Source organism: Andreprevotia sp. IGB-42, assembly GCF_009848685.1.
GTDB lineage: Bacteria > Pseudomonadota > Gammaproteobacteria > Burkholderiales > Chitinibacteraceae > Andreprevotia.
Genome location: NZ_WXTX01000004.1, coordinates 230,351 through 288,021 on the forward strand (window position 1 = coordinate 230,351; position 57,671 = coordinate 288,021).

Below are 57,671 nucleotides of genomic sequence, written 5' to 3' on the forward strand. Positions count from 1 at the left end.
CACCCATTGTACTCTGCGCAGCTGGAAATCCTCCGTGCGTTCAATCACCGCTGTCAACTTGGCTATGGTCAATGGCAGTTGGTGTCTATGATTTATCAACCAACCCCGATATCCAAGAGCGCGTTCCAAAGCACTTGCGGTGAGTTGACGTAGCGGAACCATATCGCGCATAGCCAACGCCAACTCTTCCAACTTCCTCGCCAAACGATGATCCAGCCCCTGCCAGTCTATGCGCAAAGGTGATGCTCGAATCACAGTTTTTTTCTTGCTTCGTAATTCCCCATCTGCCTTTCTGATGTCTCCACCACTCAAGGCATATACGTCTGTTATGGATGCACGTGACGGCGGAATAACAGATGAGATATCCAATTCGCGCCCCAGCCGCGAAACGGTTTTAGGATCAAGATGCAAGAGACGCGCTTGGGCTCTTAGTGACCAGCCTTCTTCTCGCAAACGACGCAAAACAGGTTCGAGCATTGGTCCGTATCGCAAAAATCGAGGAGGGCTTATTTTCCCGGTCGTGGGATTAATGTTCCGGGTGTAAGCATAGCCGCATTCACACTCGAAAACTCCAACGTGGTGGCGTTGGTTTCGATGCATTTGAACTTTTGTGATGGACTGAGAATTTACATGTTTGGCCAACGGGTTAAGGCAGCACCAAGGACCTTGGCCGAATGGCTGCCTGCTCAAACCTTCCAATTCGAGAAAATGTTGCAGCATAGCGTGGCAATAGGGGTGAATGGCGGTTCGCTGCTTGCGGACTAGCTTGATTAGCCAATCATCACATCCAGATATCTGCGGAAAATACGCCAAAATCGCATCACACTTGCTATGAAACGCGGCCAAGAATCGCTGTTGATGGATGGTAGCCTGCAACTTGAAAAACCCGGCTCGGGCCATTTGCTGGCGATAAAATTCTGTCCATTCAATTGGATCTTGTGGAGCAGGGGGATTTTGCAACAGTTCGGCACATCGCATTGCTAGCTGTTTTAGTTGTGGCAGGACAGCGGCATCGCTAACGACAACAACCGGTTGGGCTTTGGCAGAACAGTTCGCAACCGTTGCCGCAACAAGCTCGTGCCGACTTCCCGATGCAAATTCAACTTGGCTGTTACAAAGTACACATCCATGTTCGGCACAAACCAAGATGCCTTCCAACTGATGAATCCGCCGCCAATACAGTTCGCCATGCTCCGTTAACATCTGCTGTCGGCATGCGGGGCAAAATCGCAAGTGGGTCAACCGGCGAATACGGAATGCGGTCATCCCCAATCGGACATACGCACTCGCGGCACCCTCCATCATCGCCTTGCGAGCTTGTTGTCGTACACCTGCGGAGACAAAAGCTGTGTAGTAGTGAAAAAGAGTGAATCGATCGATTAGCTCATTGACATCAAATTTTACTCCTGAGGGCAATCGCGATGCCAAAGCTGCCAGATGCCCAGGCAAATCATATGCCGCAACGACATGTCGATTGCCAAACAACCCATCCAGCGTATGCATCACTCCAGGCATGCCTACATTGCAACGATAGCGCGCCAACAAACTATAAAGTAGCTCATCTGGATGGGGTGCGGGGAAATAGGCCAATGTGCTCATCGGGCATACGCCTGAAATAGCGATTTGATGATGCTTACCTCGCGAAGACCGTCATACCCCGATCTTCCCTTCGATTTGGCTGCCTGTACGAGTGTCCGCAAATCTAAACTTGGCCTTGGAATAGCTTCCTTCAGTTGAACCTTTTTTCGCTTGAGCTTTGCGGGTTCGCTCGCAAGTCTCTGGGCAATCTGCAAGATGAGCGACAGCGGATCTTCGGATGGGTTATCGCGCAAAGCATCCGCCAGCAAAATGGCTCCCATATCATCAGCAACCCCCAAGCTTCGAAGGGCAGCACGGACTTGTACCTCAGTGCCTCCCTCCATATACTGGTTAGTACTGTTAAGCGTAGCAGCAGAATAAGGTTCTTGAGTGGAAGTAGGTGAGTCCAATGCTGTATTCAGCAGCTGTATCACGTATTCTTGGAACGGAAGCAGATCATCGAATTTCTGCAGCGCTTTCAAATCATTCTGTCGCAGGGCGCTAATCATCGGCTGGATGAGTTTGAAATCTTCACGCGCAATCTTGCGTAGAAGTTCAGCCGTAATGATTTCCGGAGTACCACGTATTTCGCCAATCGTGACCAAGCGCATTTGGGCAAGCATAAAAAACTTCACAACGATATCGATAATTCCTTGGCTTTCATCGTACAGCACCGCGCGGATCTCAGCGGTAAGTGGTGATACGTCACGAGTCCACTGATAGGCCCACATTCGATCAACGAAATAATCCCAGGATTTGCCCGGCATGTGCCTATCCCAAGTTAATGCTCCTAAACCACTTGCACGACGTGCTTGGCGAAAGTTTTCTTGCAATAGCGGTATGGCGCTCAATGTGCCTATTAGAATAACAGGCACACCAATGGTGTTTACAAGTGTCACCAGAAAATTCAGAAGTGACTCCGACTCCGTTTTAACACCTCGCAGGTGCTGAATTTCATCAATAACAATAACACCCACTGCATGCAAATTGGCGATGTGTGCCATATGCACCATCATTTCATCGACATTTTTACGTTTATTACCGTACCAACTGAGATATTCCGTACCAATCAGACGATCTACCGCAGAGAAAAAGTTGATACACAGCTGTTTTGGCGTTCCTTTGCTTGGACAGTCGAGCTTCAACCAAGTTAGCTGTATCAGACTGAATGGTTCAGAATGAGCAATGCATTGGGGGATTTGGTGCAACACTTTCTCAATCGACTTTGACTTCCCAATTCCAGAACAACCTGTCAATGCAAAGCTTGTCGCTGTATTTTCTACCGCATGCAATGACGGGGTATTCAGGTCTTTCTTTGCAATTCTTTCTACGCCATTTTGAAGATGGCGTAAGTAGTTGTGCGTAAGCGGATTTCGACCAATGTAACCTTGTCGCAACAGCATATCAAATCGCTCGGCAAGCTGAATCTGTCGCTCCATCGGCTCAAAATAGCGCGCAAGACGCATGATGCAATGCTTGCGCAGCTCCGCTGGATAATTTCGTTCAGTTGCATCTATAAGTGGATGACAGGCCAGCGACTTGATAAGCTCTGCTTGCGATGAGATATTAGGCAAACATGAAATAAACGGGTTTCCCGAATACTCCGGGAGACTCGGCTTCTTGTTTTCCATAACCATGCCACACCTCCGGGAAGCCTTTGTGATCACCTAACTTGAAAGTGTGATGTGATAAACTCACAACTAGCTAAGAATCGCTTTTTGAACTAGGCTCATCTTGAGAATTTCTGGTTAGCATTTCAGTAATATCAGGCTCCGAATACATATCGGATGCTGTTTGCCGCAGGGGAATCACGTTATCCTGAACTTTGCGATCCTGGCTTATTCCCGCCCCGAATGCCTCTTTATCTGCAATACGCTGGCGCTCTTCCGCACGGTTTTTTCGAATTTTGCTGGTACGGGCCAAGTTACTCTCGGCGCTGAGCGGCACCTGCGATTGCGCACGAAGTACCACCTCTTCGATGTGAGCGGAAAGGTCGGCTTTTGCCAGAGTTTGCTTTGCTTGATGTTTGGCTGAACGGGCGGCGATATCAGCACGACCTTGGCCAATTTCCCATTCGGAGATTTGACGATCTGCACGACTACGGTCGGTCAAGCTGCATGGTACAAATCCTTGAAAATCCGTGGCATAGTGCAAGAAGATCATTTCGCGATCACGGGGGTCAAAGCTAATAGGTACTCGCCAATGACCACGCTGTCGCGCACGATCCAGCCAACGTTCCTTGAGTGCCATTTCACAAATGTAGTAGCTACCATCATAGCGAATGCCCTTTTCGGTCACAGTCGCTTGTGCGGTGGGAAGTAGATGAAAACGAATACCCTCAATCGGATATGTTCGTAGGCACCCGCTACGGTTGCGAATGCCCCAATCCCACAAATCAGAGGGAACTGCAAGCACTTCATCGGCTATCAGATCGCGATCCTTGTCATAGGTCCGCAGCTCATGGTGGTTGTTGTAGTAAAGAATGTCTGCGATCAAGATTTCTGTAAATTGCTCTAAATCAAGAACCGCGTCCAGCCGATAGTCCCGCACGCCGCGCTGCCGGAAATCCGGCTCTACATAACCGGGCACATAGGGTTTAAATTTTGCGGGTAATAGTCGAAAGCGCTGTTCAACCACCCCTTTCCAATCCGCACGATAGGAAGCTGTATTTTCGATTGTTACACGGTAATTGTTGGCCAGTGTGTCGATGTAGCGACTCTCAATTTCGCCACGGTCCCCCAGAAGAATGGCGGGAAGGTGGTGACATGGCCAATCTTCCGGTTCAATCTGGATGCCAAAACGCTTGCAATAATTAACCTTGTCCTCAGCAGCATTGGCTAGAGCCAGCATGCCGCCAACCCACGAAGGGCCTTCTAATCCTACAGATAAACCAACTATCATGCGGCTGAAGACATCGATCACAATATACAACACAGGTCGTCCGATAATGCGATCACGCTTAAGGCGCGAAACAAGGTAAACATCCGCAATGGTTGCATCGATCTGAAAACGAGCGCCAGGTCCCCAAACTTCCGCATTGGAGGTTCCTATATAGCCACGCATGTCTTTATCGTAGTTTTTCTCCCCAATACGACGACGCTTTATATCAAATAATTGGTTATCTCTCTCGTACCAATAGCGAAATTGCACTAGGGTGGGTTTGGTATATTTCCCACTCTCGGAGGTCAAATCACCAGCGGGTTCCAACCCAAGGCGATAACGATGCACAACCCTCCCAGTGTCGGGATCAACATCTTTATCACAAAAGAAATCCTTAATCATTGTGTGATATGCATCGGCCAACGAATAACGCTTACCCTTTAAATAGTAACGATGAATCGCGATACGAAATACTTTCCGGATATCATCGTTAACATTGACGCCGTCGCCAATATCAAATTTACGAGGGCGCCCGCGCTTTACTGCAGGGTTCGAACCCCGGGAAGCACCCTTGGCGCCACACCTATCCCAATCAAATAAAAGCGCATTGATGCTGAGAGCGCGCTGCCAATACCGCCTAAGATAGCTATAGACGGTTTGGTGAGGCACGCGGTGAAGCTGGCATGCGTCAGAGACAAGTGGACCTCGACTACGGCTTAAGAAAATGGCGGGCTCATTGCGCACCAACGGAGCAATGATTTTCCAAGCTCGGTCACGAGCTGCCTTGCGTGCATTAGATAGTTGGTGATCACCTGCAACCACGGCCAGAGGATCATCCTTGAGCAAGCGAGCATGACCGAACATCACATCATCAACTAGCTGAATTGTGGTGGTAAATACCGGCCAAGCTCGGGGGTCATGAATGTCGATAACAGCCGCACCGCTGTTATCTGGATTCAGCCAGATCAGGCGAAGCGTACGCTCGCTACCGTCTGCATAGTGCAGCAGATCGTTCAGCAGAAGTACTACGCGGCTTTCCACTTGGTTCGCCCTGCAGGAGATTGAATTTGTAGCTGCCCAACACTACCAGACACCTCAAATGGTTTGTCCATATCGATAGCAAGAATCCGGATTGCAACAAGATGCCTCAGAGCAGTCAGACCTTCGCCTAGTCGGAAACCATGATTCACTTCCAAAAAGTCAAAGAATTGTTTGACGGAAGTGGCAACCGGTATCGCATCCAATTCATGAATCACGCGAGTACATCGATCAGACCAATATCCATCGTAAAGTGACGTTATCCCCTCCAGCGAATACATTTCGTTTGCCCACGCAATATTGGCAATGCGTTGAGATGGCAACTCCCGCTCGGTATAAAGCGTCCAATCAACCTCTTTTGCTTGAATATCCCAGTATCGGCGCTCAATTTCCAGTTTTTCAATCGTACGCGGATCATCCAAGTCTGAGCTGCACTTCCCTGCGTAGGCAATCAAACGAGTACCGGTGGAGCAGATTACGCTCGCGAGCACGTCGGTGGTCATAACGATGTCCACGCCAGAATGAGGGTCGCGAGGATGTTCTACCGCCATGTCTTTTGCAATCTGCCGAGTCATATCTCGGTCGAGCGGAAACTGCTCGCGAATATCGACAACATCGGCAGACCAATCTAGCAAATGGATAAGCCCAGTTTCGATGTCGGAAAGAGCGTGATGCTGACGCTGACAGGTGACCCCAGGGATGCGGGAAACACGGCCGGTTGACGGTACATCATGGATCGTCAGCCAAGGCTTGTACTCGCCTAAAGTACCCTGGCCCCGCCCCTCTTTCAAAAACCGTGCATGTTTGGCTTCATCAAACTCATATCTGCGCTTCGCCATGGACTCTCTCCGCACGCCGCTACTTCAACCTAGCACCGGAATATTCCATGTCAACACTTTATTATTAATATCAAAACTTTATTATCAATGTCAGAACTTTATTATGAGAAAACAGCTCATCCCCATGCACCTGAATCCTCACTCCACAGTCACCGATTTGGCCAGGTTCCTTGGCTTGTCTACATCCGTGCCTTTGCGGCAGGCAGTGTGGTAAGCCAGCAGTTGCAGCGGCAAGGTCATGATCAGTGCGGAGAGCGGGCCGGCGGGCTGGGTGAGTTGCAGCACGCGGTGGGCGCCATCCGCCAGCGCTTCGCAACCTGGCTCCGCGATCAGGTAGACGCGGCCGCCGCGGGCCATCACTTCGCGCAGGTTGGATGCCAGCTTGTCCGGCACTGCATCAGCGCCAGCGCAAACGATCACCGGCATGTTTTCATCCACCAGCGCCAGCGGGCCGTGCTTGAGTTCGCCGCCGGCGTAGCCTTCGGCGTGGATATACGCAATTTCCTTGAGCTTGAGCGCGCCCTCCAGCGCAATCGGGTAGAGCGTGTGGCGGCCAAGGAACAGCGCATTTGCATCGTGGCTGAGTTCGTGTGCCCATGCTTCCAGCTCCGGCTCGACCTCGAGGATGCCCTGCGCCAGTGTGGGCAATCTGGGTAGCCATTCAGCCAGTCCGGCCAATTGCGTTTCCGGCAGGCTGGCGCGGGCGCGGGCCAGTGCAATGCCCAGCACGTACAGCGCGGCCAGTTGCGTGGTGAAGGCCTTGGTCGACGCCACGCCGATTTCCATGCCGGCCTGCGTGAGGAACAGCAGATCGGCTTCACGCGTCAGCGTGGCGTGCGCTACGTTGCACAATGCCAGCAGTTGAACCTTGCCGCGTTCGCGGGCGGCGCGTGCGGCGGCCAGCAGGTCGGCGGTTTCGCCCGATTGCGAAATGGCCACCACCAGCGTGCCATCGGCCTCCGTGCTACTGCGGTAGCGGTATTCGCTGGCGATTTCCACGCTCACCGGCAGCCCGGTCCATTCCTCGATCCAGTACCTGGCCACCAAGCCGGCGTGATAGCTCGATCCGCAGGCAACGATGCGCACGGCGGGCGCGGTCTTGAACACTTCATCCGCGGTCGGTCCGAACACTGCCGGCACGCAACCCAGTTCCAGTGCGCGCGACAGCGTATTGGCCAGTGCAGCAGGCTGCTCGAAGATTTCCTTCTGCATGTAGTGGCGATAAGGGCCCAGCTCCGCGGCTTCCGGTTGTACATCTATGGTGCGCGCAGTACGCGCCAGCGCCTTGCCATCCGCCCCGTATACCTGGATGCCGCTACAGCGCACATCGGCCAGCTCGCCCTCTTCCAGGTAGATCACCCGTTGCGTCAGCGGCAGCAGCGCGGCGATATCCGATGCAAAGTACTGCTCGCCAAAGCCCAGACCCAGCGCCAGCGGGCTGCCCTTGCGTGCGCAGATCACCCGGCTGGCGTCATCGCGCGCCAGCACGCCGATGGCATAGGCGCCTTGCAGCTGCGGCAGAGCCGCCTGCACGGCAGCCAGCAAATTGCCGCGGCGCTGCAACTCCGCATGCACCAGGTGGGCAATGACTTCGGTATCCGTTTCCGAGCTGAACGCGTAGCCGCGTGCGGTCAGCGCCGCGCGCAATGCCTGATGGTTTTCGATGATGCCGTTGTGCACCACCATCACGCTGTCGCCCCCCAGGTGCGGGTGCGCGTTCACTTCGGACGGCACGCCATGGGTAGCCCAGCGGGTATGGGCAATGCCGCGCCTGCCCTGCGCGCCGCCAGCGCGCTCAGTCAGTGCCGCCACGCGGCCAGCCACGCGGATGCGTTGCACGTCACTGCCGCTGGCCAATGCCACGCCACTGGAGTCATAGCCGCGGAATTCCAGCCGGGCGAGACCCGCCAGCAACATGGGTAGAACGTTGCGATCAGAAATTGCACCAACAATGCCGCACATGGTCAGGCTCCCGCCAATGATGTTGCGGTGCAATGTAAACAGCTGCCATCAGCCTGTCGTTACGGATTTACCCCTAAGGTGCTACGGATAGTCAGGTCACCCCTGACACGCCAGCGGGCTGAACATCCGGATGGCAACGGTGCGCGCGATCAAGCAAGTACGCGCTTTGCAGCGCTGCTTGCACAAGCAGGCGGCGGCTGGCACTGCCACAGCATTGCAAGCTGCTTGCGGTATTTATACCTGTGCGCGTTCATCAGCTTACTTCGGGCACCCGATGGGCGGCGCAGCACTGTGGGCTACAGTGGAATAACTCCCACGCAGACATGGCCAGCCATGGCCGACGCGGGGCTGGCAGATCTTTGTGATGGCATAGACAGAGCAGGAGGCAAGGTATGGCTGTGCAGCTGTTGTCGCTAGGCGTCATCGGCGTGCGTTTGATGGACAGGATACTGACCGCCAAAGCCACGTTTCCGGATGAGCTGGCCGACCATATCGTGGATGAAATCAACTGCTACCTGCCACGCGCCGGAGAGGCCGAGCAGGCATTGCTGTTTCATCTGGCCTGCGATGTTTATGAAGCACTGGATGACAATTTTGCCCGGGTGGATAGCCGTGAAACCCGCAAGACGGTACTGGGCATCATGAACGTGCTGATCCAGCGGGCACGCGGGCTGGAGCGGCAAGACTTCCATTGATTCGACACGGGCACCGGCCGGGGTGGCCATTAAGCCGCGCCCACACGACAAAAAACCCGGCATGGCCGGGTTTTTGCATTCACTACCGGTGCAGTCAATCAACCGGTATCAATCGAAGGTCAGCTGACCATCACGCAGGCGTACGCGGTCGCCGGCGGAGAACTGCGGCTTTTCCTGGTAGCTGAAGCTGCGTTCGCTACCGTCATCGAACACCACGCGCACATCGTAGCTGGTGGTCTTGCGCACCTGCTTTTCAACCTGGTGGCCGGCCACTGCACCACCGATGGCGCCCAGCACGGTTGCCACGTCATTGCCGCGGCCCTTGCCCACTTGGTGGCCAACCACGCCACCCAGCACACCCCCTACCACCGCACCGCCACCGCTGGCTTGCCCGGCAGTCTGGATGGCTTGCACGTCAACCACGCGACCGCAGCTGTTGCACACCACCTTGGTGGGCGCCGGCACATACACTGGCTGTTCGGCTCGCGGCGGCGGCACCGCGGTAGGGCGCGGGCGCGGCTTGGGTTTGGCTGTCGGTGCGGGTGCCAGCGTCGGCACCGGTGTCGGACTGGGGGTGGGTTCCAGAGTCGGGATAGCGGTAACGGGTGCGGAAGCCACCAGCGCAACAGGGGCACTGGCAATCTGCTCGGTGCTTTTCGGGCTACCGATCCAGCCTAGCCAGCTTGCGATACCAACGCCGGATGCCAGGATGACTGCGCCGGCAGCTGTCAGGATAAGAGGATGCGTTTGTGGGGCAGACATGGTGTCTTCCTCCTTGTGGTCAGATGAATTCATCATGCCCTCTTTAACGCCGCAAGCGCAGTGATGACACACACATGAACCCCGGCAATTTTCACGGGGTAAAAAAGCGCCATCGCGCCGCAAAGCCGCGCCCACAAAGGAAAGGCCGCCTTACGGCGGCCTTTGGAAGATGTAGTTTCCGTGAAAAGTTACAGGCGGAAGCGCGCCACCGCTGACCGCAGATCAGATGCCAGTTGCTCCAGCGAGCGCACGTTTTCGTTTGCTGCACGTACCGAATCTGCAGATTCTTCCACCATGCGCGCGATGTGCTCGACGTTGGTGGCAACACTGCTGCTCGCCAGGCTCTGCTCGGATGTGGCATTGGCCACATCGCGGATCTTGGCCAGCGTTTCGGATGCGCCGCTACTGATCTCGCGTAGCGTCGCTGCTGCGCGGTCGGCCATTTCCACCCCGCGCGCGACCTGCGGTGTGGCCTCGTCCATGCTGGCCACCACCGACAGCGTATCGGTCTGCACGGCCTGGATCATGCTGGTGATCTGACCGGTGGCCTGCGTGGTGCGCTCAGCCAGCTTGCGCACTTCGTCTGCCACCACCGCGAAGCCGCGGCCTTGCTCACCGGCACGCGCCGCTTCGATTGCCGCGTTCAGGGCCAGCAGATTGGTCTGGTCCGCAATGTCCTTGATCACGCTGGCAATGCTGTCGATCTCGCGCGAGCGCTCCACCAAACCGCCAATCAGGCCGGATGCATCGGCGATCTGCGTGGAAACCCGCTGGATTTCAGCTGCTGCACGGCTGACCAATCCTTCACCCTCGGCAGCCAGTTGGCTGGAACGCGACGAGTTCTGCTCGGTTTCACGCGCACTTTGCGAGATATGGTCAACGCTGACCGACATTTCCTCGATGGCCGCTGCCGTGGCCGACGTGGCATCGGACGATTGCCGCGATGCCTGGCTGATGGCCTCCATCTGGTGCGACAGGCCACCGGCCGCATGCTTGAGCTCATCCGCGCCGCGCTGGATGCCCTGGATCATGTCGCGCAGGCTGGACTGCATGCTCGATACCGCCCCCAGCAAGCTATCCGGCCGTACATTGCCGGCGATCTTGCGCCCCAGATCGCCTTGCGAAATGGCCAGCGCCACCTCTGCCGCATAATCGGGCTCGCCACCCAATTGCGACAGCAGCTTGCGTACCGCAGTCATCAGGATCAACGCCACCCCGGCTGCTACCACCAGACAGATGATCACCTGCCAGCGGGCATTGGCCCAGAAGCGCGCATTGGCTTCGGCTTCACTGACGCCATTGCCGACGATCCAGTGCCACTTCGGCGATTGCACCACCACGGTCAGCAGGTCGACCACCTTGCCATCGCGCTCGGAATTCCATTTGTACTCGGTCAGTGCGCCGCCGGATTTTTCCACCGCGGCCTGCGCCAGTGCGCCCACACTCTTGCCCTGCGCATCCTTGAATTCATTGAAGCTGGTGCCATGCAGTTGCGGATCGAGCGGCGCGGCAATGAAGTTGAGCTTTTCGTCCACCACGTACACGTATTCGGACTTGTGATACTTGTTCTCACGCAGGATCTGCGTGGCGATGGCCTTGGCCTGTTCTTCGGTCAGCTTGCCGCTGGCCGCCAGATTTTCCATCTGCACGATGGTCAGGCTGGCACTTTTGAGCAATTGCTCGATACGCGCCTTGTTGTCGTCGTTCGCTGCAGTCTTCATGGTCTGCAGGCCGACCAGCATCACGCCGATCAGCGCGACCAGCACAAGGGCCGACAACAGCCACGCTTTTACTTTCAATGACATTGGGAACACCCCTGGAGAGCGTTGCGGGATTGTTTCAGCATAGTCGGGCTTTCCGCTTACGCCAGCAAGCCCGGATGAAGAAAATGTTTAATGCATATGACTATTGCGTGCCGAGCGCCTGCAGCGCGTCTGTCCGCCCGATAGCAACAGCGCGGCATGCCGCATTGCAGCTGGCAACCGGCGGCATGGTGCACGCCGGATCAGCCTGCGGCCACCACGCCATCCAGCCTGGCCTGCTCCCACAACCAGTCGATGAACAACTGCAAGGCCGGCCGGTGCGGCGGCGGTGTGGTGGTGACCAACCAGTAAGGCAATTCCAGCGGCACCGTCAGATCGAACAGCGGTACCAGCCGGCCGCTGGCCACTTCATCCTGGATCAGCAGGCGCCGGGCCAGCGCGATGCCCTGCCCTTCTGCCGCCGCCTGCACCAGCAATGCAGAATCGTTGAAAACGATGCCTTGCGATGGCTCGGGCCAGTCGTTCAGGCCCGCTTCGTCAAACCAGCGCCGCCAAGGTTCGTTGTTGGAGCGCAGCAGCATACGCCCGGCCAGGCCGGCCGGTTGCCGCGGCAGGCCGCCTGCCAGTGCCGGGCTGGCTACCACGATGAAATCGTCTTCCATGAAATGCTGTGCGTACAGGCCCGGGTATACCCCGCGCCCCACGCGGATCGCCAGATCGATGCCCTGCGCGGCGATGTCTTCACGCGTCAGCGATGAGTGCACCCATAGCTCGATCTCCGGATGCGCGCCGATGAAGTGCTTGAGCCGCGGCGTCAGCCACTTGGCGGCAAACGAGGGCACGCAGGTGATCACCACGCGCGGCCGCTCGCGCTCGCGCCGCATGGTTTCCACCTCTGCTGCGATGGTCCCGAATGCGCCGTTCAGCACACCAGCCAGCCGTCGGCCTTCCGCAGTCAGCCGTACGCCACGCCCTTCACGGATGAAAAGCGCGTAGCCCAGCTGTTCTTCCAGCGCCTTGACCTGATGGCTGACGGCGCCCGGGGTGACGAACAGCTCCTCTGCAGCCTGCGCCATATTGCCCAGCCGGGCAGCGGCCTCGAAGGCGCGCAACGCCGGCAGTGAGGGCAAACGGCCCGGCGCCTTCAATGGTGAATTCAATTCACTATTCCAGTGAAAACGTATCGTTTGTCCATCATGCCCATGCTGTCCAGAATGAGCAACATCAGCAGCATTCAACAGCCAGGCAGACTCAGCACGAATAAAGCCTTGCGCGGCATCCGGCTGATACAGCACCGCGTTGAAGCGGCGAATGCGCCAACCGGCAATGCCGGGTGCAACATCACAAGGAGTGAATCATGTTACATGATCAAGCGATTGCAGCATTGCCGTACGGCCGGGTGATCAGCAGCCACGCCAGCAGCGTGCAGGTAGTGGAAGGCATCCTGTGGATTACCGACGATGGCGCCAGCGATGTGCTGGTGCACGCAGGCGAAACGCATCATGCCAGCGGGCATATGGTGATCGAAGCACTGGAAAGCGCACGCGTGATCTTCGCCGCCCACGCAGAAGCCAGCCCGGGCCGGGCAAGCGAAACAACATTGCAAGCGGCCTGAGCAATCACCTCGATGTGAGGTCTCGACGGGAGCGGTAGCGCGCCAGCCCCGCGTCGGCAGCAACGATCAGCAGGCCGGTACAGGCAAAAGCCACGCCGAATGCGGCAGCGTTCCACAACACCGGCACGTAGCCGTGTTCCAGCGCGTTGAAGAAGGGATACGGGTAGCGGCCCAGCATGGCACCGCGGATCAGCACATACACGAAGTACGCACAGGGGTAGCACAGCCAGCGGAATGCATCGCGCCAGCGCAGCTTGCCAGCCGGGGCGAAGCCCAGCCAGTACGCAAGGTAACCGGCAGGGATCACATCATGCAGCAGCAGGTTGATCAGCCATTCCAGCCCTTGCGGCGTCCACAGGCTGCGCAGCAGTACCTCGTAGCCCAGCGATACGATCAGGATGTACACCAGGCTGGCGGCGCGCACGCCCGGCTGCCATAGCCAGCGCGCCAGCCGAGAGCGTGGGCCCAGCAACGGCACCGTCAGCACCAGCGCCAGCAGCAGCGTGCTCAGGTTGGTGAAGAAACCCAGGAAACGCACCAGCGCAAACCACAGCGTCTGCCCGTGCGAGAGCTCCTCGGCGATGGTCAGCCCCAGGCGGGTCAGCACGGCAAACCACACCAGCAAACCCAGAAACAGCTCGCAGCGCCGCGCCCAGCGCAGCCGGTTGCTCACCACCGGCAAAACCGGCGTTGCTTCAAGCGATACCTGCATCGCACACCTCCAGAACGACTCTGGGCCGGCATAACGGCTGCCAGCCCAGCTATCGTTCTAGTGCGGGATGCATGCAGGCGTATACGGTATGCATGCAGCAGCCGACCATCGGCAGGATTGCTGCGGCATTGATCGACATGGCATGAAAAAACAGGCACCGGAGCGCCTGTTTTCTATGCAGCTGGCTGGCTTATTTCAGCTTGGCCAGTTGCGCCTGCAGTTTGCCCAGCTTGTCTTCCAGATCGGCCACCAGCGCGCGATCCTTTTCGACCAGATGCGCGGGTGCCTTGTCGATGTAGCCCGGTTTTTCCAGCTTGGCCACCATCTTGGCCAGGCCGTCCTCCGTCTTGGCGATTTCCTTGGTCAGCCGTGCGCTTTCCGCAGCCTTGTCCACTTCCACCTTCAGCATCAGCCGCGTGGTCCCGGCTACCGCCACCGGTGCATCGTCTTCCGGCAGCGCACTGACCACATGCACCTCGGAGAGCTTGGCCAGTGATTTGATGTAATCGGCAAAGCGGCCGAGGCTGGCATCGCCCTCGATGAACATCGGCACCTTCTGCGACGGCGGCAGGCCCATTTCACCGCGCAGGTTGCGCGCGGCAAAGGCAATGGCCTTCAGCTCCTCGACATCCGCATAGGCGGCCGGGTCGATCTTGCTGTCATCGGCCACCGGCCATTGCGCCAGCATCAGCGATGCGGTGTCCTTCTTGCCGGCCAGCGGCGCAACCACCTGCCACAGCTCTTCGGTGATGAAGGGCATGATGGGGTGATTGAGGCGCAGGATGGTTTCCAGCACGCGGATCAGCGTACGGCGGGTGGCGCGCTGCTGCGCCTCACTGCCGGTCTGCGCGCTGACCTTGGCCAGCTCGATATACCAGTCGCAGTACTCGTTCCACACGAACTCGTACAGCGCCTGCGCGGCCAGGTCGAAGCGGAAGGTATCGAGCGCCAGCGTGACGGCTTTTTCCGCCTCCTGCAGCTTGCCGATGATCCAGCGGTCGGCAAACGCGTAATCCAGATCGGCGCCATCTTCCAGGCCGCAGTCCTTGCCTTCCACATTCATCAGCACGAAGCGCGTGGCATTCCACAGCTTGTTGCAGAAGTTGCGGTAGCCCTCGCAACGCTTCTGGTCGAAATTGACCGAACGGCCCAGCGATGCCAGCGAGGCAAACGTGAAGCGCAACGCATCCACGCCATAGGCGGGAATGCCATCCGGGAACTCCTTCTGCGTCTTGGCGGCCACCTGCGGAGCTTTTTCCGGGCGGCGCAGCCCGGTGGTGCGTTTTTCCAGCAGCGGTTCCAGCGCAATGCCGTCGATCAGGTCTACCGGGTCCAGCACGTTGCCTTCGGACTTGGACATCTTCTGCCCTTCGCCATCACGCACCAGGCCGTGGATGTACACGTGCTTGAACGGCACCTTGCCGGTGAAGTGCTTGGTCATCATCACCATCCGGGCCACCCAGAAGAAGATGATGTCGTAGCCGGTCACCAGCACGCTGGACGGCAGGAATGCCTTCAGCTCCGGTGTTTCCTGCGGCCAGCCCAGGCTGGAGAACGGCACCAGCGCGGACGAGAACCAGGTATCGAGCACATCGTTGTCGCGCGTCAGCGGCTTGCCGCCCGATTTGGCCAGCGCTTCGGCCTCGGTACGCGCCACATACACCTGGCCGTCGGCGTCGTACCATGCCGGAATCTGGTGGCCCCACCACAGCTGGCGCGAAATGCACCAGTCCTGGATATTCTTCAGCCAGGCGTTGTAGGTATTGATCCAGTCTCCCGGCACAAACTGCACTTCGCCGTTTTCCACCACTTCCAGCGCTTTCTGCGTGATGCTCTTGCCGGTTTCATCGGCCTTGCTCATCGCCACGAACCACTGGTCCGTCAGCATCGGCTCGATCACCGAGCCGGTACGGTCGCCGCGCGGCACCATCAGCTTGTGTTTCTTGATCTCGCCCAGGAAGCCGCCGGCTTCCAGATCGGCCACCACCTGCTTGCGCGCGGCAAAGCGCTCCAGCCCCTGATAGGAGGCGGGTGCGTTGTCGTTGATTTTGGCGTCGAGCGTCAGGATGGAGATTTGCGGCAGGCCATGGCGCTGGCCAACTGCATAGTCGTTGAAATCGTGCGCCGGGGTGACTTTCACCACGCCGGTACCGAATGCCTTGTCGACATAATCATCGGCAATAATGGGGATTTCGCGCTCGCACAGCGGCAGCTTCACCATCTGGCCGATCAGGTGCGCATAGCGCTCGTCTTCCGGGTGCACCATCACCGCCACGTCGCCCAGCATGGTTTCCGGGCGGGTAGTAGCAACCGTCAGTTGGCCCTCACCATTCGCCAGCGGGTAGTGGATATGCCACAGATGGCCGTCTTCTTCCTCGCTGACCACTTCCAGATCGGATACCGCCGTGCCCAGCACCGGGTCCCAGTTCACCAGCCGCTTGCCGCGGTAGATCAGCCCCTGCTCGAACAGGCGCACGAATACTTCGGTTACCGTGCCCGACATCTTGTCGTCCATGGTGAAGTACTCGCGGCGCCAGTCCACCGAAGCGCCCATGCGGCGCATCTGGCCGGTGATGGTATCGCCGGAATGCTTTTTCCAGTCCCACACCTTTTCGATGAACGCCGGGCGGCCCAGGTCATGGCGGCTGACGCCCTGCGCATCCAGCTGGCGCTCCACCACGATCTGCGTGGCGATGCCGGCATGGTCGGTACCCGGTACCCACACGGTGTTGTCACCGCGCATGCGGTGATAGCGGATCAGGCCATCACAGATGGTCTGGTTGAACGCGTGCCCCATATGCAGCGTGCCGGTCACATTGGGTGGCGGCAGCTGGATGGCGAACGACGGTGCGTTCATGTCCATGCTGGGGCTGAAGTAATTGGCCGATTCCCAGCGCGGATACCAGTTGGCCTCGATCGGGGCGGGTTCAAAGCTCTTGGCAAGTTGCTCGAGTGCGGTGCTCATGACGGGCTCGGAAATGCAAAACCGCAGATTATACAGCCCCGCACACGCAGGCAGCTGCCCGGCGCAATCCAGCCGGCAATTCCATTGCGATCACTTACCGGGCCAGCAAAGCAAATCAGGTATGCAATTGCCTATTTGTATCGTAAAAACAATCAATTCGTCAGAAACAGTAGCCAACCCGCTTGGCATAATTGATCTGATAAGCATATGCTTACTTAGCACCCAAACAGTGCCGCAAATAATCAATTGCACCAATTGAGTGCAACAAATAAAAACCGGGGGTTGTCCACCATGCTTGCAAGCCAAGCTGCCCACAGACCGCATTTCATGCGGAACTGCCTTTCATCCTTGCGTGCAAGCGATTCCTTGTTTATTCAAAAGTAAGTACCACTTCGCCCGTCACCAGGGGTATTTCGTGAATCAACAACGCCTCATCCTTCTCGGGCTCTGTATCTGCAACCTCGTCATTGCCAGCCTGATCGCCACCACATGGTGGCATGGCTTGATCCTGGGGGCAGTACTTGCAATTGCCGTCTGGTTTTTCAGCGCCACCGCAGCGCCGGTGGTTGAAATCGCCGCGCCGGTTTCACGCGAAGAAGCGCTGCGCGTTGCGCCGCATGCGCAACTGCCCGAGCTGATGAGTGGCGTGCTGCCGCTGTGGAAGCGCAATGTGGAACTGGCACGCACGCAAACCGCCGAAGCCATCGACAATCTGGCCATGCGCTTTGCCGGCATCAACCAGCGGCTGGGCGGCACGGTAGCGCTGGCCGCCGGCGGGGGTGGCGGCAACATGCTGCAGGTAATCCAGACTGCGGAAGACCACCTCGGCGGCATCGTCCGCTCGCTGGAACAGGTGCTGGCGGCGCGCGAAACACTGCTGCACGAGATTGCCGGGCTGGGCCAGTTCAACGAAGAACTCAAGCGCATGGCCACCGATGTCGCGCAGATCGCCGGCCAGACCAATCTGCTGGCACTGAATGCCGCCATCGAAGCCGCCCGTGCCGGTGAAGCGGGCCGTGGCTTTGCCGTGGTGGCGGATGAAGTGCGCAAGCTCTCCAACATGTCCGGCGAAACCGGCAAGCGCATTGCCGGCAAGGTCGAATCGATCAACCAGACCATCCAGGGCGCGCTTGATTCAGCCAACCGGCTATCCGGTGACGAAGCCAAGATGATCGGTGATTCCAAGACCGTGATCGGCAGCGTGATCAGTGATTTCCAGCAGGCGGCAGTGCGGCTTTCCGAAACCGTGGGCCAGCTGGAAACCGAAAGCCGCGAAGTCGAGCACGAAGTGCAGGACGTGCTCGTCAACCTGCAGTTCCAGGACCGCGTCAGCCAGATTCTCGATCACGTGCAGCGCGACATCGTGAAGCTGGGTGATCTGCTGGACCGCAATCAGGCATTGCCTGATCGCGCCATCTGGCTTGCTGATCTGGAACGCACTTACACCACGCTCGAACAGCGACAGGTGCATGGTGGCCAGCAAAAAGCCAGCGTGCAGTCTTCGCAAGTCGATTTCTTCTGACCCTCGCCTCACCCGGAGTACCCAATGGGCAAGACCATACTCATCGTCGATGATTCGTTCAGCATGCGCCAGACCGTCGGTATCGCGCTCAAGGGCGCGGGCTACGATGTCGTCGAAGCCGCAGACGGCAAGGACGCCCTCACCAAGCTCGATGGCCGCAAGTACAACCTGATCATTTCCGACGTGAACATGCCGAACATGGATGGCATCAGTTTTGTGAAGGCCGCCAAGCTGCTGCCCAACTACAAGTTCACCCCCATCATCATGCTCACTACCGAGGGTGACGAAACCAAGAAACAGGAAGGCAAGGCTGCCGGCGTACGCGCTTGGGTGCTCAAGCCCTTCCAGCCCCCCGTGCTGCTGGATGCTGTTTCCAAACTCGTGATGCCGTAATCCGCCGGAGCGCCGCCATGCCGATCACCGAACAGGACCGCAACGGCCAGTTGTTGTTGCAGTTGGAAGGCGGACTGACCATTTTCCAGGCCAGCGAACTCAAGGATCAGTTGCTGCAGGCACTGAGCCGCACCGGCAACCAGATCGAGCTGGATCTTTCAGGCGTGGACGAACTGGATACCGCCGGCGTGCAGTTGCTGCTGGCACTCAAGCAGGAAGCCGCCAACCAGCAGAAATCCGTCAGCTACAGCCACCATAGCCCGACCGTGCTGGCGGCCATCGATCTGCTCAATCTTGCCGCAACACTGGGCGATCCACTGCTCATTCCCAACGCGAGGTAACGCAATGGACATGGATATGGCGCGTGATGCGCTGGTGCAGGAATCCCGCGAGCTGCTTGCCGCGATGGAAAACGCGCTGCTCGAAATCGAAACCGACGGGGTCAGCAGCGAAGCCATCAATGCCATTTTCCGCGCCGCGCACACCATCAAGGGATCGGCCGGGCTGTTTGCCTTCGACCGCATCGTCAGCTTCACCCACATCGTGGAAAGCGTGCTGGACCGCGTGCGTACCGGCAAGGTACAGATCGACGACGCCATGCTCTCCTTGCTGCTGAACTGTGGCGACTACATCGGCGCGCTGGTGGACGCGATCCAGAACCGGACTGAGGATACCGAGCCCGATGCCGACCGCCGCGCGGTACTGGAAAAACTGCTGGGCGCGCATCTGGAACCTGCGCCGGCAGTGGCCGAGCCCACCGCCTCCTCACTGGCCACCACCGCCCCCGATCATGGCCCGGGCACCGAACACATCGAAGGCAGCGGCGGTGTCGACAGCGACAACTGGCATCTGTCATTGCGCTTTTCCCCGGATGTGCTGCGCAACGGCCTTGATCCGCTGTCTTTCCTGCACTACCTGACCTCGCTGGGCCGCATCGTTTACCTGCACACGGTGGTGGATACGCTGCCGGCGCTGAGCCAGATGGATGCGGAAACCGGCTACCTGGGCTTCGAAATCGATTTCGAATCCGATGCCGACCGCGCCAAGATAGAAAGCGTGTTCGACTTCGTGCGCGAAGACAGCCAGATCCGCATCCTGCCACCACACTCCAAGATCGATGAATACATTGCGTTGATCGCGCTGATGCCCGAACCGGGCCGGCTGGGGGATATCCTGGTGCGTGGCGGTGCACTCACCGAAGTGGAGCTGGCACAGGCGCTCGATCAGCAGCACGACCAGCAGATCGGCCAGAAGCCGCTCGGCGCCATGCTGGTGGAACAGCAAGTGGTGCCGGAAGCGGTTGTATCGGCTGCGCTCAACCGCCAGAAGCAGAGCGAAGACAAGAAAGCCCATGAGCAGAAGTTCATCAAAGTGGAGGTTTCCAAGCTCGACCAGCTGATCGATCTGGTGGGCGAGCTGGTGATTGCCGGCGCAGGCGCCAACCTGATTGCCAACCGCAAGAAAGACGCGCAGTTCGAGGAAGCGGCGCAATCGATCTCGGTGCTGGTCGAACACATCCGTGACGCCGCGCTCACCTTGCGCATGGTGCCGATTGGCGAGGTGTTCCAGCGCTTTCCGCGCGTGGTGCGCGATATCTCGCGCGAGCTGGGCAAGGAAATCGAGCTGATCGTCACCGGTGCGGAAACCGAGCTCGACAAGAGCATGGTCGAGAAACTGGCCGACCCGCTGATGCATATCGTGCGCAACTCGATGGATCACGGCATCGAAGGCACCGAAGCACGCGTACTGGCCGGCAAATCGCCCACCGGCATGCTCAGGCTCAATGCGTATCACGAATCGGGCAGCATCGTGATCGAGGTCTCCGATGACGGCCGCGGCTTGAACCGCGAGCGCATCCTGGCCAAGGCCATCGAGCGCGGTCTGGTCACTCCGGAGCAGATCCTCAGCGACAACGATATTTTCCGGCTGATCTTCGAGGCGGGTTTCTCTACCGCCGAGCAGGTCACCAACCTGTCCGGGCGTGGCGTGGGCATGGATGTGGTGAAGAAGAACATCGAAAGCCTGCGCGGCGAAGTGGAAATCCTCAGCAAGGAAGGCCAGGGCACCACCACGCGCATCCGCCTGCCGCTCACGCTGGCCATCATCGATGGTTTCCAGGTGATGGTGAACGACGAAGTGTTCGTGATTCCGCTCGATCTCGTCATCGAATGCGTGGATCTCGCCGGCCACGATGCGCGTCACAACATCGTCAAGCTGCGCGGCGAGCCGTTGCCCTTCGTGCGGCTGCGTGAATTGTTCGAGTTACCCAGCCTGGAGCAAAGCCGCGAAAGCCTGGTGGTGGTGCAGTTTGGCCAGCAGCGCGCCGGGCTGGTGGTGGACCGCCTGCTGGGCGAGTTCCAGGCCGTGATCAAACCGCTGGGCAGCCTGTTCAGCGGCATACGCAGCATCAGTGGCTCGACCATCCTCGGGGATGGCCGCGTGGCGCTGATCCTGGATGTACCGCACCTGGTACAGCAAACCACGCAACAACAGTCCCTGGCTCAATCCGGCAAATCAGCCGGTTTTCTTGCACATAACAAAACAGTCGACCTCTAGGAGACTTTCATGGGCTGGTTCTTGCAAATGCGGCTGGGCACCAAGCTGCTGACTGCGTTTTTCATCTCGTCGTTACTTACCCTGCTGATCGGCGTGTGGGCGCTGACCAATATCCAGAAAGTGGGCGACGGCGGCACCGATATCTACAAGAGCAACCTGCTGGCGATCAGCTCGCTGGCCCGCGCCAACGTCAACCTGGTCGCCCACGCCCGTACCATCGTACGGATGATGAGCCTTGCCGATAAACCGGATGAAGTACAGGCAGCAGCAACACGCAACGAAACCTATCTGGCCAACTTCAACAAATCCTGGGATATCTATTCGAAAACAACGCCCTCTGATACCGAGGCCAAGCTGCGCCAGGATTTCAAACCACTGCTGCAGGAATACCTCGGTTTGTCGGACAAGGCCGTCAGCTTGCTCAAGGCGGGGCAGGCCGACGACGCAAAGACATTGATCAATGGCAGCCTGCGCCAGCAAATCGGCAAGATCGACAAACTGCTCGACGATATCAGCGCCGATAATGAAAAGCAGGCGGAGGAAGCCAACAACGCCAACCAGGCCACCATCAGCGGCGTACGAACGACCACCATCATTGCGGTGATCGTGGCATTTGCACTGTCCATCTTCATGGGCGTGCTGCTGGCGCGCATCGTGACCCGCCAGGTGGGTGGCGAGCCTGATGAGGCAGTGCGCATCCTGCAGCGTGTGGCCGATGGCGACCTCACTGTCGATGTCAACGTCAAGCCCGGCGACACCGGCTCCATGCTGTTCAGCATCCAGCAGATGATCGGCAAGCTCACCAGCGTGATCGGCGATGTGAGCAGCTCGGCCAGCTCGCTGGCATCCGCGTCCGAGGAGATTTCTGCCTCCGCACAGGCACTGAGCCAGAACGCGTCCGAGCAGGCGGCCAACGTCGAGGAAACCAGCGCAGCGGTGGAAGAAATCACCTCCACCGTATCGCAGAACTCGGAAAACGCCCGCATTACCGATGGCATGGCCAGCAAATCGTCCAGCGATGCCGTCGAGGGCGGCGAAGCGGTGAAGCAAACCGTGGCCGCCATGCGGCAGATTGCCGGCAAGATCGGCATCATCGACGACATTGCCTACCAGACCAATCTGCTGGCGCTCAATGCCGCCATCGAAGCGGCGCGTGCCGGCGAGCACGGCAAGGGCTTTGCCGTGGTGGCTGCCGAAGTGCGCAAGCTGGCCGAGCGCAGCCAGGTGGCCGCACAGGAAATCGGCTCGGTGGCCAGCAACAGCGTGATGATGGCGGAAAGCGCCGGCACGCTGCTCGACCAGATGGTGCCCGCCATCCGCAAGACCGCCGACCTGGTGCAGGAAATCTCCGCCGCATCGCGCGAGCAGACTACCGGCCTCGACCAGATCAACTCGGCAGTGAGCCAACTGGCACAAACCACACAGATGAATGCATCGGCATCGGAAGAATTGTCGTCGACCTCCGAAGAAATGAGCGCGCAGGCGATCCAGTTGCAGGAAATGATCCGCTTCTTCCGCGTCGCCAATGGTCACCATGGCGGCGGCGGTACGCGGCGCGTTGCTGCTGCCGCGCCACGCAAGGCCCCCCCGGGCAATGCCCGCAAACGCGCGTCCATGCTCGATTCGGGTGATGACGCGGTCGATGAATCATCGTTCACCCGTTTCTGAGGAGGGAGACATGTCCAATCTGCCCACTACCGCCGCGTCGTCCAGGCTGCAGGGCGTTGAATCGCCCGGCACCCAGCAATTCCTGACCTTCACGCTGGGGGGCGAGCTGTTTGCCATCCCCATCGAGCATATCCGCGAAATCATCGAGTTTGGCGGCCTGACCGAGATCCCCATGCTACCGCCGTTCCTGCGCGGGGTGATCAACCTGCGCGGCGCGGTGGTGCCGGTGGTGGATCTGGCGGCGCGCTTTGGCCGCAACAGCACCGAAATCGGCCGACGCACCTGCATCGTGATCCTGGAAGTGGAGCAGGATAGCCAGATGGTGGCACTGGGCATCATCGTGGATGCGGTGAACGAAGTGCTGTCGGTGGAGCCCGGCCAGATCGAGCCGCGCCCCAGCTTCGGCGCCAAGATCCGTGCCGATTTCATCGACGGCATGATCAGCCTGGGCGAACGCTTCGTGATCGCGCTCGATATCCAGCAGGTGTTGTCCGTGGATGAAATGGCAGCACTGATCGGCATGAACCCGCACGACGAGCTGGCCACCGCGCAAGCCTGAGCTGTACCTGCAATACCCGATACCAATTACAACAAGATGCACCATGGAGGCTAATCTTATGCAGTGGTTCACACAGTTGCGCCTGGGCACCAAGCTCATCATCACCTTCCTGCTGGTTGCCGGCGTATCGCTGGTCATCGGTAGCGTTGCGGTCAGCAAGATCGCGCAGGTGAACGGCATGATGAGCAGCATGTACGCCGACCGGCTGGTTCCCATCCGGGACCTGAGCCGGGTGGAAGCAGAAACCATCCAGCATTACCGGCGCCTGTACGTATCGCTGCTGACCAATGAAGCAGAAGAAACCCGTAGCCAGGCCGAGAAGAATCAGACGTCGGAAAAGGTGATGGATGACACCTTTTCCGCCTACAGCAAGACTTATCTGGTGGATGAAGAAAAGCGCTTGGTAGAGAAATACGTGCCGCAAATGGCCGCGTACCGCACCTCTGCCCGTAAGGTGATGGACCTGTTGCAAGCTGGCCAGCACCCGGAAGCAGTACACTTGGTGCGCACCGAAACCAAGCCACTGTTCGATCAGCTGACCGAAACAACCGCAGCCCTCGTCAAGGTGAACGAAGACACCGCCAAACAGGTGGATGCCGAATCCGATGCGATTGCCCGGCAAATCAGCAACCTGATGATCGGACTGATGGTTGGTGGCTTCGTGCTGGCGGTCATCATCGGCATCCTGGTGACCCGCATGATCGTGCGCCAGGTAGGCGGCGAGCCGGATGAGGCAGTGCGCATCCTGCAGCGCGTGGCCAATGGCGATCTGACCGTGGCCGTGCATGTAAAACCGGGCGACAACAACTCGATGCTGTTCAGCATCCAGCAGATGATAGGCAAGCTCACTGAAGTGATCAGCGACGTGAGCAGCTCGGCCAGCTCGCTGGCCTCCGCCTCCGAGGAGATTTCGGCCTCTGCACAGGCGCTATCGCAAAATGCGTCCGAGCAGGCTGCCAATGTCGAGGAAACCAGTGCAGCGGTCGAGGAAATCACCTCCACCGTATCGCAGAACTCGGAAAACGCCCGTGTGACCGACGGCATGGCCAGCAAATCGTCCACCGATGCGGTCGAGGGCGGCGATGCGGTAAAGCGGACGGTATCCGCGATGCGGCAGATTGCCGGCAAGATCGGCATCATCGATGACATTGCTTACCAGACCAACCTGCTGGCGCTCAATGCCGCCATCGAAGCGGCGCGCGCCGGCGAGCACGGCAAGGGCTTTGCGGTGGTAGCGGCCGAAGTGCGCAAGCTGGCCGAGCGCAGCCAGGTGGCCGCGCAGGAGATCAGCACGGTGGCCAGCGACAGCGTGACGCTGGCGGAGCGCGCCGGCACCCTGCTCGACCAGATGGTGCCGTCCATCCGCAAGACCGCCGACCTGGTACAGGAAATCTCTGCCGCATCACGTGAACAGACCAGCGGTCTGGATCAGATCAACACCGCGGTGAGCCAATTGGCGCAAACTACGCAGATGAATGCATCGGCATCGGAAGAGCTTTCATCGACCTCCGAAGAGATGAGCGCACAGGCGATTCAGCTGCAGGAAATGATCCGCTTCTTCAAAGTAAGTGGTGCGAGCCGCTAAAGCGGCTCAGGGAACGAGCATGGTGGAATTGAGCACCCGGGCGCTGGAAGCCAACGACGATGAAATGCGCCTGTTCCAGCAGCTCTTCAAGCAGCATATCGGCATGCATTTGCCGCAGTCGAAAAAGGCGCTGCTATGCAGCCGGCTTTCCAAGCGGCTGAACGAGCTGGGCCTGAACAGCTTCCGTGCGTACTACGAAGTGATCGCCGCGCCAACCGCTGCCGAGGAACGGCAGCGGGCGATCGACCTGATCACCACCAACGAGACCTACTTCTTCCGCGAGCCGCGCCACTTCGACTTCCTGCGCGCGCAGGTATTGCCCAAGGCATCGCGCACCGAACCATTGCGGATCTGGAGTGCGGCCAGTTCGACCGGCGAGGAAGGCTATTCCATCGCCATGCTGCTCGATGCCGAACGCCATGATGCACCGTGGGAAGTATACGGCTCGGACATCAGCCAGCGCGTGCTGCGCTTTGCCCGGCGCGGCGTGTACCCGATGGGGCGCGGCGAGCATATCCCGCCCGATTACCTGAAGCGCTATTGCCTGCGTGGCAATGGTGCCTATGCCGGCCAGTTCCTGGTGGAGCAGCGCCTGCGTGAATGCGTGCAGTTCGGCCAGCTCAACCTGACCGATCTGCCGAGGCACCTGGGGCCGTTCGACGTGATCTTCCTGCGTAACGTGATCATCTATTTCGACATGCCGACCAAGACACAGGTAGTGCAATCGGTGGTGCAGCACCTGAAACCCGGTGGCTGGCTGCTGGTGGGGCATTCCGAATCGCTGCACGGCATGGCCTTGCCGCTGCAGATGCATGCACCATCGATTTACCGGAAACCGGCGTGATGAGCCGGCGCATTTTCGTCAACCCCGGTGAAATCTACTTCGGCCATGGCGATATCCGCGTGGAAACACTGCTGGGTTCGTGTGTGGCCATCACTTTCTGGCATCCGGTGCGCCACCTGGGTGGCCTGTGCCATTTCCTGCTGCCCAGCCGGCTCAACGCCCGCACGGTGCCAGTCGTCAACGACGGGCGCTACGGCGAGGAAGCGCTGCAGCAGTTGCTCAGCGAAGTCAGCCGCCATGGCACCCGCATCGAGGATTACGCGGTCAAGGTGTTCGGTGGCGGACGGGTATTCGACAGCGAACCCTACAAGACCAGCATCGGCGAGACCAATGCGCATTTCGCCATCGGCATGCTGCAGAAGCGGCGCATCCCCGTGGCAGTGCAGGACATCACCGGTTATGGCTACCGCTACCTGCGTTTCGATCTGTCCAATGGCGATGTGTGGGTGCGGCGCGGCCGCGGCATCGCCATGGAAAAGAACATTACCAAGCCTGCCTTGAGCGAGGGTTTACCCAAATGACCATCAAGGTAATGATCGTCGACGATTCATCGGTGGTGCGCCAGGTGATGCAGGACGTGCTGGCACGCCACCGCGACATCGAGGTGATCGCCACCGCGCCGGACCCCATTTTCGCGATGACGAAAATGAAAACCAACTGGCCGGATGTGCTGTTGCTGGATATCGAGATGCCACGCATGGACGGCATCACCTTCCTCAAGCAGATCATGGCCGAGCGCCCCACCCCGGTGGTGATCTGCTCCACGCTGACCGAACGCGGCGCGGACATCACCATGGAAGCATTCGCCGCCGGTGCGGTGGGCGTGATCACCAAGCCTACGCTGGGGCTGAAGGATTTCCTGCAGGACAGCTCGGCCGACCTGGTTTCCGCCATCCGGGCAGCCGGCCAGGCCAGGGTGGGCAGGCTGCGCAGCATGGCACCACCGCCCCGTGTTGCGGCCTCCCCGCAGACGCAGGAACGCATGCACTCCCCCAAGCTGACCGCCGATGCGGTGCTGGATGCGCCTGGCAGCCATACCCATTTGCCGACCACCGAAAAAATCGTTGCGCTGGGTACCTCCACCGGCGGCACGCAGGCGCTGGAAGTGGTGCTGACCGCGCTGCCACGGACGTGTGCCGGCATCGTCATCGTCCAGCACATGCCGGAGAAATTCACCAAAAGCTTTGCCGACCGCCTTAATACGCTGTGCCAGATCGAGGTGAAGGAAGCCACGCACAATGATCGCATCGTGCCCGGCCGCGCGCTGATCGCCCCCGGTGGCAAGCACATGGTGGTGAAGCGCAGCGGCGCGCAGTACTACGTTGAAGTAATCGACGGCCCGCTGGTCAGCCGCCACCGGCCATCGGTGGATGTGCTGTTCCGCTCGGTGGCCAAGGCGGCCGGCAAGAATGCAGTGGGCATCATCATGACCGGCATGGGCGACGATGGCGCACGCGGCCTGAAGGAACTGCATGACACCGGCGCCACCACCTATGCGCAGGATGAAGCCAGCTGCGTGGTGTTCGGCATGCCCAAGGAAGCCATCGATCTGGGTGGCGTCAACGATATCGTTTCACTCGAACGTATTCCCTCGGTAATCGAACGCTATGGTCGTTGAAGCGCAACTCCCCATCATTGAATCACTGCTGATCGTTGACGATAGCGCAGTGCAACGCACGCATACCGCCGCGCTGGCACGCGAATGCGGCATCTCGCTGATTTACGAAGCAGGCAACGGCAACGAGGCGCTGGAACTGCTGGCCATGCTGACACTGCCGCCCAACCTGCTGATCATCGACCTGGAAATGCCCGGCATGGATGGCGTGGAACTGATCCAGCAACTGGAGCAACGCCGCATCGATATCCCCATCATCGTGGCATCCAGCCGTGAGGGTGCACTGATCAACTCGGTGGAGACGATGACGCATGCGCTGGGCCTGTCGGTGCTGGCTGCATTGCAGAAACCGTTGGGGCTGGTTCAGCTGCGTAACGCGTTCTGCCGCTACGATCGCGAGCCCGGCAAGGTACTTGAGCAAAAACTGGACATGCTCACCCCGGTCAGCCCGCTGGATCTGCAAAATGCCATCAAGGCGGGCGACATCATTGCCTACTACCAGCCCAAGGTGGACATGCGCACCGGCATGATCAAGGGAGTGGAGGCGCTGGCGCGCTGGAAGCACGCCGAGATCGGCATGATTCCGCCCGATCGTTTCATTCCGCTGGCCGAGCAGGAAGGATTGATCCACGATCTGACGCTGGCCATCACCGAAAAAGCGCTGGCGCAAACGGCAGCCTGGAACAAGCGCGGATTGCGGCTTTCAGTCGCGATCAACCTGTCGCCACGGCTGCTCGATTCCGCCAGCTTCGTGCATGAGGTGGCCGAACGGCTGGATCAATACGCGCTGCCCGCGGATCAGGTAGTGTGGGAAATCACCGAAAGCTCTGTGGTCGCCAACTTGGGCATGGCGCTGGGCACGCTGGCACGGCTGCGGCTCAAGGGCTTCGGCCTGTCCATCGACGATTACGGCACCGGCTTTTCATCGATGCAGCAACTAGCACGCATCCCGTTTACCGAACTCAAGATAGACCGCTCCTTCGTCCATGGCGCACACGAGCGGCACCACCTGCGCGTGATCCTGCAATCCGCGCTGGACATGGCCAGCCGGCTGGATCTGGTCTCTGTCGCCGAGGGTATAGAAACCATCGACGACTGGCGGCTGCTGCAAGATTCCGGCTGCGCACTCGGCCAGGGCTATCTGGTTGCCAAACCCATGCCGGCCGAGGAGCTGCCGCAGTGGCTGAAAGGCCATCACCGCAATCTGCGTGAACTGCGCGGACCGCACGCATTGCCCCGCTTTACCAGCAAGTAGCGCCGCGCCACAAAAAGAAAACGCCCGCTACTGCGGGCATTTTTCTTTCCAAACACAGCGCAATCAGGCTACACGCTTGGCAGCAACCATATTGCCCGGCTTCAGGCGGCGCAGCGCCTTGCCATCGTGGTTGAACACGTGGAACGAAGCAGACGGCGCCGACAGCGACACATTGTCGCCGATCGCCACTTCACGCTCGCCATCACCGCGCACCACCACATCATGGCCATTGCTGAGCGTGATGTAGAGGAAATTGGCTTCACCCAGGTGCTCGACCAGATTGACCGTGCCGGTGAACTGCTCGCTGCCGCTGTGGTTTTCCCACAGGTGCTCGGCACGGATGCCGACGGTAACGCGTCCGCCCGCGGTCAGGCCGGTACCGTCCACTTCGGTACGCAGTGTCTGGCCACCGGCCAGCGTGACCGTCACGCCGGTGGCGCTGGCATCGGCAATCACGCCTTCCACCAGGTTCATCTTGGGCGAGCCGATGAAACCAGCCACGAACAGGTTGGCGGGCTGCTGGTACAGCTCCAGCGGCGTGCCTGCTTGCTGGATATGGCCGTCGTGCATCACGACGATCTTGTCACCCAGCGTCATCGCCTCGACCTGATCGTGCGTCACGTAAACGATGGTGGCCTTCAGGTCACGGTGCAGCTTGGCGATTTCCAGCCGGGTCTGCACGCGCAGTGCGGCATCCAGGTTGGACAGCGGTTCGTCGAACAGGAACAGCTTGGGTTCGCGCACGATGGCACGGCCGATGGCCACGCGCTGGCGCTGGCCGCCGGAGAGCTCGCGCGGCAGGCGGTGCAACAGGTGGTCGATCTTGAGGATGCCGGCAGCGTGCTTGATGCGGCGCTCGATTTCTTCCTTGCCGGCGCCGTGGATCTTCAGCCCGAACGCCATGTTCTTGTACACATTCATGTGCGGGTACAGCGCATAGCTCTGGAACACCATGGCGATACCGCGCTTGGCCGGCGGCAGGTCGTTGCAGCGTACGTTGTCGATCACCAAGTCGCCGGCGGTGATTTCCTCCAGGCCGGACAGCATGCGCAGCAAGGTGGACTTGCCGCAGCCCGACGGACCGACCAGCACGGTGAATTCGCCGTCATCGATTTCAAGGTTGATGCTGGCAAGCACGTCCTGCTTGCCGTCATAGGATTTTTTCAGGTTCTTGAGCGAAACTTGAGCCATTTTTCATGTACTCCAATACTTATTTGACGGCACCGGCGGTAATACCGCGGATCAGTTGGCGCGAAGCGAAGACGTACATCACCAATACAGGCAGTACCGCGAGCGACAGCGAGGCCAGCACGGCATTCCAGTCGGTCACGTACTGGCCGATGAACTGCTGCACGCCCAGCGTGACGGTCTGCGTTTCTTCACCCGGGGCGAGAATCAGCGGGAACCACAGGTCGTTCCAGATCGGCACCATGGTGAACACGGCCACGGTGGCAACGGCGGGACGGATCAGCGGCAGGATGATCTGGAAGAAGATCTTGAATTCACCCACACCATCACAGCGCGCCGCTTCTTTCAGCTCCTTGGGGATCTGCTGCATGAACTCGCTGAGAATCATGATCGCCAGCGGCAAGCCCTGCGCCACGTACACCAGGATCAGGATGGTCAGCGTGTTGACGAGCTCCAGCTTCACCGCCAGCTCCAGGATGGACACCGTGCCCAGGCGGATCGGCACCATGATGCCGAACGCCAGGTAGATGGCCAGCCAGCGGCTGCCCTTGAACTTGTATTCCGACAGCGCCCACGCGGCCATGGCTGCGAACAGCAGGATCAGCACCAGCGATACCAGCGTGACCGTCAGGCTGTTGCCGAAGAAGTGCAGGAACGGGGATTTGTCGAGCACCTTGGTGAAGCCCACCAGCGAGAAGGTCTCGGGGGTAGGAAATGCCAGCGGGTTATCGAAAATGCCGTCGCGGCTCTTGAACGCGTTGATGATGATCAACACGATCGGGAATACCGATACGAGCGTGAACAGCGCCAGGATCAACTGCGTAAACGCAGTCGCACTCAGTTTGCCGATATTTTTTGTCATGACCGGCTCCTTAGAACGAATGACGTTGCAGCTTGCGCTGGATGAAGAAGCTATACACACCCACACCGGCCAGGATCACCAGGAACATGGTGGTGGCCACGGCGGCGCCCATCGTCGCGCTGCCCACCTGGCTCTGGTAGCCGAAGAAGGTGCGGTAGAAGAAGGTACCCAGGATATCGGTACTGAAGTTGGGGCCGGCAATGGCGCCCTTCACCGAGTAAATCAGGTCGAATGCGTTGAAGTTGCCCACGAAGGTCAGGATGGTGACAAGGCCCAGTGTCGGCAGGATCAGCGGCAGGCGGATGGTCCAGAAAATGCGCCACGGCGATGCACCTTCCACCACGGCGGCTTCGATGATTTCTTCCGGAATCGCAATCAGCGATGCGTAGATCAGCATCATCGGGATACCGACGAACTGCCATACCGAAATCAGTGCCAGCGTGATCAGCGCGGTTTCTTCCTGGCCCAGCCAGGGGGCAAAGTGCTCACCCAGGCCGACATGCGTCATCAACGATTCCGATACGCCCCACAGCGGCGACAGGATCAGCTGCCAGATGAAGCCGATGATCACCACCGACAGCAAGGTCGGCAGGAACAGCACGGTCTGGTAGGCCTTGGCACCTTTCACGCCCTTGAGCGACAGCAAGGCGGCCAGCAACAGGCCGATCGGGTTCTGGATACACATGTGGATGAGGAAGAACTTCACGTTGTTCCACATCGCATTCCAGAAGCTTTCCGACCATTGCGGGTCTGTCAGCAGCTTGGTGTAGTTGGCAATGCCCGCCCACGACTGCTGCCCGGTGTCGGAGGTGGTGTAAAAGCCCTGGCGCAGCGTATCGAGCAACGGATAGGCGCTGAACACCGTGTAAATCAGGAATGCTGGCGCGAGAAAGATCACTACGTGCCAGAAAGAGAAGCGTTTCATGCTCTTCTCCAAAAAAAGCGGACAAAAAAATGGCCGGGGCGTACCAGACACCGCAACAGCATCGCTGCATGGTCAGACTGTATTCACGCCACCCTTGTCAGCTAACAATAGGCGAAACGCACCGACAGTTCCGAACAACTCAGCCACGCCGTCAGGCAGCGCCGGGGGTACACCGCCGGCCTACTCACAGTCGAGGATGAAGACTTTTACTGCACTGCACACCCGCCGGTGGCGCTTTGCGTTGCAATCGGCTGGAACGAGGTTCAAGCACACGCTGGGCGCCGCGGCAGGCAATTACTGCGACAAGGCGCTTACTTGCCCGGCTTGTACCACTTGCTCAGGCCGGTCTGGATACGTGCTGCAGCGTCCTTGCCGGTCATCTTGCCGTTCAGGACCTGTGCGTTCACGTTCCACAGTTCGTTTTCCATGTTCGGCTCGCCGCGGTTCAGGATCTGCGCATTCAGACGGATGGTCGAAGCGCAGCTCTTGCGCCAATCCAGCATCTGCTTGGCAACCGGATCCTTCACGGCGATCAGGTGGCTGGACAGCGAGAAGAAGCCCGTGACCTTGTTGGTGTACAGGTCAGCAAACTCTTGCGAGCCCATCCACTGGATGAACTTGTAAGCGTCTTCCTTGTTCTTGGACTTGCTGTTCACACCCATGCCCAGGTCGGTATGGTCAGAGATGTAGCACTTGTCGCCAGCCTTCGGCACTGGCGGCGGGAATGCGCCCAGTTCGAACTTGGCATTGGTGTTGTAGTACGAGATATCCCACGAGCCAGCCGGCACCATGGCAGCCTTGCCCGAAGCGAACAGGGTCTGCGTATCACCGTAGGTCTGGGCCTGGTAGCCCTTGGCCAGGTAAGGACCGAACTTGGATTCGAGATCGAATGCGGCAACATACGGTGCATCGGTGAACTTGGCGGTGCCGGCGATCAGCGCCTTGCGACCTTCTTCACCCTTCCAGAACGGTGCGCCGAAGCTGGTGAACACGATCTGGCTCGATTCCCACTGGTCAGCGGTGCCCAGTGCGATCGGGGTCTTGCCTGCCTTCTTCACGGCTTCTGCAACCTTGAAGAATTCATCGGTGGTCTTCGGCACTTGCAGGCCGAGTTCCTGGAACATTTTCTTGTTGTACAGCACGCCGTGGATCACGGATGCGATAGGCAGGCCGAATACGGTCTTGCCATCGTCTGTCTGCCACGCCACCTTGGCCGAAGCCGGGAAGTTTTCCAGGCCTTGCTTGCCGTTCAGCGCATCCAGATTGCCTTTCTTGAACAGATCCAGCGACTTGTCGAACGGGCGCAGGGTGATCAGGTCACCCGCAGTGCCGCCGGTCAGACGGGCTGTCAGCGAGGAGTCGTATTCTGTCGGTGCGGTCGGGGAGAACTTGACCTTGATGTCCGGGTACTTCTTGTTGAAAGCCGGGATCAGTACATCTTCCCACAGGGTCTTGTCGTCAACGCGCCAGGATTCAATCGTCAACGAACCAGCTTGGGCGAGGCCTGCGGTCATCAGCGCAGCAACCAGGGCAGCGCGAGTAAAGCGTTTGGCTTGCATGGGGTCGAACTCCTCAGTTCTTGAACAGCTTGGATATCAGTTTTTACCACCGAGGCCATTTGGCCAGCGATGCTTGTAGTGCCCATGTCCCGCTTACGGACTTGGGATGCTCGCAAGTTAGCACCCGCTTATTCGTGACGCCATTTTTTATCTGCATCCCGCAAGAAAACCATCAACCCTTTGATTGAAAAGCCATTTACCTTAATTCAACAGAATATTGCGTTACACTAATTTACAAACTGGCCTGTTCGGTTCTAGGCGATATCTCAAGCTGGGCGGGCGCTGTCGCCAGCAATGGCAAGATGTCAGTGCCATAATCCTGCTGCAGTGCTGGCAATTGTTTGCAATGCAATGCAAGCTTTCTTTACAAATAAGCGGTCATGCTTACGCTAAGCTCGCGGCCAAACTACACACCCAGCCGATGAAACTGTCCTGTCTCCACTACCTCACCGCACTCGTTGTTGCCGGCGCACTGGCCGCCAGCGCGCCGGCGCGCGCGCAGCAGACGCTGGATGTGCTGCACTGGTGGACATCGCAAAGCGAGCGTAAAGCGGCGGATCTGCTGGCTGATGCGCTGGACAAGGAAGATATCCAGTGGCGTGATGCTGCCATTGCAGGCGGCGCAGGCATCGGTGCGATGAAGGTGCTGAAAAGCCGGTTGCTGTCCGGCCGGGCACCGGACAGCGCGCAGTTGATCGGTCCGGCAATACAGGAATGGGCGGAACTGGGGCTGCTGCTGGAGCTCGATACCGTATCCAGCCAGAACAACTGGAACCGTGCGTTCTTTCCCACCATCTGGTCGCTGGTGCGCCAACGCGGCCATGTGGTGGCGGTGCCCATCGGCATACACCGCATCAATACGCTGTTTTACCAGCGGCGCATCTTCAACGAGCTGGGCCTGACACCGCCACGCACCTGGGCTGAGTTCGAGCGCGCGGCAGAACGTATCAAGCGCGCCGGCATCACGCCATTGGCGCAAAGCAGCGAGCCCTGGCAGGTTTCCACGCTGTTCGAAACCCTGATGCTGTCCGAAAGTACGCCGGCGTTTTACCGGCAATTGTTCGAACGCGGCAATGACAAGGTATGGTTCGATCCGCGTGTGACGCGCGCACTGGAGCGCCTGCGCCGACTCAAGCAGTGGATGCCCGAGCCGGTGGCGGAAACGCGCTGGGAAAGCGTGGCACGCCAGTTGGCTAACGGCGACGTGGCCATGTGGGTAATGGGGGACTGGGCCAAGGGCGAGCTGCAGACCATGGGCCAGACCGTGGATGAGCAGTTTGGCTGCGTGGCGGTGCCCGGCACCGCGGACTACCATCTGTACAGCGTGGATACCTTCGTGATGCTGGCCGAGGATTACGCCAGCCAGGGCCAGCAGGAAAAGCTGGCCCAGCTTGCGGCATCCCCCGCGATACAGGCACGCTACAACCAGATCAAGGGCTCGGTGTCGGTGCGCCGTGATGCGGACCCCAACCAGATGGACAGCTGCGCGCGTGCATCATGGCGTACCTTCAACCGGGGTGCACTGGTGCAGGCGCCCAGCCTCACGCACCGCATGGCCAGCGAGGAAGGATTGAAAGACGCCATCACTGCCCAGTTGCACCGCTATTTTGTCGATGAGCATGTTCCCGCCAGTGAAACCCAGCGCCGCATTGCATCGCTGGCACGCGCACTGGGCAACCGCAAGAGTGAAGATTGATGCGCAAGATATTAATCGTTGATGACGACCAGAAAACCCGCACGCTGCTCAAGACCTATCTGGAAAAGAACCAGTACGAGGTCAAGCTGGCGCACGATGGCGCCAGCTTCATGGCCGAGTTCGAACGCTACCAGGACGACCTGAGCCTGGTGATCCTGGACGTGATGCTGCCCGATACCGATGGCTTTGCGCTGTGCGGCACCGTGCGCAAACGCTCGGCGGTACCCATCATCATGCTCACCGCCAATGCAGATGATACAGACCGCATCGTGGGGCTGGAGCTGGGGGCGGACGACTATATCGCCAAGCCCTACAACCCGCGCGAGCTGCTGGCGCGCATCAAGGCCATCCACCGCCGCATGGGCGGCGAGAACAGCAATACCGCGCCACGCCATTATCGTTTCAACGGTTTCTCGCTCGATACGCTGGAACGCACGCTGACTGACCCCGGCGGTGAAACCGTCAAGCTCACCGGGCTGGATTTCCAGCTGCTGCGCTATTTCGTCGAACATCCGGGCGAAGTACTCGACCGTACCGTGCTGGCCGAGGAAACCCGTGGCCGTGACCTGGGCCCGCTGGACCGCTCGCTGGATGTACAGGTCAGCCGCCTGCGCCAGCGCCTGCTGGACGACGGCAAGCAACCGGCATTGATCAAGACCGTGCGTGGCACCGGCTACGTGTTCTCGGCCGAGGTGGTTGCCAGCCATGTCGCTTGAAGACTGGCGCCCAGCCGCCAGCAGCAGCGAGCCCGTCATCGAGCCGATGCAGCGCGCATCGCGGCTCAACCGCGCGTTCAACCGGCTATTGCCCGGTTCGCTGCTGGCACGGCTGGCGCTGGTGATGCTGCTGGGCGTGCTGGCCAGCCAAGCGCTGGGCACCTGGATCTGGGCGGCGCAGCTCAAGACACGCTCCAATGAAGAAGCACGTGAAGCCGCCCGCTATATCGGCTACAGCGCCGCCAGCGCATTGCGCTTCTTCCAGAGTCTGCCTGCCAACTACCGGCCGCTGCTGATCGAACAGTTGCGCGAAATGGGCGGCACGCGCTTCTTCGTCAACGTGAACCATGGCCCGGTGGCCATCGACAGCGTGGTGGACGCGCCGCTGGCCAAATCGGTGGTCGATACGCTGACCACCACGCTCACGCAGGAACTGCCACGCCTCTCCACCTACCGGATCGGCTTTGCCTGGCCGGATGAGCTGGCCGTCACCGACGATGGCGTGACACTGGCCGATCTGCCCGACAGCTGGGTGCAGCACACGCTGCTGGTCAAGCCGCGCCCTGCCCCCATTTTGGTGATCCAGGCCGAGCTGGAATCGGGCGACTGGCTGTATCTGGCCACGCTGATGCCCAATCCCTATTTCCTCGATCAAGCCAATCCGCTCACGCGCGACCGGCTGGCGCTGCAGGCAGCAACACTGGTGATGGTCCTGCTGCTGTCACTGTGGGTAGTGCGCTGGCTGACCCGGCCACTGGCCTTGCTGTCGGAGGCTGCGGAAGCGTTCGGTCAGGGCGCCAACCCGCATCTGCCGGAAACCGGCTCGCGCGAGTACCTGAACACCGCACATGCATTCCACGCGATGCAGGCACGCATCAACCGCTACCTGGATGATCGCGAGCGACTGTTTGCATCGATCTCGCACGATCTGCGCACGCCGATCACGCGCCTGAAGCTGCGCACCGAAATGCTCGACGATGAAAACGACCGGCGTGAATTCCACGAAGACCTGGACGAGCTGGAGATCATGGTGAAGGGCGCGCTGCAAAGCGTAAAAGACACCGATATCCACGAAAACCGCACCGAAATCCGCCTGGATACACTGCTGACCCGGCTGAGCGAGGACGCCAAGATGGGGGGCTTTGAAGTGGCCATCGCCGCAGCGCCGATTACCGTTCTGGCCAAACCGCTTGCGCTCAAACGGGCCATCAGCAACTTGGTCGACAATGCACTCAAGTACGGCCAGCGCGCCGAAGTATTGCTTACCCGGCGCAGCAGCGGTGAAACCGAGCTGACCATCCGCGATTACGGCCCCGGCGTGCCGGATGAAGCACTTGCCACGCTGTTCCAGCCTTATGTGCGGCTGGAACATGGCAAGCAAAGCAATCAAGGCGGCATGGGGCTGGGGCTGGGCATTGCGCTGGACATCATCCATGCACATGGCGGCGAGCTGACACTGGCCAACCATCCGCAAGGCGGCCTGGTGGTGACCATCATCCTGCCGCGCACGGCCAGCATGAGCTAGCAGGCACGCCAGCATGGAACATGTCAGCGTACCGGTGCATCCCCCGCATGGTGCCATCGCTCTCCATCGCGGACTGGCGGCGCTGCTGCTTGTCACCATGTTGCCCTTGCTGGGTGCCTGTAGCAGCGCCGGCTACTACGCACAGGCAGTGAGCGGGCACATGCAGTTGCTGAACCGTACGCGGCCGGTGGAAACCGTTCTGGCCGACCCTGCCACACCACCCGCGGTGGCTGACAAGCTGCGTCGTACACAGGCGATACGCCAGTTTGCCAGCAGCGCACTGGCGCTGCCGGACAATGCCAGTTACCGCAGCTATGCCGATCTGGGCCGACCCTACGTGGTGTGGAATGTGGTCAGCACGCCGGAGCTGTCGCTGGCGCCACGCCAGTCGTGTTTCCTGCTGGTGGGCTGCATCGGCTACCGCGGTTTCTTCAATGAGGAAGACGCGCGCCATTTTGCCGCTGCGCAGCACGACCAGGGCGACGATGTACAGGTGTATGGCGTGCCTGCCTATTCCACGCTGGGCTGGATGAGCGATCCGCTACTCAATACCTTTCTGGTTTACAGCGACACCGATCTGGCCCGATTGATCTTCCATGAGCTGGCGCACCAGCTGGTGTACGTGCACGACGACAGCGCGTTCAACGAAGCGTTTGCCACCAGTGTGGAGCTGGAGGGCGCGAGGCGCTGGCTGGCAGCCACGCAGACGCAGGCCGACAGCAGCGCGCTCATCGACGTGGCACAGCAACGCCGCGAGGACTTCCAGGCATTGCTGGCCGCCAGCCACGCGCAACTTGCCGCGCTGTATGCCAGCCCGGTCAGCGATGGGGCCAAGCGCGAGGGCAAGGCGGCGGTATTTGCGGCACTGGACGCCCAGTATCAGGCACTCAAGCAACGCTGGGGTGGTTACACCGGTTACGATCACTGGTTCGATCCACCACCGGGTAATGCCCATCTGGCATCACTGGCCACCTATCAACGGCTGGTGCCGGCGTTCAAGCAGTTGCTGATCGACAACGACCGCGATCTGCCGCGCTTCTATACCGCCACGCGGCAACTGGCCGCCCAACCGGCCGAACAGCGCAACGCCGCGCTGCATGCACTGCTGCAGCGCGCCGCTGCCACATCCCGGCTTTAGGCCAGATCGGCACGCAAAACATGCTGGCATGTGGAAAAAAAGCGGGCGAGCCCATGGCCCGCCCTCAAAAGTTGCTCACTGCGGTTCGATGATTGCGCTTAACGCAATTGCAGGCTCACATCACCCTGAGTCGGGTTCACGGTGATGCGTACATGCGTCGCATCCAGCGTTTTTACGGCCAGTGCCTGGCTGCCTTGCCTGGCGCTGGCGGCGGTCACGGCGCGGCTGGTTGCCACATCCAGCGTCAGATCGGTGGCGTAACGCAGGCAATCGGCGCCGGTGGCGAAGTGCACCACGCCCTGGCCATTGGCATCCACACTCACGGCTGGCGAGCAGTTGTCACGCGCAAAGCGGTAGCGGATCACCTGGCTGGGCGGCGCCATCCACAGCTCGCCGGCATCGACCTTCGCCTTCACATAGTCGAGGTGGGCGGTATAGCGTGCCAGCGGAATGGTTTCCCACGAGGCATCACCCACGCCGTGTGCGGTACGCAGCGACCAGCCACCTTGGGCAATTGCGGCATCCACGTGCAGGTTGAGGATTTCGCTGCCTTCCGGATACAGCGACCAGATGCCCGAATTGGTGAACAGATCCCATTTGATGTTGTACGGGTCGGCAAAGTTGGCTGCATTCACGCCCACTGCGGTGCCGTACTGGATATTGCCTGCGGCATCCACGCGGTTGGCGGCGCGGCCACCGATATAGGTGGCGCTGCTCTTGAGGTAGGCAAGCGGTGCATCCGGCGTGATATCGGACGGCCAGGCAAAGAACTTGGGGGTGTAGCCATCCAGGTGCGCGGCGATATCGCTGGCGGAACCATCGATCTCGGCCTGGTTGTTCCAGCCGGCGGTATTGGCATCCATATGGTTGCGGCTATGGCTGAACACTTCATGACCGTGCGCGACGAACTGCTTGGCCGCCTGCCAGTGATAAGGCGCGCAATTGGCGGAAATGATGCCGAACGCAGCATGCAGGCCGCGCTTGGTCAGCTCCGGATCAGCATTGCTGATCTGGCCGTCGGTAATGTAAGCGCAGAAATCATCGTGCACCAGGCTATATGCACCCTTGGCGCCGCCAGCCCAGGTGGTATATGCAGCTGCCGTCACACCCACCGGATTGCACAGGTCGCCAGCGCTGGTGGCGCAGCTGCCCAGCTTTTTCCACAGCGACACCGCGTCGTTCGGGTTCCAGCCTGCGCCAGTCCAGGCGGTATGCGCCTGCAGATCCTGGTAGCGCTGGCCCTGGTATTGCACCACTTGGCCCACCGTGTAGCTGGCACCATCCTGCCACTCGGGAATGGCTGCCGTAGCACCTGCGGCAAGGCCGGCAATGGCCAGCGCGATACTGATGATTTTGCGTTGCATTTGAGAGTCTCCATCCTGCTTGTCTATGGCGGATTCAGCGATCCGTGGCCTCACTATGCCAGCGCTTCGGCAGCCGAAAACCGGCTGCATCGGCCCAATTCACGAACAACAGGATAAAGAACAACAAAGTCTTTCATTTCAAATACTTGGCTTTCAAAAAAGCCGCCCTTCTTTCACGAACTGCACGCCGTTGCAGCCATTTCGGCACTGAACCACGCCGGGTATTGGCGCTTGAGCTGCGCAAGATAGGTACGCGCGACCGGCACGGCCTGCCCCGCCACGATCAGCTCGATGCCGCCACCGGGTGCGCGGCGGCTGCCGCTCACCGATTTGGGCCGCACCAGGTAGGAGCGGTGCACCTGTACCAGTTCGTCAAAGTACAGACGGATCGCACGCAAGCGCAGCGTCACATAATGCGGCGCGGCCAGATCGGCAGCATAAATGCCGCTATAGCCCTTGTCGGCGCGGATGAAGTGCAGCTTCTCGCGCCGGCTGGCAATTTCGTACAGCTCGGCCAGCAATTGTGGTTGCCGCGCCAGCTCATGCAATTGCTGACGCACCAGCACCACCTGATTGGCCAGGCTGCGGAAATACACTTCTTCATCGTCTGACAACGGGCTGTGAAAACGTAGCGCGACACCATAATCGGCAAACGATGCATGGCGCAGCAGTGCCTCCTTGCGGCTTGCATCCATGCTGAGCAAACCGCCATCTGCCGCAGGCACCAGCGCTTCGTCTTCGAGCAAGGTGGCTTCGCTCACGCGTGCATCATCGGACAGGAAACGCAGCATGGTTTCGAGCATGCGCTCCAGGCTGCGCTGTTCGGATAACTGGCGGGTAAAGCGCTCCAGCTCAAGCAGTGCATCACGGCGGGCTGGTGTTTCAATTGCAGCCCCAGGCTGCACGGCGCAGGCAAGTGGCAGCAACTGCTGGCGTATCGCCAGGCTGTTGCCCGCCAGATTGTCCAGCACCTGCGCATCGATTACGGTAAGCCGCTCCGGCCAGCGCTCGCGCAGCTGTGCAGCTTGCGTAGCCACCCCCAGCAAATGATCGGGCAACACACCCAATGCATTCACTAGGTACTCGCGTTGCGCATGCTCCAGCATCCGCAGCCTGCTGCGGCGCAAGCGCCATAGCAGACCCAGCGTCAGCATCAGTCCTGCCACCGCCCCCAATAACCAGGGCATTGCCGCCGCCGTACGCTCACGCACCATCGCCCAGCGCGCCTGCCATGGATGGAAATGCCGCCACGCCTGGTCCAGCAACGCATCGTCCCCCGGGGCATCACTGCTCGTTTCCCACAGGCCCAATCCGGCCAGCCCTTGCTGCCCGATGAAGTCCAGCTTGGCAGCCAGCGCACGCGGACTCTCGAATGAAATCAGTTGCCCGGTGTGCGGCTGGTACAGCGTTTCTGCCTGTACCACGTCATCCCAATGCGCCTCGAACCCGCCGCTGGCGGCAAGCTTGCGGATTTCTGCATAGGTGAACAAACCCGTCGGGCCGCTTTTCTCGTTATCCCAGGTACCAAACGGCACGCCCTTGGGCTGCTGGTACAGGCCATGTTCCTTGCCCGGCGGAACACCCAGCCAGCTGATGCCCTGAGCCGGCAGCAGCAAGACCAGCTTGGCCGCTGGCAAGCCCATGGCCTTGAGTTCGGCAACCGCGCCGGAAACACTGGTACCGGCATGCGCCGGATCAGGCATCAACGGTGATTTATGCCCGGTTTGCTCGCTCCAGGCACCGCGGAACTCCGATGCAATCAGCGTGGCAAAATCCACATCCGCCAGCATGGCGCGCACATTCCAGCCGGGGCGTTGCACCGGTTCCGCACTGATGGTGAGGGACAGTACGCAGGAAGCGGCACGCGCATGGCATGCCTGGCGCATTTCGTGAATCAGTGCTTGATAGTTGATCAGGTCATCCGGCCGCTTGCCGGTATTGGGGTGCCCCCCCACGACCGGAAAACGCCAGTCGAACTCGATGCCATCAAATCCGTAGCGATCAAGAAACGCCAGCGTGGATGCCACAAACTGCCGGCGCTTGGCCGGATCAGCCGCCACATCGGAATAATTGCGCGACCAGTTCCAGCCACCCACCGCGATCAACGTCTTGAGCTTGGGATTGCGTGCCTTGAGCGCGGGCAACAGCGCATAGTTGCCGCGGTACAGCTGGTTGTTGTCGCCAGCGTGCACACGTACCAGGTCGGTGAAGAAATCGCCCGGCGCCACAGTGCCGTCGGCCTTCAGCTCTGCCACCGAATAGACCAGGTGCGTGAGTTTCTCCACCGGCGCATCGGCAAGCGATGCCCCATGGCTGTAGCTGGCCCAGAAAGGAAAATAACCAACGATCAACGGCTCCGCCCGTGCGCCAAGTGCTGCGCAGGCCAGAACCGCGACCAGTATGTGCTGGCGCAGTGTCATCTCCATCCTCATATTCATTCTGTTCAGCACTCATCGGCGCTGTTATGAGGGGGATTCTAGTCTGCACCTTTGCAGGCCGGCGTAATTTTCTTTACCCATTTGCGCTGACAGACAACGCGTGCCGAATGTAATGAAAAAGCCCTGTCCTTGCGGAATGCAAGGTACAGGGCTCCAGGACAGCTGGTGGGGCTGCAGAACTGCGCCGCTGTCAGCTCAGCGCATTACGGCGCGGCGACGTGGCCGTAGCAGGCCTTGAGCTTGTCGTAATTGTAGAAATGGCTGGCCGGGCTGATTTTGGCGCTGTCGCAGCCGGGTTTGAAGTCCGTTTCCTTCTCGTTGTACAGCATCTTCACCAGCAGGCTACCCTTGCCGTCACTGTAAACATCCCACTGCATATTGGCTGCCATCGGCGACACCTGATCACCGCGCCACGGGTTATTGGCATAGCTGTAGGTGGTGCTTTTTGGTTGCTGTTGCAACACATTCTTCAGGCCCATGATGGACGCGAACGGCACGGTGATCTCGGCATGCGCAAAACGCAGCTTGGCCGCATGGGCAAGATTGCCTCTGGCAATGGCATCGACCTCGTTGAAGAAATCGTCCTGCAGGATCTGCGCCATCTTCCAGGTGACGCTGCCCTTTTCGGTCATGCCCGGGCCCTTGTCATAGAAGTCGGACGTATCGTTGACCTGTGCGAACACGCGCGCCTGGTCTGCCGGCAGGTAGCGCATGAAATCGACGCCGACTTCATCCTTCATCGCCGGGGCAATCGAATACAGTTCGTAGACCAGCGAACCGGCATCACCCAGCGAGGCAATCACCGTTTTGCCATCGCCGCTCAGCGTGCTGCTGTATTTGCCATCGTCGCTGGTATAGGTAAACGTACCGGTATTGGCAAAGCTGTAGCTACCGTTGGCAATCTTGTCGACAAAGACCTTGGTGAACAGTCGCTCCATCACCACGCGGCCGGCATCCACTACCGCCGGGTCTGCCAGTGCGGCAGCCTGCCTGGCCAGCAGATCAGTGTCTTCGGCCTTGTACTTCTGGTAGGCGAGGCTGTCCTGGTAGGTTTGATAGCGCGGATCGACGGTGTTGAGCACCTCGTCGGTCTTGGCCGCCAGCTTGTGGAAATACAGCAGGAAGCGATTGGTGCCGTCTTTCTGCGCTACCGGCTTGGCAAGCGGGTATGGCGCCGGTGCCGGCGGATAGGCGATCAGCGTGGCCAGATTGGGCTGGGTCTTGGTCAGCGAGGCCACGAAGAACGCACCGCTATCAACTGCACGATCCACGCCTGATGTGACGGTAACGATCTGGCGCGGCTTGGTGGCGGCAGCATCGCCCACTTCTTTCCAGAAACCGGCCAGCCGGCTTTGCAGGCGCACCGCCAGTTGCTGGTGCTCCTTGATACCCACCAGCGTTTCATTGCCGTAACCCGGCGTGGAAATGCCATTTACGCCGTAGCCCAGCAGGAAGTTGGCCTTCATCAACTTGAGCACATCCGGTCCCAACTGCTGGCCCAGCGGTGTCAGCGCGCCTTCGTCGGAGGCCTTTTTCCACATATTGTAGATGGCAAGGTCATATTTCAGGCTGGACAACCCGCGCGAGCCATGCCGTGCCAACAGCTCGGTATATACCGGGCTGTAGCCTGCGGGAGCCGCCTCATAGGTGCTGGCGGCCTGCTGCGGCTGGTAGGGTGCCTTGGTCTGGTAGTAGGTTGGCACCGGGCTTGGCACCGGCGTGGGGGTGGGGGTGGGGGCCTGCGTGGGCTTTACCACCGGGGTGCCCGTGGGCGTAACGGCAGCGCTGTTGTCATCGCTGTTACAGGCGGACAGTGCACCAGCCAGCAAGGCCAGCAGCACTGCATGTTTGAATGTGGTTTTCACGGTTTGCTTCCCTGCTCAGAAGAAACCGTGGTTTATAGCCGCCTGCGATGACAGGATGATGTTGGCACCGCCCGAGTTGGCCATGCCCCCCAGGCACGCGGCCAGACTCGGGCCTGGTCGCGTGCTAATCGACCTTGCGTATCGTCGGCAGCACCGCCACCATGGCCAGCACCAGCACCGACATGGTCAGGCCGAATGCCGGCATGATCCACGCAATTTCGACATGCAGTGACAGCAGGGCCGTCACCATCGAATAGGAAATCGGGCTCAGGCCCATGGACGCCACGGTGTTGAGGCTCATCACCCGGCCAATCTTGTCGCGATCGGTATATTGCTGCAGCAAGGACATCATCGGCACATTGTTGCTGACCACACCAAACCCCAGCAGGAACTGGATGAAAATGGCGCCCCACAACCAGTACACATGACCTTGCAGCGCCAGCAGCACGCCCTCGATGGCAATGACGACCGCGATCATCAACAGCCGCTTTTTCATCGGTGGATAAATCGTCAGCAAGGTGCCGCCGACGACCATGCCGGTGGCAAAGGCGCTTTGGAGGAACGATAGCGTACTGGCCTCGCCCTTGAGGTGATCGGTGACGATGATGGGGATGCCCAGGCCCAGCGGGCCCATGAACAGCAGGTTGGCAATCGCGTAGATCAGCATCAGGCTGAGCAGCACCGGGGTATTGATTGCGTATTTCAGACCTTCCACGAGCTCGTGCAGCACGTGGCGGCGCTCCTTGTGCTGCACCAGCGGCGGCTCTTGCACCATGGCGATACAGCCCACGCCCACCAGCAACAGCACGCCGGTGATCGAGAATACCCATTCGTAGCTCACCAGCGCCAGCAAGATGCCGCCCAGCACCGGGCCGAACACCAGACCGATCTGGTTGGTGGTCAGCATGATGGAGTTGGCGCGGGTAAGATCGCTGCCCTGTACCAGGCTGGGCAGCAGTGCATCGCGCGCCGGCCAGAAAAATGCATCCAGCGCCCCGTAGATGAAGGCAAAGCCTGTCAGCATCCAGATATCGAGCTTACCGAGGGCAAGCAGGCCAACCAGTGCAAACATCAGCATCACCCGCAGCGACAACGAGAAGAGGATGATGCGGCTGCGCTTCATCCGGTCGGCCACCACGCCGCCCAGCAGCATCAGCACGATGCGTGGCACTGACCCGGCAATCATCACCAACCCGAGTTGTTCCTTGGCGCCAAGGGTTTTGACGACGAACCAGGTCTCGGCAATGGTGGCAACCGCCAGCGCGAAGTTGCCCACCACGCTGGCCAGCCAGACGAAGAAGAAATTGCGGTTCTGCAGCAGGGACGGGGGTTGGGTCATGGAAATCAATGGCGAAGCATGCAATACCGCATTCTATCGGCGCGTACCCGCGTTTGCGATGTCGTTTCCTCTCATTTGACTTGCTCCATTCCCTCATTTTCCGCCTGCGGGATCAACGGCATACCTGGCGTAAACAGCGCAGGTGGCACGTAATGCGCGACCGTCAGTCAAAATCCATGCATAACGGCAAGCCATGCAGCGCCGGCTTTCTAGTAAGATCAACGCCGGCCCCAAGCTGGCGTTTTTCATGACTGGCGGGCGAGGATGGAGAACCGATATGAAGAAGACGATTTGTCTGCTGCTGCTCGCCACCGCGACGGCGGCAGTAACGGCAAGCGCCGGCGAGCCGGTGATCGAGGGCGCGCTGGCGCGTCAGGATTATGCCTATGCGGCGGCAGCGGCCAAGGCAGACATCCTTGATGGCACCGCCACCGACTGGACCCGCCTGCAACTGGCGCAGTTGTACCAGAAGGGCCTCGGCATCCCCACCGATCAGGATGCCGCAATCAGGCTGCTGCTGCCATTGGCAGAAAAAGGCCATGCCGAAGCGCAGTTCTTGCTGGCCAGCAGCTATTTTGCCCGGCTGACGCAGCAACTCAACAATGCCGAATCGGGCAAGCCCGACCCGGCACGCCTCAAGGCACTGGCTACGCTGCCCGCCAGCGAGCGCAAGGATGAAACCAGCGCGGCCAGCTGGCTGTGGAAGGCGGCGATGCAGGAACTGCCTGAAGCGCAGCAGGAGCTTGCCGGCCAGCTCGGGCTGCTGATCACCGGCATCCCGCGTGATACCACTGCCAAGCTGTTCACCGCAGCCGGCAAGGCAGACTGGGTGAAGCCGCTGCAACAGGGCAGCAGCCTGACTTCGCTCAAGCTGCGCCGCGATGTGATCCGCGATCCCAAGCTGGGCGAAATCGTGACGGCCGCCGCGGAAAAAGCCGCCTGCATCGATGAATCACCGCAACTGATGGAGCTGAAGCTGAGCCGCCCGCTGGCGCAGGCGCGTTACCTGCAGCTGGCCACCACGCCGCCCACCAACTTCACGCTGATTGCCGGCAATTGGCAGGAAACATGGGAGTTCGGCAGTTGCGGCAAGCGTTATCCGGTGGCGCTGGAATTCGTTTCCGACGGGCTGGGTGGCGCCAGCTATACCATCGTATCCGCCAGCAAGTAAGCGGCTGCACACAATGGCCCGGCACTGCCGCCGGGCCACGGCATCAACCGTGGGCAATCGCCAGCAAGGGTTCGATTTCAACCTGGTCAATCTGGCTGGGGTTGAGGCAGAGATCTGCGTACTCCTGCCATACCCCGGCGCGGATGAACACATCGAACAGATCAGGATCGATATGCTGATCCTTGCACATGCGCGCCAGGATGGTCAGCGCCTGCGATAGCTTCATGCCCTGCTTGTACGGCCGGTCGCGTGCGGTCAGTGCCTCGAAGATATCGGCAATGCCCATCATGCGCGCCTGTACGCTCATCTGCTCGCGTGTCAGCCCGCGCGGGTAGCCCTTGCCATCCATGCGCTCGTGGTGTCCGCCCGCATACTCGGGCACGCGCATCAGGTGCTTCGGCCACGGCAGCGCCTCCAGCATCTGGATGGTGACTTCGATATGGTGGTTGATGATCTGCCGTTCCGCCTCGGTCAGCGTGCCCTTGCGGATGGTCAGGTTTTCCAGCTCATCGTCGCTGAGAAACGGCCGCTCGATGCCGTCCGGGCCACGCCATACGCGGCTGGCAATCCCGCGGACGCGCGCGATGGCTTCATCATGCAGGAACTCGCCACCCACATTGGTCTGGCGCACGAACGCCCGATCGTCATCCAGACCGGCAATCAATCCAGCGAAATCGGCATCGCTGATCTGCCCCTTGAGCAGCGCGATTTCCGCATCGCGCTTGAGCACCTCGAAACGTGTATCGATCAGGTCGATCCGGTCGCAAATGGTTTGCAGCTTGGTGGCCTTGTCCACCACATGCACCGGCGTGGTGACCTTGCCGCAATCATGCAACAGTCCGGCAATTTTCAGCTCGTAGCGGTCGCGCTCGGTCATGCGGAAATCGGCCAGTGGCCCGCTGCTTGCCCGCTCTGCTGCGGTGGCAATCATCATGGTCAGCATGGGTACCCGCTGGCAATGGCCACCGGTATACGGCGACTTGTCGTCGATGGCCAGGTTGATCAGCCCGATGAAGCCCTCGAACAGTTGTTCCAGCGACTGGATCAACTGCCGGTTGGTCAGCGCAATGGCCGCCTGCGACGCCAGCGCCTCCAGCAGGCGCTGATGGTCCCCGGTAAAGCCGATCACCTTGCCATCCGCGTCGCGCGCGTTGATCAGCTGCAGCGCGGCGATGACTTCGCCCTCATGGTTCTTCATCGGCACGCACAAAAACGATTGCGAATGGTAGCCATTGGCAGCATCGAAGCGCTTGGTGCCGGAAAAGTCGTAGCCTTCCTCGCTATAGGCATCCTGGATATTGATGGTGCGGTTCTGGTTGACCGCCGACGCCACTACATTGTTGTGATTGGGCCGGCCATCCGCGTGGCATAACGGTACCAGCGGGAAATTCACCGGGATGCCGGAGGTGCCGCCCAGCCGGATGCCCAGCGATTCGGTGATGACCATCTCGAACTTGAGCTGCCCGTCATCGGTCACGCGATAGAGCGTGCCCGCATCTGCATCGGCCAACTCCCGCGCTGCATCCAGGATGCGCTGCATCAGGCGATTGACATCGGTTTCGCCAGATAGCGCCACACCGATATCGAGCAGTGCCGTAATCTGTTCACGCAGATCGCCCATATCAATCCACTCCTTCGCCCATGTGGCAAGCATTCACCACCGTGGCGCAAGCTGCAGCAAACGGGTTGGACGCCAGCCGCCCGGCAGGTCGCGGCCTCATTTGATGCACACCGCGCGTACCTGCGCCATGTCGGTCAACCCGCCCAGCACCTTCTCGATACCGTCCTGCTTGAGCGTGCGCATGCCGTCCTGCAGGCCCTGGCCCAGAATGGCGGGAACGCGGGCATGCTCCTGGATCAATGCCTTGACGGCATCGGAACCGACCAGCAACTCGTGCAGCCCCACCCGCCCCTTGTAGCCGGTGTTGGCACATTTGTCGCAGCCGGCCGGCCGGTACAGCGTGAACTTGCCCGCATCGTCGGCAAAACGCATCACCCACTCCTGCTGCAGCTCGGCCAGCGCAGCGCGCGGATCGGCCTGCCACGCGGGCAAATTGGCCAGCTCGGCGCTGTATTCCTTCGCCAGCTGCTGCACTTCGTGCTGATCGGCCACATAGGCGGTCTTGCAGCTGCACAGCCGTTTGGCCAGCCGTTGCGCCAGGATACCCAGCATCGCATCGGCAAAATTGAATGGGTCCATGCCCATGTCCAGCAGCCGGATGATGGATTCGGGCGCACTGTTGGTATGCAGCGTGGCGAGCACCAGGTGGCCGGTGAGCGAGGCTTCGATGCCGATGCCGGTGGTTTCGGCATCGCGCATTTCACCCACCATGATGATGTCCGGATCGGCACGCAGGAACGAGCGCATGATGCTGGCAAACGTCAGCCCCGCCTTCACGTTCACCTGCACCTGGCGCAGCCCCTTCTGGGTGATTTCCACCGGGTCTTCCGCGGTCCAGATCTTGGTTTCCTCGGTATTGAGGTGCTTGAGGATCGAGTGCAGCGTGGTGGTCTTGCCCGAACCCGTCGGGCCGCAAACGAAGAACAGCCCGTATGGCTTGGCGATCACTTCCTTGAGCGTGCTCAGATTGTGCGGTGACAGTGCCAGCTTCTCCAGCGGCAGCGGCTCGCCGGCGGCGAGGATACGCATCACCACGTCTTCCACGCCGCCGGCAGTAGGAATGGTGGCCACGCGCAGTTCGATATCCAGCCCCGGCACGTATTTCTTGAACTTGATCTTGCCGTCCTGCGGCTTGCGGCGCTCCGAGATATCGAGGTCGCACATGATTTTCAGCCGCGTCACCATCGGGTTGCGGTAGGCGGCCGGCACTTCGCGGTATTGCATCAGCGAACCATCGCGGCGAAAGCGGATGCGGGTCTTGTCGTTGCCCGGCGATGGCTCGATGTGGATGTCGGATGCGCCCTGCTTGTGCGCCTCGACGATCAGCTGGTTTACCAGTTTGACGAGCTCGTTGTCCTGCGCCAGCGAGATTTCCTCGGCCGACAGCGTATCGACCTCATCTTCGCCGCCCATGCCGGACAACAGCTCGTCCACCGATTCGCCCGCGCCCACGCCGCTGGCGGTGCCGAAAAACTGATCCAGTATCTGGCGGAAATCCTGCACCGTGCATACGCGGAATTCGGCCTTCCGGCCCGGGAACACATGCCCCACGGTATGGCTGGCGCGGGCTTTTTCCGGATCGGGGCTGATCACCACGATGCTGCCATTGCCCTCGTCCACCGGCAGCCAGCAGTTCTCGGCAGCAAAATCACGCTTGATGCTGCGCAACAGCTCCACCGGCTTGAGGCGATCAGGCTTGAATGGCTCGTAGGGTACGCCGTAGAAGCTGGCGTAACTGGCACCCAGCACCGCAGGCTTGATCTGGTAGTTGGTCATCAACAGCGATTCGAGATCCACGCGCGAGCGCTGCGATTCCTTCACCGCCACCTGCAGTGCCGCCGGCTTGATCGCACCGGATGCCACCAGGCCCTGATATTTGTTGGATGCGGTAAAAGGAAACGGCGTCTGCCGCTGGCGCAATGCCACCGCCAGGGTCTTGGCCAGCAGCTTGATGCCCTCTTCCGCCAGCGTACCGAACGGTGTTTTCGGCACATGGTTGATCAACTGGATCACGCCAACCAGCGTGCCATCCGCCTCGGCCACAATGGGTGCCGCCAGCATCTCGCGTGCGCGAAAACCGGTCTGCTTGTCTACCGTCTGCAGGAACTGCAAGGTGGTGCTATGCGCCGCCAGCTCCTGGATATCGTAGACATCACGCAGGTTGACCAGCCTTTTCTGGTTGGCCACGTAGCCGGCCACGCTGCGGTCGTTCACCGGAATGCGCAATTCCTTGAATCCTTCCAGCCCGGTTTTCACGCGCGACACGATCTCGCGCCCGTCGTCACCCACTACGTAAATGGTAAGGCGCTCGGCAGCAAAGACCTCGCAAACGTCGGAGCTGATCTCCAGCAACAGCTCATCCAGATGGCCGGTGGCGTGCACACGATTGGTCAGCGCCTGCAGCTGGCGCATGAAATTCAATGCTTGCTGTTGATCGACAGGATTGGCAGTCATCGGCTCAGAACTCAAGGGTCTGCCCCTGTTCGAGGCGTGAGAAAGGATAAAGGGCACCGTCACGCAGGATTTCCTGCATGGTCAGATCGGCATCCTGCGGCTTGAGATGGGTAATGAGGATTTCGGCATCGCCGCTGTAGCGTGCCAGCGAGGCCAGCATGGTGCCGGGCGAAAAGTGTCGCGATACGCGCGCCAGCTCGTGCTCACGGTTGCTGAACGCGGTTTCCAAGATCACGTACCTGAGCTTTTCCACGCCGGCCAGCGCGTGCCAGAACGTCGGGCAATCGGCCGAGTCGCCGCTGAATGCCAGCGCACCGGTAGCGCTTTCGATCAGGTAACCGACGGCGGGAATGGTATGCAGCGCCGGCAAAGCGGTGATCATGCCGCCAGTCACCGCCCGGCGCTCACCCAGTGCCATCGGTGCAAACCGGAGTATCGGCGCCTCCGGGCTGGGTATCGTCGAGAAATCCGGCCATATCTGCCAGTTGAAGACATGGGTTTTCAGTATGGCCAGCGTTTCCGCCGTGGCATGCACGGTAACCGGCGTGCTGCGGCTGCCGACAATGGTATCGAGCAGCATGGGCAGACAGGCGATGTGATCCATGTGTGCGTGGGTGACGAACACGTGGTCGATGCGCAGCAGTTCTTCATGCGTGAGCGAGCCCAGCCCCGTGCCGGCATCGATCAGCACTGCGTCACCCAGCAGGAAACAGGTGGTTCTGTTGCTGCCACCAATGCCGCCACTGCAGCCAAGTATCTTCAAACGCATAGGCTACTTGCCCTCGAATACATAAATGCCATCCCAGTCCAGCGGCGGCGGGTTCTGCCGGAAAGCAGCGATGCGCGCATGGAACACCTGGTACAGCCTGCTTTCGGGCTCTGCATCCAGCAAACCCATCAGCTGGATTTCGGCAAGGCCCCATTGCCTGGCACGGTAAAAGCGCAGCACATCCCGGAAGCGGGCAGCGCGCTCCTCCTCGACCGGATCGGCTGTGGCGCTCAGCGGCTCGTAGATCGCCACGGCCTCATCGCGCCCATGTACCTTCACCCAGTCAATTTCACGATACACCACGCCCGGGGTGGCATCGCGGGTTTCCTCGCCAACCAGCACACCGACGCCGTAATGCTTGGTCAGGCTCTCCAGCCGCGATGCCAGATTGACTGCATCGCCAAACACCGTATACGTCATGCGGAACTGTGATCCCAGATCACCCACCGTCATGTGGCCGGTATTGACGCCCACGCCAACGCTGATCTGTGGCCACCCCTGCGCTTCCAGCCGGGGGTTGAGTGCGGTAATTGCCTGCTGGATTTCCAGCGCCGCCTGCACGGCACTGACCGCATGATCCGGGTCGAAAACCGGCGCACCCCAGAAGGCCATCACGCAATCGCCCATGTATTTGTCGATGGTGCCCAGATGCTGGCTGCGGATCACGCGTGAAATCTCGGTCAGGAATGCATTCATGTAATGCGCCAGCTCATCGGCCGGCATGCCTTCGGAAATCTTGGTGAAGCTGCGCACGTCGGTAAACAGCACCGACAGCTGGCGGCTCTGGCCGGTCATCGTGTATTTCTGTGGGTCATCACTCATTTTTTCGACGAGTTCAGGCACCACATACTGGCCGAACAGCTGGGTCAACTGGCGCTTGCGCCGGGATTCAAAGAAGTAACCATAGGCCATGTTCAGTACATAGAGACCGCACACCAGTGCCAGCACGCTGGCAAACGGCATGTCCAGCCGCGCGCCATGCCACAGCCACACATCACCCGCTGCCAGCAACAACAGCGTGGCCAGGCAAGTCAGCGACGCCTGCAGCGGCGCAAACGACAGCAGCACCCATACCAGCAACGGGCCGATCAGCGACAGCAGCAGAAACTCGGCGCCCAGCAGGTAATCAGGCCGCTGCGGCAGATTCTGGTCGAGGATGCCGGCAATCAGGTTGGCGTGGATTTCCACACCGGGATAGGTTTCGCCCACTGGCGTCACCCGCAGATCCTTGAGGCCTGGCGCGGTGGTACCCACCAGTACGATGCGGTCGCGCAGCACATCGGGCGCTACCTTGCCCTGCAATACGTCGATGACCGACACATAGGGGAAAGCGTGTTCACCGCCGCGATAGGGCACCAGCGCCTGCGCATGCTGATCGGTGGCCAGCAGGCGATCACCCAGTTGCAGTCCTTCCAGTGCGATGCCACCGCTGCTGCTGATGACGGGATCAAGCGGCGCATCGCCCAGCGCGGCACGCGCCAGCGCCAGTGACAGTGCCGGGTAGTAACGATTGCCTATGCGGGCCAGCAGGGAAACACGCCGTGTTGCGCCGTCAGTGTCAATTTGCGGCACAAAGTGACCACCATGGCGCACTGCTGCCTGTATCTGCGGCAGGTTGGCGCCATAGTAGCCAGCGGTGACGATGCCATCGGCAACCGGCGCCATCTCGTCGCTGTCCATGACCGGTGGCGGCAACTTGCCACTCGATGCCACGGTTGCATCGCTGCCAAAGTAGAACCCGGTCACCACGTTGCGACCATTCAATGCCTTGGCAAAACGCTGGTCACTATCGAGTTGCGGACCGAGTTTATCCAGCGCGGACCGGAAAGCGGCATTGTCTTTCAGCTCACCGGCGGCCAGCCTGCGCAGCACCGGCAAACCCGAACTGTCGTCCGGTTCGGCAAACACGATGTCGAAACCGGCCGCGCGCACCTGATAGCGGTCGAACAGGGTATCGATCAGGTCAGCCAGCTTGTCGCGCCGCCACGGCCAGCGGCCCAGCGCGGCCAGGCTTTTCTCGTCGATATCGACGATGACCACACGCGGATCCTGCCCGTGTGGTGCGGCCAGCCGCAGCCTGACGTCGTACAGGTAGGCATCGAGACGCTCGAGCACCGGCACCTGTACCGCGCCGATCACATGCGCCAGCAACAACAGGATGCATACACCGCTCAACAACAGCTGGGGCAGGAAGCGCGACAGGCGGCGGAACATGCTGTTGACCCGGTCGCTGGGTGGGTCAGTGGGTGAAGAAAGCCATCTGCACGCCCAACAGCTCGATCAGGTCTTCTTCTTCCAGCTTGCGCGGGCTCTGGCCGATCTGGCTGCCGTTGACCTTGGGCGTCTGCTCGCCCTCCACATGGGTAATGAAGTATCCCAGCGGCCGGCGTGTGATCACCGCCACCTGCACGCCAGCCTTGCCCAGCGTGGTCAGGTTCTTGGTCAGCAGCAGCTCGCGCCCCGAGTTTGCACCGGTCAGCACCTTGATGACGCCGGCACGCACCGGCTCTGCGCTTGCCGCAGCCGGCGCACGGGCTGCGGCGGGCGAGGGTGCCGGGGGGGCCGGAATGGTGGGTGGCACGCGCAACATCATGGTTTTCTCAAAATCGGTGCCGCTGTCGCCACTGGCGGCGTTCTCGCGCCAGAACTTGAGCACGTACTTGCCGATGGTGATTTCGTCGCCATCCTGCAGCAACTGGCGCCGGGTCGGCTTGCCGTTGACCAGCGTGCCATTAGTGCTATCCAGATCCTCGACAAAAACATCCCCGCCAACAGTCAGCAACGCTGCATGCTCGCCGGACACGGCCAGGTTATCGATCTGGATATCGTTATTGGGCCGGCGGCCAACAGTAAACCGGTCACGGGTAAGCCTGAATTCCTTGACGACCGCGCCATCCAGGCAAAGCAGCAATTTGGCCATAAATCTGATCTCTCTAAAAACGTCTCGGCTGTTGTATGCAAAACGCGTGCCATACGTCATTGCAGCAACAGATACGGCATTGCGATGAAGCCGTCATTAACTTAACCAGGATGTCAGCCGCGACCACAGGCCGCCGGGGGCCGGGTATTCGCTCTTGATGGCAACCAGGATCACTGAAATATTGTCGCGCCCGCCCGCATCGTTGGCCATCTGCACCAGTTGCTCGGCAGCCACCGGCAGGTTGGCGCGCAGGGTGCTTAGTGTATCGGCAATGTCAGCGTCTTCCAGCATGTCGGATAAGCCATCCGAGCAGAAAAGATACAGATCGCCGGGTATCACTGCGTGTTCGTGCAGCTCCACGTTCACATCGGGGTCTATGCCCACGGCGCGCGTGACCAGATTGCGGTTGGCCGAATAGCGTGCCTCTTCCTCGGTGATCAGCCCGGAATCGAGCTGCTCCTGCAGCAGCGAATGGTCACGGGTGACCTGCACCAGCACACCGTCGCGCAAACGGTACAGGCGCGAATCACCCACATGCGCCACCACCATGCGGTTGTCAAAAAACAGCGTCGCCACCACCGTGGTACCCATGCCCGCGCATTGCGGCTGACTTTGCGCGGTACCGTAAATCGACAGATTGGCCTGGTGGATCGCATGCGACAGCAAATCGAATGCCGCCGGTTGCGCGTGGCCCGGCAAGGGGCGCTCGGGCGCACTCTTGGGCAACATTTCGCGCAACAGGTGGGTGACGACCTCGACGGCGATGCCGCTGGCCACTTCACCTGCGTTATAGCCGCCCATGCCGTCGGCCAACACCACGAAGCCATCCGCAGCATCGAAGCCGATGGCGTCTTCATTGTGCTCTCGCACGAGCCCGGAATGGGTCAGGCCGGTGATTTCCAGCGCCTGGGTGAGATTAAGCATTGTTTTTGGCCTGTCTGGCACGAAGCCCGGCTTCCAGCTTGGCCAGCGCCGCAGCGAAGTGCGCGCCGGTCTGGAAGCGGGTATCGGCTTTTTTCTGCATCGCTTTCATGATAATTGCTGACAGCATGCTGGGCAGCCTGGGGTTGAGTGTGCGCGGATCTGCGGCGTCGGTATTGGCGATGCGGTACATCAACTCCGCCATCGATTCACCGATGAACGGCAGCGCACCGGTCACCATCTGATACAGCATCACGCCCAGCGAGAACAGATCCGAGCGCCCGTCTATCTTCTGGCCGGACAATTGCTCGGGCGACATATACGACGGCGTACCCAGCACCATGCCGGTCTTGGTTCTGGAGGAGTCGGTGATGCGGGCGATGCCGAAGTCCGTCACCTTGACGATCTTGCTGCCCGGCTCGTACATGATGTTGGCGGGCTTGATATCCCGGTGCACCACGCTTTGCTGGTGCGCGTAATCGAGTGCCTCGGCCACCTGGCGCACCACCGCCAGCGCTTCGAGCAGCGGCAGCAATTCACCGGCCTTGGTATACGGCAGCAGATCGCGCCCCTTGAGGAACTCCATCGCGATATACGCCAGGTCGTGCTCTTCGCCGGCATCGAAAATGGTCACGATATTGGGGTGATTCAGCCGGCCGGCGGTTTCGGCCTCGCGGAAGAAACGGCTGCGTGCCTCGTCCAGCAGCTCCGCTTCGAACTCCTGGCTGAGCGCCATGGTCTTGATCGCCACCACGCGGCCAATCTTGGGATCCACGCCCTGGTAGACCACGCCCATCGCCCCTTTGCCCAGCTCTTTCTGGATCTGGTAGCGGCCCAGCATGGGTTTTTCCACGTCGCCACCGTCCAGCAGCACGGTGCCGCCCGGGCTGCCGCCGCCGCCGCCCAGGATCACCGTTTCGGATAGCTGCCGCGCGCGCTTGAGCTTCTGGTCAAGATCCCTGAATTTGGCATCGAAGCCCGCCATGTAGCGGTAGACGTTTTCTGCCTTGTTGAACTGGCGCTTGCGCTCGAAATCGAGCGCCAGGTTGTAGAGGATTTCCATCAGCGAATCGTCCAGCTCCACCTTGCGGAACTTGTCGAACGCGGCATCGAGCTGCCCTTGCCCCTGGAAGGCTAACCCGAGCATGCGGTTGGATTCGGACGATTCCGCACTGCTCTTCTGGTGTTTTTCCTCGGTCAGCAGGTACTGCTTGGTGGTGAGCACGCCATGCCCCAGCAACAACAGCAGCGCGGGGCCGATCAATGGCACCCACAGCATGCCCTGTGTAAGCAACAAGAAATGCACCGCCAGCAGCAGCACGAACAGGCCGCCGGTAAGCATGGCCGCCGGCCCGGCCTTCAGCCTGGGCAATGCCAGCGTGAGATAAAGGCCGATCACCAGCACCACCAGCATGGCGATGGCCGGCGCCCAGCGCGGCGATACGAAATAGTGCTGCTCCAGCAATGCCGATATCGCGTTGGCCGTGAGCAGGACCGGGGATTCGGATGGCGATACCGGCGTGACCAGCGAGGCCCCCACGCCCAGTGCAGTGGCGCCGATCAGTACGATCTTGCCACGGTATTTCTCCACCGGGATCTTGCCCGAATACACGTCGTAGAACGAATCCACCGCAAACGCCGGCTGACCACCCTCACCACGGTAGAAATACGGACGGAAGCGCGCATCACTGCTGATGGGTATGGTGACATTGCCCAGCGAAATCGATTCACCCAGCGCCAGCCTGATCTGCTGCGGCTTGAGGTTGAGCCCGTAGGCAGCGGCCAGCAGCGGATAAGTGGGGAATACCTGGTCGAAATAGCGTACTGCCAGCGGCACGCTGCGCACCACGCCATCGCTATCCGGCAGTTGGGTATCGGTGGCGATGCCACGTGCGGTGGTGCCCAGTGCAGGGATGGGCCAGGTGGCGGCATTGACCGGCAACGGCCAGCCATTGGCCGGGTCGCCGGCGGGCTCCAGCTCGGTACGGGCGATGAAATCGGGCAACGGTTTATCCGGCTCGCCGCGTGGCTCGCCTACCTCGAACAGCATCGGCAGCATCACGTTGCCGGCCTTGGCAAAGCTGCCGGCCAACTGGGTATCCACATCCAGCGATTTGATCGATGCATCCATCTCGCTGGCGATCTCGGCCGGAAACGATGCCTGCTGCGCAGCCAGCGCCTTGAGCTTCTGCAGTGCCAGCAACCCGCGGTCCTGCTGCGGTTCGGTAAAGAATATCGTACTGGCGATCACGCCGGGCTGGGCGGCAGCGATCTTGCTGATGAATTGCGCATGGATATCACGCGACCACGGCCAGCGGCCGATATTGTCGAGGCTCTGCTGATCGATGGCGATCACCGCGATCTTGGCGTTGGGTACGCGGCTAGTCATGCGCA

General features: G+C 60.1%; 43 protein-coding genes (2 of these 43 running past the window's edge). 18 read left to right on the forward strand and 25 right to left on the reverse strand.

The window, feature by feature from the left end; all coding sequences use genetic code 11:
- From IGB42_RS08060 to glmS, 5 genes are all read right to left on the reverse strand, one after another.
- Positions 1–1,599, reverse strand: the 5' portion of a protein-coding gene (locus IGB42_RS08060; RefSeq protein WP_159669643.1) for a TnsD family Tn7-like transposition protein. It extends 141 nt beyond the left edge of the window; only the first 1,599 of its 1,740 coding nucleotides appear in the window; its start codon is at positions 1,597–1,599; its stop codon lies beyond the left edge, outside the window.
- Positions 1,596–3,215, reverse strand: a complete 1,620-nt coding sequence (locus tag IGB42_RS08065; protein WP_159669646.1) for an ATP-binding protein — start codon at positions 3,213–3,215, stop codon at positions 1,596–1,598. Before IGB42_RS08065 ends, IGB42_RS08060 begins: the two co-directional genes overlap by 4 nt.
- Positions 3,216–3,282: 67 nt before the next feature.
- The gene (locus IGB42_RS08070) at positions 3,283–5,499 is read right to left on the reverse strand and encodes a Mu transposase C-terminal domain-containing protein (protein ID WP_159669649.1); all 2,217 of its coding nucleotides are present in this window, start codon (positions 5,497–5,499) and stop codon (positions 3,283–3,285) included.
- Positions 5,484–6,335, reverse strand: a complete 852-nt coding sequence (locus IGB42_RS08075) for a TnsA endonuclease N-terminal domain-containing protein (RefSeq protein ID WP_159669652.1) — start codon at positions 6,333–6,335, stop codon at positions 5,484–5,486. The genes IGB42_RS08070 and IGB42_RS08075 overlap by 16 nt, the downstream gene beginning before the upstream one ends.
- 138 nt (positions 6,336–6,473) lie before the next feature.
- Positions 6,474–8,297, reverse strand: a complete 1,824-nt coding sequence (gene glmS, locus IGB42_RS08080) for a glutamine--fructose-6-phosphate transaminase (isomerizing) (protein ID WP_159669655.1) — start codon at positions 8,295–8,297, stop codon at positions 6,474–6,476.
- 392 nt (positions 8,298–8,689) lie between these two features.
- On the opposite strand from glmS, the gene IGB42_RS08085 reads away from it, so the two are divergent.
- Positions 8,690–8,992, forward strand: a complete 303-nt coding sequence (locus tag IGB42_RS08085) for a hypothetical protein (protein WP_159669658.1) — start codon at positions 8,690–8,692, stop codon at positions 8,990–8,992.
- A gap of 108 nt (positions 8,993–9,100) precedes the next feature.
- Here IGB42_RS08085 and IGB42_RS08090 read toward each other — a convergent pair whose 3' ends face one another.
- The 3 genes from IGB42_RS08090 to gcvA all read right to left on the reverse strand — a co-directional run bounded on the left by IGB42_RS08090 (position 9,101) and on the right by gcvA (position 12,677).
- Positions 9,101–9,754, reverse strand: a complete 654-nt coding sequence (locus tag IGB42_RS08090) for a glycine zipper 2TM domain-containing protein (RefSeq protein ID WP_159669661.1) — start codon at positions 9,752–9,754, stop codon at positions 9,101–9,103.
- A gap of 188 nt (positions 9,755–9,942) precedes the next feature.
- Complete coding sequence (locus IGB42_RS08095; protein WP_159669664.1) at positions 9,943–11,559, reverse strand: methyl-accepting chemotaxis protein; 1,617 nt, start codon at positions 11,557–11,559, stop codon at positions 9,943–9,945.
- 200 nt (positions 11,560–11,759) lie between these two features.
- Entirely contained in the window at positions 11,760–12,677 is a 918-nt protein-coding gene (gene gcvA / locus IGB42_RS08100; RefSeq protein WP_159669667.1) for a transcriptional regulator GcvA, read from the reverse strand.
- A gap of 197 nt (positions 12,678–12,874) precedes the next feature.
- Between gcvA and IGB42_RS08105 the strand changes: the two genes are divergently transcribed.
- Positions 12,875–13,132, forward strand: a complete 258-nt coding sequence (locus tag IGB42_RS08105; protein WP_159669670.1) for a hypothetical protein — start codon at positions 12,875–12,877, stop codon at positions 13,130–13,132.
- 4 nt (positions 13,133–13,136) lie between these two features.
- Here IGB42_RS08105 and IGB42_RS08110 read toward each other — a convergent pair whose 3' ends face one another.
- Together IGB42_RS08110 and IGB42_RS08115 are read right to left on the reverse strand one after the other, a co-directional pair.
- Positions 13,137–13,844 (reverse strand): Pr6Pr family membrane protein, encoded by a 708-nt coding sequence (locus IGB42_RS08110; protein ID WP_159669674.1) that lies wholly within the window; start codon positions 13,842–13,844, stop codon positions 13,137–13,139.
- 190 nt (positions 13,845–14,034) lie between these two features.
- Complete coding sequence (locus IGB42_RS08115; protein ID WP_159669681.1) at positions 14,035–16,809, reverse strand: valine--tRNA ligase; 2,775 nt, start codon at positions 16,807–16,809, stop codon at positions 14,035–14,037.
- Positions 16,810–17,224: 415 nt separating this feature from the next.
- On the opposite strand from IGB42_RS08115, the gene IGB42_RS22525 reads away from it, so the two are divergent.
- Genes IGB42_RS22525 through IGB42_RS08170 form a run of 11 tightly spaced genes read left to right on the forward strand, consistent with a single transcriptional unit; the run spans position 17,225 to position 28,806 of the window.
- The gene (locus IGB42_RS22525; protein ID WP_159669686.1) at positions 17,225–18,331 is read left to right on the forward strand and encodes a methyl-accepting chemotaxis protein; all 1,107 of its coding nucleotides are present in this window, start codon (positions 17,225–17,227) and stop codon (positions 18,329–18,331) included.
- A 24-nt stretch (positions 18,332–18,355) separates the two neighbouring features.
- A complete protein-coding gene (locus tag IGB42_RS08125; protein ID WP_159669690.1) occupies positions 18,356–18,724 on the forward strand; it encodes a response regulator in 369 nt (122 codons plus the stop codon).
- Positions 18,725–18,741: 17 nt separating this feature from the next.
- Complete coding sequence (locus tag IGB42_RS08130) at positions 18,742–19,065, forward strand: lipid asymmetry maintenance protein MlaB (protein ID WP_159669695.1); 324 nt, start codon at positions 18,742–18,744, stop codon at positions 19,063–19,065.
- 4 nt (positions 19,066–19,069) lie between these two features.
- On the forward strand, positions 19,070–21,280 hold the full coding sequence (locus tag IGB42_RS08135; RefSeq protein WP_159669699.1) for a chemotaxis protein CheA: 2,211 nt from the start codon (positions 19,070–19,072) through the stop codon (positions 21,278–21,280).
- 9 nt (positions 21,281–21,289) lie between these two features.
- Positions 21,290–22,948 (forward strand): methyl-accepting chemotaxis protein, encoded by a 1,659-nt coding sequence (locus tag IGB42_RS08140; protein ID WP_159669702.1) that lies wholly within the window; start codon positions 21,290–21,292, stop codon positions 22,946–22,948.
- A 10-nt stretch (positions 22,949–22,958) separates the two neighbouring features.
- Positions 22,959–23,507 (forward strand): chemotaxis protein CheW, encoded by a 549-nt coding sequence (locus tag IGB42_RS08145; RefSeq protein ID WP_174764185.1) that lies wholly within the window; start codon positions 22,959–22,961, stop codon positions 23,505–23,507.
- 58 nt (positions 23,508–23,565) lie between these two features.
- Complete coding sequence (locus tag IGB42_RS08150; RefSeq protein WP_159669712.1) at positions 23,566–25,092, forward strand: methyl-accepting chemotaxis protein; 1,527 nt, start codon at positions 23,566–23,568, stop codon at positions 25,090–25,092.
- 19 nt (positions 25,093–25,111) lie between these two features.
- Positions 25,112–25,936: a protein-glutamate O-methyltransferase CheR gene (locus IGB42_RS08155; RefSeq protein WP_159669716.1), complete on the forward strand. Its 825-nt coding sequence runs from the start codon at positions 25,112–25,114 to the stop codon at positions 25,934–25,936.
- The gene (locus IGB42_RS08160; protein ID WP_159669720.1) at positions 25,936–26,457 is read left to right on the forward strand and encodes a chemotaxis protein CheD; all 522 of its coding nucleotides are present in this window, start codon (positions 25,936–25,938) and stop codon (positions 26,455–26,457) included. The genes IGB42_RS08155 and IGB42_RS08160 overlap by 1 nt, the downstream gene beginning before the upstream one ends.
- Positions 26,454–27,554, forward strand: coding sequence for a chemotaxis response regulator protein-glutamate methylesterase (locus IGB42_RS08165; protein WP_159669725.1), 1,101 nt, complete (start codon positions 26,454–26,456; stop codon positions 27,552–27,554). Before IGB42_RS08160 ends, IGB42_RS08165 begins: the two co-directional genes overlap by 4 nt.
- A complete protein-coding gene (locus IGB42_RS08170) occupies positions 27,544–28,806 on the forward strand; it encodes an EAL domain-containing response regulator (protein WP_159669730.1) in 1,263 nt (420 codons plus the stop codon). Before IGB42_RS08165 ends, IGB42_RS08170 begins: the two co-directional genes overlap by 11 nt.
- Positions 28,807–28,869: 63 nt before the next feature.
- On the opposite strand, the gene IGB42_RS08175 is transcribed toward IGB42_RS08170, so the two are convergent.
- The 4 genes from IGB42_RS08175 to IGB42_RS08190 all read right to left on the reverse strand — a co-directional run bounded on the left by IGB42_RS08175 (position 28,870) and on the right by IGB42_RS08190 (position 33,340).
- Positions 28,870–29,997, reverse strand: coding sequence for an ABC transporter ATP-binding protein (locus IGB42_RS08175; protein ID WP_159669733.1), 1,128 nt, complete (start codon positions 29,995–29,997; stop codon positions 28,870–28,872).
- 19 nt (positions 29,998–30,016) lie between these two features.
- Positions 30,017–30,856 carry a carbohydrate ABC transporter permease gene (locus tag IGB42_RS08180; protein ID WP_159669736.1) on the reverse strand — a complete coding sequence of 280 codons (840 nt, stop codon included), beginning with the start codon at positions 30,854–30,856 and terminating at the stop codon, positions 30,017–30,019.
- A 10-nt stretch (positions 30,857–30,866) separates the two neighbouring features.
- Complete coding sequence (locus IGB42_RS08185; protein WP_159669739.1) at positions 30,867–31,781, reverse strand: carbohydrate ABC transporter permease; 915 nt, start codon at positions 31,779–31,781, stop codon at positions 30,867–30,869.
- 311 nt (positions 31,782–32,092) lie between these two features.
- Positions 32,093–33,340 carry an ABC transporter substrate-binding protein gene (locus IGB42_RS08190; RefSeq protein ID WP_159669742.1) on the reverse strand — a complete coding sequence of 416 codons (1,248 nt, stop codon included), beginning with the start codon at positions 33,338–33,340 and terminating at the stop codon, positions 32,093–32,095.
- A gap of 421 nt (positions 33,341–33,761) precedes the next feature.
- Here IGB42_RS08190 and IGB42_RS08195 point away from each other — a divergent pair, with 421 nt between their 5' ends.
- The 4 genes from IGB42_RS08195 to IGB42_RS08210 are packed head-to-tail and all read left to right on the forward strand — an operon-like array spanning position 33,762 to position 38,415.
- Positions 33,762–35,036: an ABC transporter substrate-binding protein gene (locus tag IGB42_RS08195; RefSeq protein WP_159669745.1), complete on the forward strand. Its 1,275-nt coding sequence runs from the start codon at positions 33,762–33,764 to the stop codon at positions 35,034–35,036.
- Positions 35,036–35,752 (forward strand): response regulator, encoded by a 717-nt coding sequence (locus IGB42_RS08200; protein WP_159669748.1) that lies wholly within the window; start codon positions 35,036–35,038, stop codon positions 35,750–35,752. Before IGB42_RS08195 ends, IGB42_RS08200 begins: the two co-directional genes overlap by 1 nt.
- Positions 35,742–37,277, forward strand: coding sequence for an ATP-binding protein (locus IGB42_RS08205; protein ID WP_236822530.1), 1,536 nt, complete (start codon positions 35,742–35,744; stop codon positions 37,275–37,277). Before IGB42_RS08200 ends, IGB42_RS08205 begins: the two co-directional genes overlap by 11 nt.
- A gap of 13 nt (positions 37,278–37,290) precedes the next feature.
- Positions 37,291–38,415 (forward strand): aminopeptidase, encoded by a 1,125-nt coding sequence (locus tag IGB42_RS08210; protein WP_201799863.1) that lies wholly within the window; start codon positions 37,291–37,293, stop codon positions 38,413–38,415.
- Between the two features lie 98 nt (positions 38,416–38,513).
- Here IGB42_RS08210 and IGB42_RS08215 read toward each other — a convergent pair whose 3' ends face one another.
- The 4 genes from IGB42_RS08215 to IGB42_RS08230 all read right to left on the reverse strand — a co-directional run bounded on the left by IGB42_RS08215 (position 38,514) and on the right by IGB42_RS08230 (position 45,421).
- On the reverse strand, positions 38,514–39,779 hold the full coding sequence (locus IGB42_RS08215; RefSeq protein ID WP_159669751.1) for a carbohydrate-binding protein: 1,266 nt from the start codon (positions 39,777–39,779) through the stop codon (positions 38,514–38,516).
- A gap of 173 nt (positions 39,780–39,952) precedes the next feature.
- Entirely contained in the window at positions 39,953–42,205 is a 2,253-nt protein-coding gene (locus IGB42_RS08220; RefSeq protein ID WP_159669754.1) for a glycosyl hydrolase family 18 protein, read from the reverse strand.
- Between the two features lie 215 nt (positions 42,206–42,420).
- The gene (locus IGB42_RS08225) at positions 42,421–44,082 is read right to left on the reverse strand and encodes a histidine-type phosphatase (RefSeq protein ID WP_159669757.1); all 1,662 of its coding nucleotides are present in this window, start codon (positions 44,080–44,082) and stop codon (positions 42,421–42,423) included.
- A gap of 124 nt (positions 44,083–44,206) precedes the next feature.
- A complete protein-coding gene (locus IGB42_RS08230) occupies positions 44,207–45,421 on the reverse strand; it encodes an MFS transporter (protein WP_159669760.1) in 1,215 nt (404 codons plus the stop codon).
- A gap of 277 nt (positions 45,422–45,698) precedes the next feature.
- Between IGB42_RS08230 and IGB42_RS08235 the strand changes: the two genes are divergently transcribed.
- Positions 45,699–46,592: a tetratricopeptide repeat protein gene (locus tag IGB42_RS08235; protein ID WP_159669763.1), complete on the forward strand. Its 894-nt coding sequence runs from the start codon at positions 45,699–45,701 to the stop codon at positions 46,590–46,592.
- A 43-nt stretch (positions 46,593–46,635) separates the two neighbouring features.
- Here the strand turns inward: IGB42_RS08235 and IGB42_RS08240 are convergent, their stop codons facing one another.
- From IGB42_RS08240 to IGB42_RS08270, 7 genes are all read right to left on the reverse strand, one after another.
- Positions 46,636–48,213, reverse strand: a complete 1,578-nt coding sequence (locus IGB42_RS08240; RefSeq protein WP_159669766.1) for an HD family phosphohydrolase — start codon at positions 48,211–48,213, stop codon at positions 46,636–46,638.
- A 96-nt stretch (positions 48,214–48,309) separates the two neighbouring features.
- Positions 48,310–50,667 (reverse strand): GspE/PulE family protein, encoded by a 2,358-nt coding sequence (locus IGB42_RS08245; RefSeq protein ID WP_159669769.1) that lies wholly within the window; start codon positions 50,665–50,667, stop codon positions 48,310–48,312.
- Between the two features lie 4 nt (positions 50,668–50,671).
- Complete coding sequence (locus IGB42_RS08250; RefSeq protein ID WP_159669772.1) at positions 50,672–51,436, reverse strand: MBL fold metallo-hydrolase; 765 nt, start codon at positions 51,434–51,436, stop codon at positions 50,672–50,674.
- 3 nt (positions 51,437–51,439) lie between these two features.
- Positions 51,440–53,650 (reverse strand): CHASE2 domain-containing protein, encoded by a 2,211-nt coding sequence (locus tag IGB42_RS08255; protein WP_159669775.1) that lies wholly within the window; start codon positions 53,648–53,650, stop codon positions 51,440–51,442.
- 25 nt (positions 53,651–53,675) lie between these two features.
- On the reverse strand, positions 53,676–54,356 hold the full coding sequence (locus tag IGB42_RS08260; protein ID WP_159669778.1) for an FHA domain-containing protein: 681 nt from the start codon (positions 54,354–54,356) through the stop codon (positions 53,676–53,678).
- A gap of 96 nt (positions 54,357–54,452) precedes the next feature.
- Positions 54,453–55,280, reverse strand: a complete 828-nt coding sequence (locus tag IGB42_RS08265; protein WP_159669780.1) for a Stp1/IreP family PP2C-type Ser/Thr phosphatase — start codon at positions 55,278–55,280, stop codon at positions 54,453–54,455.
- A protein-coding gene (locus tag IGB42_RS08270) for a CHASE2 domain-containing serine/threonine-protein kinase (protein ID WP_159669782.1) crosses the window boundary here: on the reverse strand, positions 55,273–57,671 show its 3' portion. The gene runs 124 nt beyond the window's last position; the window shows 2,399 of its 2,523 coding nt (coding positions 125–2,523); its start codon lies beyond the right edge, outside the window — the gene reads right to left on this strand; it ends in the stop codon at positions 55,273–55,275. The genes IGB42_RS08265 and IGB42_RS08270 overlap by 8 nt, the downstream gene beginning before the upstream one ends.

Coding starts and splice junctions, on each gene's coding strand:
- IGB42_RS08065 (WP_159669646.1), bottom strand. CDS start 3,215: ATGGTTATGGAAAACAAGAAGCCGAGTCTCCCGGAGTATTCGGGAAAC.
- IGB42_RS08075 (WP_159669652.1), bottom strand. CDS start 6,335: ATGGCGAAGCGCAGATATGAGTTTGATGAAGCCAAACATGCACGGTTT.
- glmS (WP_159669655.1), bottom strand. CDS start 8,297: ATGTGCGGCATTGTTGGTGCAATTTCTGATCGCAACGTTCTACCCATG.
- IGB42_RS08085 (WP_159669658.1), top strand. CDS start 8,690: ATGGCTGTGCAGCTGTTGTCGCTAGGCGTCATCGGCGTGCGTTTGATG.
- IGB42_RS08090 (WP_159669661.1), bottom strand. CDS start 9,754: ATGTCTGCCCCACAAACGCATCCTCTTATCCTGACAGCTGCCGGCGCA.
- IGB42_RS08095 (WP_159669664.1), bottom strand. CDS start 11,559: ATGTCATTGAAAGTAAAAGCGTGGCTGTTGTCGGCCCTTGTGCTGGTC.
- IGB42_RS08105 (WP_159669670.1), top strand. CDS start 12,875: ATGTTACATGATCAAGCGATTGCAGCATTGCCGTACGGCCGGGTGATC.
- IGB42_RS08110 (WP_159669674.1), bottom strand. CDS start 13,844: ATGCAGGTATCGCTTGAAGCAACGCCGGTTTTGCCGGTGGTGAGCAAC.
- IGB42_RS08115 (WP_159669681.1), bottom strand. CDS start 16,809: ATGAGCACCGCACTCGAGCAACTTGCCAAGAGCTTTGAACCCGCCCCG.
- IGB42_RS08125 (WP_159669690.1), top strand. CDS start 18,356: ATGGGCAAGACCATACTCATCGTCGATGATTCGTTCAGCATGCGCCAG.
- IGB42_RS08130 (WP_159669695.1), top strand. CDS start 18,742: ATGCCGATCACCGAACAGGACCGCAACGGCCAGTTGTTGTTGCAGTTG.
- IGB42_RS08135 (WP_159669699.1), top strand. CDS start 19,070: ATGGACATGGATATGGCGCGTGATGCGCTGGTGCAGGAATCCCGCGAG.
- IGB42_RS08140 (WP_159669702.1), top strand. CDS start 21,290: ATGGGCTGGTTCTTGCAAATGCGGCTGGGCACCAAGCTGCTGACTGCG.
- IGB42_RS08145 (WP_174764185.1), top strand. CDS start 22,959: ATGTCCAATCTGCCCACTACCGCCGCGTCGTCCAGGCTGCAGGGCGTT.
- IGB42_RS08150 (WP_159669712.1), top strand. CDS start 23,566: ATGCAGTGGTTCACACAGTTGCGCCTGGGCACCAAGCTCATCATCACC.
- IGB42_RS08155 (WP_159669716.1), top strand. CDS start 25,112: ATGGTGGAATTGAGCACCCGGGCGCTGGAAGCCAACGACGATGAAATG.
- IGB42_RS08160 (WP_159669720.1), top strand. CDS start 25,936: ATGAGCCGGCGCATTTTCGTCAACCCCGGTGAAATCTACTTCGGCCAT.
- IGB42_RS08165 (WP_159669725.1), top strand. CDS start 26,454: ATGACCATCAAGGTAATGATCGTCGACGATTCATCGGTGGTGCGCCAG.
- IGB42_RS08170 (WP_159669730.1), top strand. CDS start 27,544: ATGGTCGTTGAAGCGCAACTCCCCATCATTGAATCACTGCTGATCGTT.
- IGB42_RS08175 (WP_159669733.1), bottom strand. CDS start 29,997: ATGGCTCAAGTTTCGCTCAAGAACCTGAAAAAATCCTATGACGGCAAG.
- IGB42_RS08180 (WP_159669736.1), bottom strand. CDS start 30,856: ATGACAAAAAATATCGGCAAACTGAGTGCGACTGCGTTTACGCAGTTG.
- IGB42_RS08185 (WP_159669739.1), bottom strand. CDS start 31,781: ATGAAACGCTTCTCTTTCTGGCACGTAGTGATCTTTCTCGCGCCAGCA.
- IGB42_RS08190 (WP_159669742.1), bottom strand. CDS start 33,340: ATGCAAGCCAAACGCTTTACTCGCGCTGCCCTGGTTGCTGCGCTGATG.
- IGB42_RS08195 (WP_159669745.1), top strand. CDS start 33,762: ATGAAACTGTCCTGTCTCCACTACCTCACCGCACTCGTTGTTGCCGGC.
- IGB42_RS08200 (WP_159669748.1), top strand. CDS start 35,036: ATGCGCAAGATATTAATCGTTGATGACGACCAGAAAACCCGCACGCTG.
- IGB42_RS08205 (WP_236822530.1), top strand. CDS start 35,742: ATGTCGCTTGAAGACTGGCGCCCAGCCGCCAGCAGCAGCGAGCCCGTC.
- IGB42_RS08210 (WP_201799863.1), top strand. CDS start 37,291: ATGGAACATGTCAGCGTACCGGTGCATCCCCCGCATGGTGCCATCGCT.
- IGB42_RS08215 (WP_159669751.1), bottom strand. CDS start 39,779: ATGCAACGCAAAATCATCAGTATCGCGCTGGCCATTGCCGGCCTTGCC.
- IGB42_RS08220 (WP_159669754.1), bottom strand. CDS start 42,205: ATGGAGATGACACTGCGCCAGCACATACTGGTCGCGGTTCTGGCCTGC.
- IGB42_RS08230 (WP_159669760.1), bottom strand. CDS start 45,421: ATGACCCAACCCCCGTCCCTGCTGCAGAACCGCAATTTCTTCTTCGTC.
- IGB42_RS08235 (WP_159669763.1), top strand. CDS start 45,699: ATGAAGAAGACGATTTGTCTGCTGCTGCTCGCCACCGCGACGGCGGCA.
- IGB42_RS08240 (WP_159669766.1), bottom strand. CDS start 48,213: ATGGGCGATCTGCGTGAACAGATTACGGCACTGCTCGATATCGGTGTG.
- IGB42_RS08245 (WP_159669769.1), bottom strand. CDS start 50,667: ATGACTGCCAATCCTGTCGATCAACAGCAAGCATTGAATTTCATGCGC.
- IGB42_RS08250 (WP_159669772.1), bottom strand. CDS start 51,436: ATGCGTTTGAAGATACTTGGCTGCAGTGGCGGCATTGGTGGCAGCAAC.
- IGB42_RS08255 (WP_159669775.1), bottom strand. CDS start 53,650: ATGTTCCGCCGCCTGTCGCGCTTCCTGCCCCAGCTGTTGTTGAGCGGT.
- IGB42_RS08260 (WP_159669778.1), bottom strand. CDS start 54,356: ATGGCCAAATTGCTGCTTTGCCTGGATGGCGCGGTCGTCAAGGAATTC.
- IGB42_RS08265 (WP_159669780.1), bottom strand. CDS start 55,280: ATGCTTAATCTCACCCAGGCGCTGGAAATCACCGGCCTGACCCATTCC.